The sequence below is a fragment of the Gemmatimonas sp. genome (assembly GCF_031426495.1).
Lineage (GTDB): Bacteria > Gemmatimonadota > Gemmatimonadetes > Gemmatimonadales > Gemmatimonadaceae > Gemmatimonas.
This window is the reverse complement of sequence record NZ_JANPLK010000013.1, coordinates 57672-110053: the sequence shown is the minus strand read 5'-3', so window position 1 is coordinate 110053 and position 52382 is coordinate 57672. Positions and strand designations below refer to the sequence as shown.

The window sequence follows — 52382 nt, the reverse complement described above, 5'->3', positions numbered from 1 at the left end:
GTTGAACGCTGGCGTTCAACGACTCTGACCCCTTGAACTCGCCTGCCTCCTCCTTCCTGATGCCCTCCCCCCTGCTCACTAGGGAGGTCGCAGTTTAGTTGCATCCCCGCCGGTACCATCTACCCCCGCCCCCAGTGAGATTCCACGTCCATGTCGAAGACGCTGAAGCTCACGCTGGACATTCTGATCGGTGCCGCCATACCGATCCTTGTCCTGAAATACGGGACCGAACCGCTCGGGGCGCTCAATGCGTACCTCACGGCCGCCATGATCCCGGTGGTGTGGGTACTCCTTGACCTCCTGGTGATCACCCGCCGCTTCAACTTCATCACGGCGTTCGTCGGTCTGACGTCGCTGATGCGCGGGGCCCTCGCGTTCTGGTACGTGGACGGGCTGCTTTTCGCCCTGAAGGACAGTGTCAGCTACGTCGTCTCGTTTCTGGTGTTTGGTGCCACGGCGCTGATCGGGTCGCCCGTGACGCGCGCGATCGCGCTACAGGGGTTGAGTCCCGACACGCCGGAACGCGAGCAGCAGATGGAACGCTTGCTCGATGAGCCGACGGTCGGGCACGCCATGAAGAAGGCGGGCATCCTCATCGGCGTGACGAATTTGGCAGCGGGCGCCGTGAACTTTGTGATCAACTACCGAATGGTGCTCGCGCCGTTCAACACGCCGGCCTTCAACGATCAGGTCGCCAATGTGAACGCGATCACCCGGTTCGTGCTCGTGCTGCCGGACATGGTCGCGATCTTTTTCGCCTTCTCGATGATGTACAAGGCCATGTACGCGCTGCTCCCGGCCGACCAGGGGGCTGATCCCGACGCCGGTGAATTCTGGACGCTCCTGGCGCGCCGTGAAGACGCCTTGGAGCTGGTGAAGGCTGGCGCTAGCGCTACCGACGCGAGTGGCACGGCCCTCGGCGCCGACGACGTCCACAGCCGCGCGGCGCGTCAGGCGCGGGAAGAGTTCGGCCTGAGCTGAGGGGCGATGCTGCGCGTCACCTGAAGGACACCGTTCGCTTCGTTGAAGTCGGCCCGGAGCATGCGAAGCCCCGTCGGGGCCGGACCAGCCAGTCGGTTGCCACTGAAGTCGAACTCGGAGCCGTGACACGGGCAAATGAGCCTCGGCGTGTCGATGATGGACACACCGCATCCCGAGTGCGGACATTCGGCCGATAGCGCACGAAAGGTAGTGGTCCCCGTGCGAATGATGATCACGCGAGCCGCCAACAACACCGCGGCCCCATCGATCGACCGCAGCGCCGGAATGCGCTCGACACGCACGAGTACCGAGTCGTTCGTGATCACTACGGCGTCGTCGGGAATGGCGTCGACTTCCGGTGGCTCCACGATCTGCGATGGCTTGCCGCAGGCGACGATGGGAAGCAGTGCCGCCGCCAAGCCGAGCACGTCACGACGCGTGAGTGATGTCACGAAGAGTGAGTGATGTCACGAAAAGTGAATGAGAGCGCGCAGATGTGTATTCACGAGAATCAATGATTGCACCACGGCGATTGGACTGCACCCCATCAGTCGTTCCGAGACGGGCTCGTGACATCGGCGTGACGCGACCGTATCGGCTTCGTCGCCGACCGCCGCGTATGTCTGTCGTCAGACACGACCACCACGCAGGTCGTTTCATCCGCTCCGCACTTACATATCGAGGACGTTGGTTTCATGCGCTCTCCCTCAACTTTCGCCGCGCGCGCACTGGTTGCCTCGTGCGGCTTCGTCGTCGCGGCCTGCAGCGACGACAACTCGACCGACGTGAAGCAGATCGCGCCAGTCGCGCTCACGAATCAGTCGGTCACGCCCGCCCTTGCCAAGTCCTTGGTGTCCGGCGTTGAGATCTTCAGCTTGATCGGCAGCGACGATAAGCTGCCCGGGTCGCCGAACTTCGTGTTTGGTGGCTCAGCCGACGGCGCCGGATTCACGCGCAACACCGACGGAAGCTTCTCGTTGCTCACGAACCACGAAGACAATTACGCGGTGTCCCGCGTGCGCTTCGACGCGACGCTCAAGCCCATCTCCGGCGATTACGTAGTGAATTCCACCGCCGGTCGGTACCGTCTGTGCTCGGCCACGCTGGCCACGCCGGAGACGCATGGCTTCGGCCCGCTGTTCCTCACCAATGGTGAGAGCAGCGAGGAGTCGGAGATTCTCGCCGTCGATCCATCCGGCCCGGCGAATACACCTCGATACCTGGCGGCCCTCGGTCGCTGGAACTCCGAGCAGTCGCTCCCCTTGCCGAAGGTGGCGTTCCCGAACCGTACCGTCATCATCATCGGTGACGACGACTCCAGCCCCGAAGGCGGCCAGCTGGCGATGTATGTCGCCAACACCGTCGGCGACCTCGATAACGGCAACCTGTATGTGTTGGCGCGTACGGACAACAACACGCGCGAGCGCGACATGGTGGTCGGACAGACGTATCCGGTGCAGTTCCGCCAGATCGCCAATCAGAAGACGCTGACCGGTCGCCAGATCAATCTGGCAAGCGTGACCGTGAACGCGATGCGTTTTGCGCGCGTAGAAGATGTGGACTATCGCAAGGGCTCGGCCGCCAACAATCGCGAGCTGTACTTCACGGTGACGGGTCAGAACAACACGGGCGTGAATGCGGACTACAGCCGTAGCAAGTACGGTCGCGTGTATCGCGTGAAGCTCGACGAAAGCAGCCCCTTGTCTGGCACGCTCGAAGTGGTGATGGATGGTGACGACCGCAACGGTCCCGCGAAGACCTTCCAGAACCCGGACAACATCTACGTCGGTACGAACTACGTGTACGCGCAGGAAGACGACAACGGCTACGGAGATGAGGCGCACGATGCCTACATCTACCAGTACAACATCGCCACGCGCGACGTGCGCCCGGTGATTGAGCTCGATCACCGTCGTACCGCGGCCGACGCCGCGATCTACAATGCGATCGGCGGCCGTCCGGCGGGCAAGGCGGGCTGGGAGTACGGCGCCATGCTCGACGTGTCGACCGAGCTGGGCCAGGAGAACACGTTCGTCATCGCACTGCAGCCGCACTCGTGGCGCGGCACGAAGTATCTGGGTGTTGACGGCGGCACGTTGCGTCCGAACGAGAACCAGGCGAGCCAGATGGTCATTGTGAAGGGATTGCCGCGCTAGTGAAGACGGTGCGTCGACTGAGTATAGTGGCTGCCGCGGTGTTAGTCGCCGCGGCAGCAGGTGCGTGCGGTGAGCCCGACGCGGTCGTGCCTCAGATCGCGCGCGGCGGCGATGCCCGCGCGATGCAGGCGTTGGCATCGTGGCGCTTGGATATGGATTCACTGATTGTGCATACGGCGCGACTGGACAGCGCGGTGTCGACGCTCGACACGGGTGATGCGCTGCAACGCGCACGCGAACTCTTCACGTCGGCGCGTTCGTCGTTCAAGCACGTCGAACTGGCGCTCGAGTACTATGCGCCGACGACCTCGCGCGAGCTCAATGGCCCCGCGCTGCCGCACGCGGAAGAGCACGAGGGTCCGAACATCGTGACGCCTCCCACTGGGTTTCAGGTCGTCGAAGAAGCGTTGTTCAGCGCCGATCCGCGTGCCGAACGCGAGGCGCTGCAGACCGAAGTCCGCACGCTACGTCAGATTCTCACGCGGGCGCGCACTATGATCGGCGTCCAGGTAGTGACCGATGATCGCGTGTGGGATGCCGTCAAGCTTGAAATGGCCCGCGTGGTGTCGCTCGGGATCACGGGATTCGATTCGCCGGTAGCTGGTCACTCCCTGCGGGAGGCAGACGCGGCGCTGGAGGGCATTGCCCGCGCCATCGCGCCGTACCGCGGCGACACGATCGGATGGACGGCGGTGGATTCGGCGTTGATCGGAGCACAGCGTGCGTTGCGCACCAACGCGAGCCGCGATGCGTTCAACCATCTCGATTTTCTGGTGCGCTACGCGAATCCCCTCACGCGTGCGCTCAACGCGCAGCGGGTGGCGCTCGGTATCGGTCAGCCCGACGAACGCCGTGCGTTCCGCATGCAGGCGGTCACGCTGTTCGATGCGGATGCGTTCGATGTGCTGGCGTTCGCGCCGATCGACACGCGGCAGGAGCCGGCGGCGCGCGTCGCGCTGGGCCGTGCCCTCTTTCATGACACGCGACTCTCGGGCGATAACTCGCGCGCGTGCAGTTCATGCCATATCCCGGGACGGGCCTTCACCGACGGCCTGAAAGCAAGTCCCGGTCGATCGGGGCAGCCGCTGCCACGCAACACGCCCACGGTGATCAACATCGGGCTGCAAGTCGGGTCGTTCAGTGATTTGCGCACGACCTACCTCGAAGATCAAGTCACCGAGGTGGTGCAGAATGTCGACGAAATGCACGCGCGTCTCTCGGATGTGTCCACGGCACTGACCGGCGACAGCGCGCTGGCCGCGCCCTTCCGTGCGGCGTTCGTGAGTCGGGCGGGCGCCGTGGATACCGTGGTCACGCCCACCCGCATTCGTGCCGCGCTCGCGGCCTATATGCGTAGCCTCACGTCGTTGCACAGTCCGGTCGACCGTGCGCTTCGCGGTGATACCACGGCGTTGAACGCCGATGAGCGGGCAGGCTTCAACGTGTTCGTGGGGAAGGGCAAGTGTGCGACCTGCCACTTTCTGCCGCTGACCAATGGGACGGTTCCGCCGATGTTCCAGAAGTCGGAGCTGGAGGTGCTCGGTGTCCCTGTACGTGCGGTGACGAATGGCGGACGCATCGATCCGGATGTGGGTCGATATCGCATCTCCATCTCTGCGCCCAACAAGTACGCCTTTCGCACGCCGTCGCTGCGCAACGTCGGGCTGACCGCGCCTTACATGCACAATGGGGCGTATCCGACGCTGGAGTCAGTGGTGGAGTTCTACAATCGGGGCGGCGGCGCTGGGATTGGAGTCGTACTGGACAACCAGACGCTCCCGCCCGACCCGCTGAAACTGACGGCGGTTGAGAAGCGGCAGTTGGTCCAGTTCCTCGGGGCCCTGACCGACACGACGGGGACGCAGCGCCGGTAGCCGACGTACGGCTCGACCATATCGCGAACAGGCGCCGACACAGGCGCCGACACAGGCGCCGACACTGGCGCCGACACTGGCGCCGGGCCCGGCGAGAGCCCAGACTCTACGAGTCGACATTCTCACGCCGGGTCTCGTATGGCTACGCTGATCGCCCCCGAAACCGCCGCGGCCAGCACGCGCGCCTTTCCTGCCCAGACCAGTCGCCACTGGGGACGACCGCGTCGCGCGCGTCACAACATCGGCCACCACGAGCTCACGGGCCAGTATCGCATTGACCTGCGCGATCAGGCCCCCGACCTGTTCGACGATGTGAGCACGATGGATTGGTCAACGCTCACGTGGCGGGACGTGGGTCGGCCATATCGCACGGAGAAGTGGTCGAGTGCGCGCACCAGCTACGAGCAGACCCACCAGCAGCCCCTGCCCATCATCGACGGGTGGCGCCTGTTCAATACGGCGTTCCATCAGTTCTTCCTGACCGATGTGCCCGAGGCGCAAGCCCAAGCGAAGTCGCAGTTCGGTGCGGCGTTGTCGCGCATGGATCTGCACGAGGCCAAGGAGGCGCTGCAGGATATCGCCTACCTCGCCGTGTGGAACAAGATCATGCGGGTGGAAGACGCCGTGTGGGATCCGCGCGGCAAGCGCGCGCTGTTTGCCGGGCTCGAGGTGAAGAAGCCGCGCATTCTGTTTCTTGGCGCGGCCGATGGCTACGAGGCGATGCAGCTGGCCGCGATGTATCCCGGCGGCGAGATCGTGCTGGTGGACTACGATGCGTTTTGCGCGACCGACCGCTTCGGCAAGTTCCCGCTCGACTATCCCTTCCTTGGCGTTGACCCCACCACGGGTCATCAGCGCGTGTGGTACCGCGATGAGATGCCCATTCACTTCGAGGTCGCCGACATTCGCGATCTGGAGTACGGACGTGAGTTCGATGTGGTGGTATCGATCGGCCTGTTGGAGCATTTCCCCGATGCGCACAAGGCCGAGTGTCTCGAGATGCACCGGCGATTCCTCAAGCCGGGCGGGACCGTCGTGATGACGACGCCGCGCAATCAGTTCAAGTCGCGCGTGTTCTACAATCTCATGGCCGACTGGATGAACCACGGCTATCGCGAACTGATGGACGTGCGTCAGATGGGATTGTACTGCCACGAAAACGGCTTCGAGATTCAACGGGCCGGCGTGATCAAGGCACACAATGGGTTGGTGATGAAGCTGCGGTAGGCGGCAGTGACGCCGTGCGTTCATGCTGGTCGTGGTTCCACTTCGAACATCGGGATACGTGTGACTCTTCTCTCTCGCTCATCGCGTCGCCTCGCGTCATATGCTGTGGTGGCGCTGGTTCCAGCCATCGTACCGGCCGTGGCGCAGGCGCAGTACCGGCAGCCGCCGCAGCCGATCGCACAGATTCTCGACCAGCCGGCGACGCCGCTGGTGCAGATGAGCCCCGACCGTCAGCGTCTGCTGCTGTTGGAGCGCCCGGCGCTGCCACCGATCAGTGAAGTGGCCGCCTTCGAGTATCGCTTGGCCGGTCTGCGCTTCGATCCGAAAACCAGCGGCCCCACGCGAGGGCAGAGCTACACGGGTCTGTCGCTTCAGGCCGTGAGCGGTGGTGCGGCGCGCAGGATTCAAGCGTCGATTCCCGCCGGCGCCAGCATTGAAAACGTGTCGTGGTCGGCCGACGGTCAGAAGATCGCTTTCACCGTGACCAGCGACGACGCGATCACGTTGTGGATCGCCGATGTCGCGACGGCGCAGGCCAAGCTGCTCACGTCGCAGCGTCTTACGGCAATTCTGGGCAGTCCCTGCTCGTGGGTGTCGACCGCCGCGCTGGCCTGCACCTTCGTGCCTGCTACGCGCCGCGCCGCACCGGCCATGACGTCCGCGCCGGAAGGGCCGATCGTGCAGGAAGCGCTCACCGGACGAAGTGATCGTGCGGCCACGTATCAGGATTTGCTCAAGAGCCCGTTCGACGAGGCGATCTTCGAACACTATGGCACGAGTCAGCTCGCGATCGTGTCGCTTGATGGCACCGTGAAGGCGGTCGGCGCGCCGGGCATGCGCACCGACGTGAACGCGTCGCCGGATGGACGATTCCTGCTAGTCAGCACGCTGTCGCGTCCGTTCTCGTATACCGTGCCGCTGAACTTCTTCCCCACGCGCACTGAAGTGTGGTCGATGGACGGCGGGGTGGTGAAGTCCATCTACACGCGTTCGCTCATCGAGCGCGTGCCATGGGGTGGCAACGGCGCTCTGGCCGGTATTCGTAACGTGCAGTGGCGTCGTGATGTCGATGCCACGCTGGCGTATACGGAAGCACTCGACGGCGGCGACAGCGACTCGAAGGCCGACAAGCGCGATCGCATTGCGTTGCTCGAGGCGCCGTTCACCGGCACCCCGAAGACGCTGCTGGAAACGAGTTGGCGCGCCGGCGCGATCACGTGGGGCACGGCAGGTCTCGCCATTGCGCGCGAGAACGAAGGCAAGACACGGAAGACGCGCGCATGGATCATTGATCCGTCGGGCGCCAAGACACCGCGGTTGCTGTGGGAGCGTTCGAGCGAAGACCGCTACGCCGATCCCGGCGACTTCCTCACCACGCGTGACGCACGCGGCCAGACGGTGCTGCTGACCACGCCCGATAAAAAGGTCGCGTTCCTGACCGGACTCGGCGCCGGACCGGAAGGCGATCGCCCGTTCGTCGATCGCTTTGATCTGACCACCGCTGCCAAGACGCGCCTGTTCCAGAGTGCCGCGCCGTACTACGAGCAGCCGATCGGGATGCTCGATGTCAAAGGCACCATCGCCCTCACGCGTCGCGAGTCGAAGGCCGACGCGCCCAACTATTTCGTGCGCGATTTCGTGCGCCGCATCGCGCCGCGCGCACTCACGCAGTTCACCGATCCGGCGCCCGTATTCTCAGGTGTCACCAGCCAGCTGATCACGTATACGCGGCCCGATGGCGTGAAGTTGTCGGCCACGATCTATCTGCCGGCCGGCTACGACAAGGCGAAGGACGGCCCGCTGCCGTTCTTCCTGTGGGCGTATCCGCTCGAGTTCCGCTCGCGCGAAGCGGCATCACAGGTGGTCGGCTCGCCGTACCGCTTCGTGCGGCCCAGTGGCGCGTCGCATCTCTTCATGCTGACGCAGGGATACGGCGTGATGGACAATCCCACCATGCCGATCGTGGGCGTGGATGGGAAGGAGCCGAATGACACGTACGTCGAGCAGCTCACCGCAAGCGCGAAGGCCGCGGTGGACACGATCGTGGCGATGGGCGTGGCCGATCGCGATCGCATCGGTGTGGGCGGACACTCGTATGGCGCCTCCATGACGGCCAACCTGCTGGCGCACACGCGCCTGTTCCGCGCCGGCGTGGCGGAGAGCGGTGCGTACAATCGCACCCTCACGCCGTTCGGCTTCCAGGGCGAAGAGCGTACCTACTGGGATGCGCCCGAGCTGTACGGTGCGATGTCGCCCTTCACGTATGCCAACAAGATCAAGGATCCGATCCTGCTGGTGCACGGCATGGCCGACAACAACACCGGTACGTATCCGATTCAGAGCGAGCGTATGTATCAGGCGCTCAAGGGGAACGGCACCACGACGCGCTACGTGCAGTTGCCGGGTGAGTCGCACGGCTACCGCGCCCGCGAGAGCGTCGGACACGCCCTCGCCGAAATGACAGCGTGGCTCGATCAGTACGTGAAGACGAAGAAGCGCACCACGATGTGAGCGGCGTGACCATGACGGGAGTCGTACAGATTCGTACCCTGCGCGAGCAATCCAATCAGGCGATTGCCGCGCATGACGCCGACCGCACAGTGTCGTTCATGGCACCGGATATCGTGGTCGGCGTGGCCGGTGGCCCCACGCTGAACGGACGCGTCGCGTCGCGCGAGGCTTTCGCCGAACAGTTCGCCGACAAAGCGTTCGTGACCTACGTGCGCACGATCGAGCAGATCACGCTGGCCGACCCGATGCGCGCCACCGAGCGCGGACGCTGGGTCGGCCGGTGGCGCCTCAAGGCGGGGATGCACGAACAGGGCGGCAACTATGTTGCCGAGTGGCGCTTCAGCGAAATGGGCTGGCTGATCCACTCGGAGACATTCTTCGAGGCGTAGCTACGCTTTCCTCGTTACTGCTTCATGGCCGGCTTGGCGGTCGCGATGCCGCCGCTCTTGAGATAGTCCACGGCAAGATTTGTCATCGCGCGCACGCCGGTCGGCAGCGCGGCCTCGTCGGCGAAGAACAGCGGCGAGTGGTTGGCCGGCTGAGACTTTTGATCCATCCCCTTCGGCGCCACGCCAAGGAAGTAGAAGAGTCCCGGAATCTCCTTGGTGAAGGCGGGGAAGTCTTCGGAGCCTGTGACGGGATTGATGGTTTTAAAGCCGCCATCGCCCGCCGTGCGCTGCAGCGTTGGCGTCATCTTCTCGAGCAGCGATGCGTCGTTCTGCGTGATGAGTCCACCGATGGACAACGTCACCCGCGCCGTGGCGCCGCCGGAGTGCGCGATGTCTTCCACCGTGCGCTTCACGCGGGCGTGAATGTCTTTGCGCATCTCGGGATCGAAGGTGCGGATCGTACCGATCATCACCACACTGTCGGGGATGATGTTGCCGCGATTACCGCCCTGAATCATGCCGATCGTGATCACCGCCGGCGCGGCGGTCACGTCGATCTGCCGGCTGGCCACGGTTTGCAGTCCCATCACGATCTGCGCTGCGATTACAATGGGATCGACACCCGACCACGGCGCCGAGCCGTGCGTCTGCCGTCCCTTCACGACGATGTCGATCTGATCGGCGGCGGCCATGAATCCACCGGCGCGCGTGCTGAGGGATCCCAACGCCGACGGCCACACATGCAAGCCGAAGATCGCCGAGGGACGCGGGTTCTGCAGGGCGCCGTCGGCGATCATCGCCTCAGCGCCACCGAGTCCTTCCTCGGCCGGCTGGAAAATGAACTTCACCGTGCCGGGAATGCGCTCCTTCATGCCCGCCAGCACTTCGGCGGTGCCCATCATGATCGCGACGTGATTGTCGTGTCCGCAGGCGTGCATCACGCCGACTTCCTGGCCGTTGTACATCGTGCGGACTGTGCTCTTGAAGGGCAGGTCCACCAGCTCCGTCACGGGGAGCGCGTCCATATCGGCCCGCAGCGCGACCACCGGCCCTGGCTTGCCGCCGCGCAGAATGCCGATCACACCGGTCTTACCCACGTTCGGCTGCACTTCGAGTCCGAGCGCGCGCAAATGCTTCTCCACCAGGGCAGCGGTGCGCACCTCCTGATTCGACAGCTCGGGATGCTCATGAATGTCGCGACGCCAGGCGATCACCTTCGGCATGACCGCCGTCATGCGCGTTTCGATCTCCGCCGCGAGTGGGTCGGCGGCTTTACCCTGCGCGGCAGCGGGTGACGCAGCAGCCGACAATACGAGCGCGGCCGCGGCCAGCGCATGAGAACGTGTGCGAGGCGTCATGGCAGTAAGTCCGGAATGAAGAATGTTCAGGCTTCGGAGACGATAGCGTCTGCCACGATAGCATCCGCTTCGATTTCCACCAGATACTCAGCGCCCACGAGCTGCGCTTCCACCAGCGTATTGGCCGGCAGGATGTGACCGAAGCGCTCGCCGTGGGCGCGCGCGACCGGCTCCCAATGGTCCACGTTTGACACGAACACGCGGGTGCGCACCACGTCCTCCAGTGTGCCCCCAAGCGACTGGATAGCGCCGGCGATCTTGTCGATCGCGAAGTGCGCCTGTGCGGCGGCGTCGGTGCCGCCGATGAGGCGATCGCCATGCGTGGCGGTGGTGCCCGACACGGAGATGGACTGGCCTTTGCGCACGGCGCGGCTGTAACCAGCCATCGGCTCCCACACGGTGCCGCTGAGGGCGAGCGTGCGTCCATTCACGCCTGGGCGCGTGGTGAACGGGGCAGGAAACTGCGAGACATGATGACTGAGGTCACCGCTGGCCGTGAGATACGGCGCGTGGCGATACTCGTCACCGCAGTCACCAGGAATGGCCGAGAGCGCCGACTGGGCGTCGGCGATGGTGCGCAGATCGCTTTCGTCGAGCGTAAACGTGAATAATTTGGCCGTATCGGCCACATGTGCCGACTGGCCGAGCCGCGCGCCGACAATCACGCCGGCCACACCGGGCTGATCGAGCACCCACTTGCTGGCCACGGCGGCAATCGAGACGCCGTGCTTCGCGGCCACCGCGTGCGCCGAGCGTAGCACGCCCTGAAACGAGGCCCAGCCACCGGCGGCACGAATGAACCGGCCGTACTTCATCTGCGACCAGGTGCTCAGCCCGTCCCAGTCGGGCTCGGCGGCGCCCAGCCAGCGCTCACTAAGGAATCCGCCCAGCAGCGTGCCGTAGCAGAGCACGCCGACACCGTTCGCCAACGCATACGGGGCGAGCTTGGTGGTGAAGCGCGTATCGAGCAACGATCCACTCACCTGATTGCTCGCAATGCGAATGCCGCTGGCCACCGCGACACGCAGGTGCGCGGTATCGACGTTGGTGAGGCCGATCGCGCCGATGCGTCCGGCATCGCGTTCGGCTTCCAGATACCATAACGCATCGAGCCAACGCGGATCGGCGAAGGTCCAGGCGTGAAACTGCAGTACATCGATGCGGTCGGTGCGCAGTCGGGCGCAGGCGCGATCGACGGCCGTGCGCACATCCGCGGCAGTCACCGGGCCCGGCTCGGGCACCCACTTGGTGAGGCACTGCACCGATGTGCCGGGCCTCCCCTGCTGGCGAAAGATGCCCGCCACTTCTTCGGCCGACCCGTAGTGATCGGCCATGTCGAAGGTCGTGAAGCCGTGCTCGAGATACTCGGTCATCGCGTGCGCGGCCGCGTCGCGATCGAACACGCGCCCGTCGCGCTCCATGTCGGCCAATTGCCAGAGACCGGTCAGTACACGGGAAATCTCGAGACCGGGCGCAAGCGTGTAGCGGGGAATCGTGGTCATCTATTCAGGAGGAAGTACAGCCGTGATCGCGTTCAGGTCGCCGCCGCGGCGAGCGAGGGCGCGGGTTTCACGCCAGTAGATCGCGCTACCGATCACCATCACGATGATCCAGACGGGTGTGGAGCGCGCGTACCATACGGAGACATCGGTATGCAGGTCGCGCCAGGTGTGTACCACCAGCAGGACCGACAGCAGCACGACTGCCGTACCGGCCACGGTGATCTGCAACGCGCGCGACGGTAGCACACGCATGGCGTGCGCGAGCGCTGGATTCCGCGACGGCAGTCGCAGCACCGACACCGCCATGATGATGAAGTTCACCAGCATGGCGGTGACCAGGATGTCGACGCCCAGAAAAAAGTCGCCGGCGAAATGACCACCGAAGATGCCGATCGTGGCCAGCACGGCCGACACGAACAACGCCACGTGCGGTGTGCCGTATCGGCTGTGCACGGCAGCTAGTCCCTGCGGAAATACGCCATCCTCCGCCCAGGCGAAGCACAGGCGTGACACGCCCAACAGCATGCCGGGCAGGTCATTGATGAGCGAGACGGCCGCGCCCGACACCATGATGATCGCCACCAGCGGCGACGTGAGCGGTGCGAGCAATCCGGGTGCGGTGACGTCGCGCACGCGACTCTCAGCCGCCACGTGCCACCACGGCACCGTGTGGTACACGGCGGCGGTAAACAGAAAGTAGAACGCGCCCACGATGGCAATCGTGAGACCGATGGCGAGCGGAATGGAGCGCGTCGGGTTCTTCGCCTCACCGCCCGCCTGGGCGATAGCATCGAATCCAATGAAGCTCGAGAACAGTATTGCCGCCGCCGGTGGTACGACCAGCCAGAACGAGGCACGGGCCGGTTCCGGCGGCAGCGCGCGCTGTTGCGACGCCAGCAGTTCGACGTACTCGGCCGGCGAATGCGAGAAGCCCGTCACAATCACGAGACCACCACATACGAACATCACCAGCATGAGCGGCAGGAGCGTATTTGCCACGGCGCGCACGCCGCGGAGGTTCACGAACACGAACGTCCACAAGAAGAGCAGGGCGAGTACCAGTCGTACCAGGCGCTGATCAAGTGCAGCGGCCACCGTGGTCCACTGCGCCGCCGCGGCGATGTCGCGCAAGAACGGTGGGATGACATACGACACCACGCCGATGGCGATACACAAGCCGAACCATTGCGAGAAGCTGGCGAGAAAGCCCGCGTAGGGGCCGATCGCACGGCTGGCGTATACATAGGATCCGCCGGCGCGCGGCATGGCGCTGCCCAGCATGGCGTAGCACAAGGCGGCCAGCGCGGCCGGGACGGCGGCTAGGGCGTAGGCCACGAGCACCCAGTCGCCCACACCGGGCACGGTGCGTTGCAGCGCAAAGGGGACGATGTTGATGCCGGCCCCTACCATCGAACAGATGCCGGTGGACGCCAGAGCGATCACGCCGAGCTCGCGGCGTAGTCCGGTGGGGCGTGAGGGCACCGTCACTGCGAGTACGCCAATTCGCGGCCGCCGCGATAGGCGCGCACACCGCGTTCGGTGTCGTTGAGCAGCAGCAAGGCGTTCCGTCGTCCGTACTGTCGCATGAGATCGTGCATCAGAGGGGCGTCGTCATCCCACGGGTAGCCGAACACGACGTCGAAATCGTCGAGGGCTCGGCCAAGTTGGAGGTAACCCGATGGCCCGTCGCCAATGGTGTCGGATGCGTCGTCACCGCCAAGCCGCTTGTACCCGGTGGGGAGAAAGCTACCGGTCACGAACGTGGCCTGTGAGTCGAAGCGCCCGGCCAGGGCGCGCGCGGTGGTCACCAGCGAGGCATCGAGTTCGATCCCGTAGGCGTCGAAGCCCATGATGTCGGCCATGATGGTAATGACGCCGGAGGCCGAGCCCCATTCGAGAAAGCGTGCGCCGGGGGCGCGGTGCGCCCACAAGGCGGAACGCACCGCGTCGTAGTCGGCGGCGACGAAGGAATGGAAGTCGCGATCGCGTACGTTGCGCTCGAAACGCTCCCAGATGCTCCATCCTTCGGCGCAAATCGCGTCGAGCCGCGCCTTGAGCGCGGCATCCTCAGCAGCGTGCAGTGTCGCGACCCGCTAATCGAGGCGCGCGCGCGTGTCGCCGCTAACGGCGTGGGTCCGCACGGTTTTCATGATCCGGGCCATGTCGGCCTCGTAGCGGTCGCGCTCTTCGGGAGACCACAGCTCGACATTCGCGGCCGCACGAATGGAGGCGAGCATCTCATCCACCAACTCGCGTAACCGCGGATTGTGGCGGCGCTCCGGTCCTTCCCGATGGGAACTCGTCTGGGCGTTACTCATCGCAGTAATGTGGCCACGGTTGCCACGCCTCGTCAGAGGGGCCACGGGGGCAATCGCTTGATCTCCCGCCGGAAGTCGAACACGGGGGCGAACGTGGGATTTCCTACCGGAAGGGGCGCTACGACAGGTCTAGCGAGCTCGACCATTCCGGCGGGCGGCATCGACGCGCCGCTTCCCCCGCCGCCCACACGTTCGCCACCGTGGTCAACTTCCCCATCCGCCCACACGTTCGCTCCAGTGGTCAGTCGTGGAGGACCCGCACGGCGGGCGTCTCGAGGTCGTCGTACTGCCCGCTCTTGGCGCTCCACACGAACGCCAGCACGGCGCCGCCCACGATGATGAGGGCCAGCGGTAGAACCAGATAGATGACGCTCATGAGATTGACTCCGTAGTCTTCGATCGCGGAAACGTGCTGCTGTACCAAGAGCCCAGGACGACGGTGATCGAACTCGTCGGCATGAGGATCGCGGCGATGAGCGGGGTCAGCAGGCCGAACACCGCAAGACTGGCTCCGATGAGATTGTACGCGATCGAGAGGGCGATATTGCGGCGAATCACGCGCAGCGTGCGGCGCGAGCCTTCCGTGAGCTCGACCAGCGCGCCGAGTCCCGGTCGCGTGAGGTAGACGTCGGCGGTAGCGAGACACGCTTCGGCCCCGCCATGCACACCGATGCCCACGTGCGCGGCGGCAATCGCCGCCGCGTCGTTCACGCCATCGCCCACCATGACAACGGTGCAGCCCGACGTGGCCTTGAGTCGTTCGACAAAGGCGAGCTTGTCCTCGGGCGAGACTGCGCCGATGGAGTCTTGCGCTTCGAAGGCAAGCGCCCGGCCCACCGACGCAACCACGTCCTGGACATCACCACTCAGCATCACGGTCCGCCACCCGCGTCCACGCAACTGCTGAAGCGAGACGAGTGCGTCCTCGCGTACCCGATCGCCAAGACCTGCTATAGCAACGAGCACGCCATCAATCGCGATATGGACCGGCGTAAGTGTGCGATCGAGGTCATTTATCACAGGGTGCAGCGATTCATCGATCGAAATCATGGATTCCCGCACAAAACGCGGCGATCCGACACGTACGGCGCGTCCATCAACGGTGCCTTCGAGTCCACCGCCGACAACGTGGCGTGACGCGGACACGGTGGCCGTGGGCAATCCGGGCCAGGCGCGACGAAACCCATCGGCCAGCGGATGCGAGGATCCATCTTCCAATGCGAGCACCAGCGGCTTCACCCAATCGGGACCATGCCACGCGGCGAGGGCCGTGCGTCCTTCGGTGATGGTGCCCGTCTTGTCGAGCACGATGATGCCGGGCGTTGCCAGCAGTTCGAGGGCATCGCCGCCCTTGATCAGCATACCACGACGAGCCGCGCGCCCGACCGCGACGGTGATCGCCAACGGCGTGGCGAGGGCAAGCGCGCACGGGCATGTCACAATCAGGAGCGCGATCGCATCATCGAGCGCGTGCGCCGCCGACAGCTGTGACTTGATCACAAAGGTCGTCGCGGCGGCCAGCAGTACGACGGCAGTGAAGATGCCCGCCATGCGATTCGCCATCTGCACGATCGGCGCGCGACGCTTGGCACTCGCTTCGACCTGTCGCATGAGCTTCGCAATCCGGCTCGTCTCGCCGGCCTGTTCGACCTGCACGCGCAACGGGGATTCGACGTTCAACGTGCCGGCGTAGACCATCTGGCCAACGCTGACCGACGTCGGACGCGATTCACCGGTCAGCAGCGCCGCGTTCACACTCGAATGCCCGCGCATCACCACGCCGTCGGCGGGGAAGGAGTCACCCGCCCGTACATCGAGTAGCATTCCCGGCAGGAGCGCCTCACTCGGAATGTCGCGCACGATGTCGTTCTCGACCACGCGAGCCGTGCTGGGCGCAATCGCGTGCAACTCTTCGGCGGCGTCGACCGCCATGCGCTGACCGCGCTGCTGCAGGAAGCGCCCCACCAGCAACGCGAAAATCAGCAGCGCCAGTCCGTCGAAGTAGATCGGACCCGAGTCGGTGATCGTATTCATCGCGCCGCGCACGAACCCGGCCGCGAGCGCGATCGCGATCGGCAAGTCCATGTGCAGCGCGCGCGTGCGCAACGACGCCCAGGCGCCGGTGAAGAACACGCGGCCCGGCCAGATGAACGCCGGCACCGTGATCGCGAAACTCACCCAGCGGAAGAAGCGCGTGAAGTTGGCGTCCATCGTGTTGAGTTCGCCGGCGTAGAGCGCCAACGCGGCGAGCATCACGTTGATCGCGATGGCACCCGCAATGCCGATGCGCACCAGCATCGCGCGGTCCTCGCGCTTCCGCATGTCGGCCCGCGCCACGCCGCGAAATGGATGCGGCGGATAGCCCAGCGTATCGAGCGACTGCGCGATGCGAGACAGCGGCACCGTGGAGATATCCCACTCGACGACCGCCAGGGAGCGCCGGACATCGAGCTCAGCCCGAAGCACGCCCGCTACCAGCAGCGGCACGCGTTCCACCAGCCACACGCACGACGCGCAATGCACCCCCTCGAGATAGAGCTCGGTGCGTGACAGGCCGTTGGGCAGCGCGGTGACGTAGAGATTGGCGAACGCGGGATGATCGAACTCGTCGTAGCTGCGCCCCGATGCCCGGATCGGTGCTTCGCGTCGCTCAGAGAATCCGTAGTACGCATCGAGCCCGTGCGCGTGCAGAATCCCGAAGGCGGTATGGCAGCCGCTGCAGCAGAACTGCCGCTCGGCGTCGGCTTCCAGCAAGCCCTCGGGCACGGACAGACCACAGTGCGCGCACAGCACGTCGTCGGCAATGGTCGCCGTCATCATGGTGGTGTGCACTACATGACACCCGCGTGTTGCATCGAGAAGCGTCCCGAGATTGAGAGCAGTCCCATGACCAGCACCAATGCGGCACTCAGCATCGGCAGCCGTTGGCGCAGCGGACCGAACAGCCGCTGCGCGCCGAGTCCGACGGCGAGCAACGCCGGTACCGTGCCGAGCCAGAACACCGCCATCGTGAGCACCCCGGTGCGGATGCTTCCCGAACCGCCGGCGGTCGCCACGAAGACATACAGCCAGCCACAGGGCAGCATCGTGGTCAGCAACCCGGTGAGCCACGCGCGCGTGGCCATGGGCTGTTCACGCACGGCGTGCAGGATGCCACCCAGCGCGCGTTGCCACGACTCCGGAGCACGCAGCGCACCGAGCCGCACGCCACGCTGGGCGGCGATGGTGCTGATCGCCCAGCCTACCATCAACGCACCGGCTACCACCGCGGCTGCATGCTGCAGTCCGGCCAATGCCCCCAACGACGATACGCCGGCCCCGATCGCGCCGGCGATGGCGCCGAGCGTGAGATACGAGGTGAGACGCCCCACGTTGTACATCGCATGCGCGCGCAGGGCCGCCGCATCGGTGCCGCTGCCGGAGCCCGCGTAGAAGCACACGAACCCGCCGCACATACCGGCGCAGTGCACGCTGCCTACGAGGCTAGCCACCAGAATGCCCGATGCCGTTCCGATCATCGCGAGCGCCCGGTACCGGCGGCGCGTACGCTGGCGCGCACGGCGGTGATGCGCGTGCTCGCGGTGAAGTGCGACGTGTCGCGCTTCGCGTTCACGCGCACTTCCCATTCGCCGGGCGTGTTGATCGGCAGGGTGGCCGTGTACACGCCGGCGCCTTCGTCGGACAGCGTAGCCGTGGTCAGATCATTGGCCCGCGCGTTGAAGAGCACCGTCGCCTGAACCGTGGCACCGAGCAACGGCAACGCTTTTTCGTCGCGCAGTACCACGCGCAGGCGCGTGGGTTTCCCCGCCACGATGGAGTCCGCGAAGGTCTGCACGCCCCAGCCGAGATCGAGATTGCGGTGGGTCTGCGCCATCGTGGAGTCGTAGAACACCGCCTTCTTGTAGTAGTCCGGCTCGACCGAGAAGGAGGGGTCGTTGTTCGCAATCCGCATCATCACCAGATTCGCGGCAACGGTTGCCCCGAGAATGACCGTAATGCCGATGGGCCAGCCCATGCCCGCTTTCATCGAAATTTGCCCGTTGGAGCGTTCCCGACCGGGCCGAGCAGCCGGTACTGTTCCGACTCCTGATAGCGACGGCCGTCGGTGACGCTGATGGTGATCATGCGCTCGCCGTTCGTGAATGCCCGGCGCGGGAGCAGCACGAACACGCTGGTAGCCCGCGTGGCGCCGGCATCGACCTTCAGCGGATTCTCCGGGGCCACCACGGTGATCTCGTCAGCGCGAATGCCGGCCTCGGCGATCCCGTCGAGCGTGACCGTGTACTGCATCGCCTCGCTGCGACGATTGGTGATCTTGATGCGGATCTGGTTTGATACGCGTCCGTCGGCTTCTTCCGTGAACGGGCCATCGCGTCCGCCGCGCAGCACGGTGAGATCGGCCGACTGCTTGCGTAACAGGGCGGTGATGAGGCTGCCGATGAGGATGGTGAGCACCACGGGATAGAGCATCGTGCGCATGCGCAGCAGATGCCGCGGCTTGCCCGCGATCGCGTCCTGCGACGAATAGCGAATCAGCCCAGTGGGCTTCCCCACCTTCGTCATGATGTCGTCGCAGGCGTCGATGCACTGCGTGCAGTGCACGCACTCCATTTGGAGGCCGTGGCGGATGTCGATGCCGGTCGGGCAGGTCTGCACGCAGGCGCCGCAGTCGATGCAATCGCCCGCCTTCGGATCACGGGTCTTGCTGGCGTGCTCACGCGGTTCGCCACGCACGTCGTCGTACGCCACGATCACCGACTGACGATCGATGAGCGCCGCCTGCCAGCGACCGTACGGGCACACGATGAGGCACGTCTGTTCGCGGAAGTACGTGAAGTTGAACCACACCAATCCCGTGAACAGGACGACAAAGAAGAAGGCCGTGGGGTGTTCCGACGGAGGGTTGGCCATCCAGCCATACAGCTGATCGGTGCCGACGAAGAACGCGAGTAGCGTGTGTGACACGAACAGTGCCATCGCGAAGAACGTGAGGTATTTCGCGATGCGCCGTGGCGTGAACCACGAGCCCTTCTTGTCGAGATTCCGTGAACCCGTGTAGCCGCCGTCGAACCAGCGGCCGATCGGACGGAACAGGAATTCGAGATACACAGTTTGCGGACAGGCCCAGCCACACCACGCGCGTCCGAAGAGCGCGGTGATGAGGAAGATGCCGATCACGCCGCTGCCCATCACCAGCATGAACAGCAGCGTATCGGTGGGCAGGAACGTGTAGCCCATCAGGGTGAACTGGCGGTGCGGCAGATCCATGAGAAACACGGGCTTGCCGAACACGCGCAGATGTGGCGCGGCGAAAAACGCCGCCATCAGCAGATAGGCCACGACCTGCCGCTTGCGCCACCACGCACCGTGTGAGGGTTTGGGACGGATCCAGCGGCGCGTGCCGTCTTCGTTGAGCGTGGGGAGTACCCGCCCCGAAGGGGGTCTCACGGGGTAACCGGTGTTCCTTGTGCTGCCTTCGGGTTCGCAGGATTCGATCCCTGCAACGATGCCACGTAGGCCACGACCTGTTCGACCTGTTCCGGCTTGAGCATGGTGCCCCAGGCCGGCATGCCCTTCTCGAGCACGCCATTGGCAACGGTCTCGTAGATGTCGGTGAGCTGTCCGCCGTGGATCCACGCATTGTCCGTGAGGTTCGGGCCAATCAACCCACCGGCGTCCATGCGATGGCAGGAGGCGCAGTACTTCTTGAATGCCTCCTCGCCTTCATGCACGGCGTCTTTGTCCTTCACCATCGCCAGCAGCTTGTCACCGGAGATCTCACCGGATGGCGCCGGATGTGCCAACGCGAACTTCTTCATGTCGTCTTCGTAGTCCGCGATGCGTCCCTTGCCGTTGCCGACCGGGCCGATGTTGAACACGTAGATCACCGAGAAGATGATCGTGCCAGCGAACGTGAGCAGCCACCAGCGCGGCATCGGATTATCGTACTCTTGAATGCCGTCATACGAGTGCTCGATGAGCCGGTCGTTCGTGGACTTGAAGTCCTTGTTGTCCTTGTTGTCCTTGTTGTCCTTGTTGTCCTGCTTGTCCTGGCTGGACATCAGTCAGCGCTCCTGAGAGCGAGGCGTGATCACGTGATCATCCTCGAGTGGCAGCAGTGACGCCTCATGCAGCTCGCGGCTCCGTGATGGAAGAAACGTGCGGATCGTGATGGCGACGAACACCCCAAGAAAGAGCACCAGCGCGATCTCGGCGTAGTTCGAGAGATCGGCGTAGCTCATGATGTCGGAGAGCTTCATTGTGCCCCCTTCGCGGTGGTGTTCTGCACCTTGATGTCTCGGCCGAGGCGCTGCATGTAGGCCACCATTGCCACGATCTGCTTGTCCTCGAGCCCACGCGGACCGCCCTGCTCGACAATGGCGGCAGCAATCGTCTTCGCCTGTTCGCGCGCCATGGCCGGTGCCTTGTTCACCGCATCGCCGTAGGGCACGCCAACCATCGCCATCGCATCGACGCGCGACTGGATTTGCTCGAAGTCGATCGTCTTGGTCAGGAAGTGCGAGTAGGCCGGCATGATCGACTTCGCCGTGACGGCGCGCGGATTCTCGAAGTGGCGCACATGCCAGAGGTCGGGATACTTGCCGCCCTCACGTGCCAGATCGGGTCCGATGCGACGCGAGCCCCACAGGAACGGATGCTCGTACACCGACTCACCCGGTTTCGAGTACTCGCCGAAGCGCTCGGTCTCGTAGCGGAACGGACGCACCATCTGCGAGTGGCAGTTGAAGCAGCCTTCCGCGATGTACATGTCGCGGCCGGCCAGTTCGAGCGGCGTGTACGGCTTCACCGATGCAATCGTGGGCACGTTCGACTTGATCAGGAACGTGGGCAGGATCTCGAACAGCGAAGCCACGACCACGGCAAGAATCGTGAGCGCCGTGAACAGCATCGGCGCGCGTTCCCACGCGCGGTGCCACTGCACCTGATTGAAGCGCGCCCAGAGACCATTGGCCGGCACCGCCGGCTTGTCGTCCACGTACTTCGGCGACAGCGGCGCCGCTTCGATGATCGGCACCTCGTACTGAGCCGGACGGCGCATCCACGTCATGATGATGTTCCAGCCGAAGATGAACATGCCGACGATGAAGAACGAGCCGCCGACCACGCGCATCCAGTACATCGGCATCAGCTTGAGCACCGTTTCCACGAAGTCGGGATATGCCAGGCGTCCCGTTTCGTCGAAGGCGCGCCACATGAGGCCCTGCGTCACGCCGGCGCTGTAGATCGCGACGACATACAGCACGATGCCGACGGAGCCAATCCAGAAGTGCAGCTCCATCGCCTTCTTGCTGTAGATCTCCGTCTGGAAGAGCCGCGGCAGCAGCCAGTACACCATGCCGAACGTCATGAAGCCGTTCCAGCCCAGGGCGCCCGTATGTACGTGGGCGATGATCCAGTCGGTGTAGTGGGCGAGCGCGTTGACACTCTTGATCGAGAGCATCGGGCCCTCGAATGTGGACATGCCGTAGGCGGTGATGCCGACCACGAAGAACTTGAGGACCGGGTCGGACGCGACCTTGTGCCAGGCACCGCGCAGCGTGAGCAGGCCGTTGATCATGCCGCCCCACGAGGGCGCCCAGAGCATGACCGAGAAGAGCATGCCGACGGTGCTCGCCCACTCGGGGAGCGCCGTATAGTGCAGGTGGTGAGGCCCGGCCCAGATGTACATGAACACCAGCGACCAGAAGTGCAGGATGGACAGCTTGTAGCTGAACACCGGCCCTTCGGCGGCCTTGGGCATGAAGTAGTACATCAGGCCGAGGAACGGCGTGGTCAGGAAGAAGGCCACGGCGTTGTGCCCGTACCACCACTGCATGAACGCGTCCTGCACACCGGCGTAGATGCTGTAACTCTTGAACAGCCCGGCCGGCATGGACAGGTTGTTGAAGATGTGCAGAATGGCGACCGTCACGATCGACGCGATGTAGAACCACAGCGCCACGTAGATGTGGCGCTCACGCCGCTTGATCAGCGTGCCGAAGAAGTTCACCGCGAACGCGACCCACACCACCGCAATCGCGATGTCGATGGGCCACTCGAGTTCGGCGTATTCCTTGGCTTGGGTGAAGCCCAACGGCAGGGTGAGCGCCGCGCTCACGATGATGGCCTGCCAACCCCAAAAATGGAATTTGCTCAGCCCATCGGAGAACATGCGCGCCTTCAGGAGCCGCTGCGTGGAGTAATAGCAGCCCGTGAAGAAGGCATTGCCGGCGAACGCAAAGATCACCGCGTTGGTGTGCAACGGACGCAAGCGTCCGAAGGACAGCCACTCGACGTTGAAATTGAAGATGGGATTGGCGAGCTGCAGCGCGATCAGGAGACCGACAAGCATGCCCACTACGCCCCAGATGAGCGTGGCGAACAGGAACTTGCGTACGATGGCGTCATCGTACGAGAACCGGTCGAGCGTCGCGGCCGACGCGCGCGGCACGGCCGACGCGGCCGCGCTGGGTGCGGGGGTCATCGAATGCCTCTGGCGATACGTGGAAGGGGGGTCATGGGTGGTGAGTGTAGGCCGCTACACCTCGTTCGCCCGTCAGGAAGCCCACCGAATCACGTCGGGGAATCCCCGATTCTCGCCTGTCAGATACGAGAAGCGGGCGTGGCCAGTTGGTCACGCCCGCTCACCCCTATCGCACGATTGGCGTCCTTACGCCGCTTTGCGCACTGACCGTCGCCTCGGCGCCCCATCGACCACGAACCGCTCGCTCTGCGCCCGCTGCGCCCGCGCCTGCGCACTCAGCTCCTGCGCCGCGCTGGCCGACTCCTCGGCGTTGGCGGCCGCGTTCTGCACCGTGCCATTGAGGGCCGCCACGGCATCGCGGATCTGGTTGATCCCGTCCTGCTGCGAGCTCGTGGCCTGCCCGATCGACTCCATGATCGCGTTCACACTGCTGATGCGCGTCGAGACCTCGCGCAGTTGCGTCCCCACTTGGTTCGAAATCGACACGCCACCTTCCACCCGCTGCACGGCTTGATCGATCAGCTCGGCCGTGGTTCGCGCGGCGTCGGCACAGCGCAGGGCAAGCGCCCGCACTTCATCGGCGACGACCGCAAAGCCGCGACCCGCGTCGCCGGCCCGGGCTGCTTCCACCGACGCGTTGAGCGCCAGCAGGTTGGTCTGGAAGGCAATCTCGTCGATGGTCTTCACGATCTTGGCCGTTTCGCGGGCCGCGGTCCGTGTCTCGTCCATCGCCGCCATGAGGCGTTGAACCTCGCTCACGCCGTTGCCGGCGGCGCTGCTGGCATCAGCCGTGGCGGTCCGGGCTTGCCCCACATCGGCCGCGTTCGACTGGCTCAACGACGCCAACTCCATCAGGCTCGCGCTCACTTCCTCGAGCGACGCCGCCTGCTCCGACGTGAGCTGTGCCAGGTTGTCCGAACCGTTCGCGATCTCACCAGAGGCGCCGTCGATCTGTTCGGACGACGAGCGCAGTTCGCCGATCGCGTCGCGCAGCTGCTGAAGCGCGCTATCCATCGCGGTCGCCGTCACATCGTACGTCTTCCCGAATCCGGTCCCGATCACGCTCGTCAGGTCGCCGTCGCGCATGGCAACAATGGCGGGCGTAAGGGTGTCGAGGAAGCGCTGGGTGCTGGCATGGTCCCGCTCGCTGGACACGCGGAGCTCCTCGACGGTGCGGGAGGCGTCGACCATACGGGTGGCCACCGAGCCGAAAGCGCCGTGAAGGCCACTCTGCTCGGCGAAGCGCATTGCGCGACGCTCCTGCACGGCCAGCCCGAGTTCGGCCGCTCCATGATCGAGTGACCGGACCGCCGCGATCACCGTGCGCACCGCTGCAGCGACGCCGTCTCCAACGGGCTCGCGGTCCACGCGTCCCTCGCCCAAGGCCTCGAGCGACTCGAAGACCTCCTGCGTGGTCGCCGCCTCGCGGTGCAGCTGCACCGACATCCACACCAGAATCGCACTCTCGAACACCACGAACAGGGCATGTACCACGACGATCGCGTGACCACCGACGTTATGGTTCAACAAGTAGACGCCCGCGCCCATGCCCTGCATGACATGAAAGCCGACATGGTGCACGGCGATCGTGACCGCGGCCGCCACGATTACCCGCCAATCGCGGTAGACGAGCAGGAAGGCGAGCGACGCGAACACGTGAAAGTGTGCCTCGATCATCCCATGGGCTTGATGAATGAAGATGCCTGAATAGGCCATGAATCCCATGCCAATCACCAGCCGCGTGATCTGCGCGCCGGCGGCCGATCGCGACAACCAGAAGGCGCCGAGCGAAATCGGCAGCGCAACGGCGAAGGCCGTCGTCCAGGCGCCGTGCAGCGTCGCCATGGCGAGAGCGATCGGAAAATGCACCAACAGGACAAGACCCAGCAGGCGGTCAGCGGCCACTCGGCTTCGGCCGAGCACCGTGTTCGTTTCAACGATGGACATTGAGATCTCGAATGGAGCCAGCGGCTCCGACCGGGGTATCGGCGAAACGGCGGCGCCGTCGCCGGTCCGTTTCATCGCTTGGATACACGCGCACCGCTCAAGCTTTCGCCGGCACGGCCGTGCCAAGTGAAGTATCGGTCAGGTACGCTGATTCTTCAGGCCGCCGCATCGGTGTCCGCGAGACGAAATTCACCGGCCTTCAAATTCGCTATACTTCTCATATGAGCCAGCACTCGGACTCCGCCCTCCCGCCCAACCGGCGCGCATTCCTCACCACCGCCGCCCAGCTCGGTCTCGCCTCGTTGGCGGCGGTCGTCGGCGCGCGGGAGCTGGTCGCCCAGCCCTCCCCGAAGCGCACCCCCGTTGCCGCGTTGCCGCCGATGACGGTCTACAAAGACCCGAATTGCGGCTGCTGCACGGAATGGGTGAGTCACGTGAAGAAGGCCGGATTTGTGGTCACCGTCCGCGACACGGCCGACATGTCCAGCGTCAAGGCCTCGTTCGGCGTCCCCTCGGCCCTCGAATCCTGCCACACGGCCCGAGTCGGCGCCTACGCGATCGAAGGGCACGTGCCGGCCGACTTGATCCAGAAGCTGCTCCGCGAGCAGCCGGTGGCCCGCGGATTGGCCGTGCCCGGCATGCCGATGGGCTCGCCCGGGATGGAGCAGGGATCGCACAAGGATGCCTACGACGTCGTGCTCTTCGACAAGGCCGGCAAGACCCGGGTGTACGCGTCGCGTTGATGGCCACCGAGACGGAAACCCCGGCGGTGGAGAGCTGCGCCTGGCCGCTTCGGGTGGAGCACGCGCACGACGATGATGTGCCAGATATCGTCGCCCTGAACAACATGTTCGCCCCCGACGGACTCACGCTGCATCGCAGCGAAGCGTTCGTGGTGAGCCATTTGGCCGACTATCAGGTCGTGCGCGGCGCCCACGGCGAGCTGTTGGGACAGGTCGCGCTCGACGAGTACTCGCCGTCCCTCGTAGAACTGGTGTCGCTCGCGGTGGCGCCCGACGCACAGGGACACGGCCTCGGGCAGCGGCTGATCACGGCTGCCGAAAAGCTCGCCATGGAGCGCGGCTATCCGGAGCTGTTCGCCATTTCACTAGCCGAACCGCTGTTTCTGCGCATGGGATTTCACGAATCCACGATTCTGCGCTATCCCGAGAAAATCGCCCGCTATCGGGCGATCTCCCGCTCAGAGCTCTCGATTGGTCGGAAGTTCTGTTTCGCGAAAAAGCTGACGCCGTTTCCGACGGCGGGCTGACGGCGCATGGGTAGCCGACGCGCCGACACGATGACTGCGCGGGCTGCGGCACTCTGTACTTTGCGGGTCGGCCCCGCCGCCATCGGTGTGAGAATGCGGATCTCGAACGTCGCCTGTCGCAGCGCGACGACCCGCGGTAGATGTGCCAATAGCGTTTCTTCACCCACCCAGCAAAGCGTTTCGCCCTGACCGTCGGCGGCGTGGGCCGACAGCGCGATCGGGACCACCGGCACGCGGCTCATCACGGCTGCCTGTAGCAGCGACGAGCGGAACGGCAACACCTGCCGACCGGTGGTGGTGGTGCCCTCGGGGAAGAGCACGACCCGCGAGCCACTCTGGAGCGCGTCGCTGAGCTTCGCGATGGCGCGTCGCAGATCGCGTTTGCGACGTCGATCGATCCAGATCACCCCGAGTGCCTCGCCAAGCGCACCGATAAACGGCCAGTGGCGCACGTCGTCCTTTGCCACGAAGGTGCAATCGAAGCGCGCTACCATCGCCACGATGTCGATCCACGAGAGATGGTTGGCCACCAACAGGGCCGGACCGGGTGGCAGCTGCCCGAGCGTGCGCACGTCGATACGAAGCAGGCGCAGCACGCCACGACAGAGCCATCGGACCACGAAGCGCACGAAACTGCAGCCGAAGCCGCGCCTCACCCGAAGAGGGACGCGTAGCTCCGGGCATCCATGTCGTGCACGTCGAGCAGCACCAGGAAGTCGGTGGTTCCGAAGGCGTGGTCGAGCGCGGGTGCGCCACACACCTTGGCGCCCAGCGACAGATAGCCTTCGAACAGTGGCGGCAGGGTGGCGCTGAGTGACGCGGCGTCGATCAGCGGGCGCACGCGGCCGTCATCGGGAAGTGCCCTCGCGGCGGGACGCGGACGTACCAGAATCCGGTCGTGGAAGGCGCTGCGCGCGTGAAGGGCCCGCCAGGCCTCGACGGCCGGCTCCACGTCGATACCGCTGAGCGAGCAGCAACCGAACAGATAGCGTTTGTCGTTCCACTGCAGATAGCGCGCAATCCCCTTCCACAGGAGACGAAGGACACGCCCTGATCGATGTGCCGGGTCGACGCAGGCGCGACCGATTTCGACCGCGCCCATCAGCAGGCTTCCCGGTACGGCACCAAGTTCGAACAGCGTGGCGCTGTAGAACCCATGACGCGTGGCGGCCATGACGGCCGTTTGCAAACGGTAGGTGCCGACCACGACTCCCGAACTGCGTTCGCAGATCATGAGGTGGTGAAACCAGGGATCCCGTTCATCCGCCTCACGCGCCGCCGTCGTCGTTGTCGCCGTCGTGGCGTCGTGCGCTCCTTCACCGAGCTCTTCGCAGAACACCCGGTATCGCAGCGACTGCACCGCGTGCAGATCCTGGCGGGACCACGCGAAGCGCAGCACGTACTTGCCCGTCTCGACGATGCCGGGTGGGATGCCGTCCACGTGGTGTGGGAAGACGTCGGCCTCGAGTGGCGCGACCGTGTGCGATCCGTCGCCAGCCGGCGTCAGGTAGGGGGTGTTCGACGCGTCGAATGCGCGAGCGAGCATGTGGCCTCCAGTGGTCGGTGACGTCCGTGGCTGTATGCTCGGACAGTTCAACCTGAGGCGCTGTGGTACCGAACCGGCGCGCAAATGACCACGGAACGGTCACCGGCTGGCAACGGTCCGCCCCGGTTGCACTGGCCCCGATGCGGCACTCGGGTGAGCTTTCCCCAGCATGTCCCCACAGTTTGTCGACCCCTCGCTGCCCAAACGGATTGATCGTTGGCGCAGCCCCGCGCTCGGTCTGGAAATGCCGATCGTGTCGTACGGATGGCGTGGTCAGCCCATCCTGCTCTTCCCCACGGCCGCCGCCGACTTTCTGGAGAACGAGCGCTTCTGGTTGATCAAAGCGATCGAGCCGCTGCTCATGCAGGGGCGCATTCGCGTGTTCTCGATCGACAGCATCAACAAGCTCGCGTGGATGGACCGTAGCTTGCCGGTGCCGGAAGCCGGCCGACGTCAGGCGCTGTACTCGCGCTACATCGAAGACGAAGTCGTGCCGTACATCCGCCATGTCTGCGGTGACGGGCAGGCGCGCGCGATTACCACCGGCGCCAGCTTCGGCTGCTTCCACGCCGCGAACGCGCTGTTCCGTCGCCCCGATCTCTTTGGCGGACTGATCGGCATGAGCGGCTTCTACGATTTGTCGCCGAGCTACTTCAAGGGCTACACCGACGACAACTGCTATTTCAACAACCCGATGTGGTACGTGGCGAACATGGAGGGCGGCGCCCTCGATACGCTGCGGCATCACACGCGGATTGCGATCGTGGCTGGGCAGGGCGCGTACGAAAAGCCCGACGCGACGCGCGTGTTCCACGACCTGCTCGATCGCAAGCAGATCGGACATACCTTCGACCTGTGGGGGCATGACGTGAACCACGACTGGCCGTGGTGGCGCAAGATGCTGCCACACTATCTGGAGCGACTCGGATGCTGACACGCCGTATTGGGTTCGTGGTGACGAGTCTTGGGTTGGCGATGAGCCTGCCCACGACGGCCGCGGCGCAGGCCGCCACCAAGAAGCCGGCGGCCCCGGCGATCTCGATTAAGGATGCGTCGCTCGAGGCCCGCCTTACGTACGTGCGCAAGCTGTTGCGGAACACGCCGCTGGTGGACGGACACAACGATCTGCCGTGGGCGATGCGTGAAGCGGCGAAGGATCCGCTCGATGTGGTGGCGTATGATCTGCGCCGCAAGACGGCCGGCATGACCGACATCGCGCGCCTGCGCAAAGGCATGGTAGGCGGACAGTTCTGGTCGGTGTACATCCCTGGCGAAGTACGCGACTCGGGCTACGCGCGCATTCAACTCGAGCAGATCGACATCGCCAAGCGCACGATTGCGCGCTATCCGGATGTGTTCGTACCGGCGTTCACCGCGGCCGATGTGCGCAAGGCGTATGCGCAGGGGAAGATCGGCTCCCTGCTGGGCATGGAAGGCGGACACGCGATCGAGAATTCGCTGGGCGCCTTGCGCTCGTACTACGAACTCGGCGCGCGCTACATGACGCTCACGCACAATGTGACGCTCGATTGGGCCGACGCCGCGAACGATGTGCCACGCAACAACGGCCTCACCGCTTTCGGCAAGGAAGTCGTGCGCGAGATGAACCGGCTCGGCATGATGGTCGATCTGGCGCATACGTCACCGGCGGTGATGAGTCAGGCGCTGTCGGTGTCGGAAGCGCCGGTGATCTGGTCACATGCCGCGGCGCGCGGTGTCACCGATGTGCCGCGCAACGTGCCCGACTCCATTCTCTCGCGCCTGCCCAAGAACGGCGGCGTGGTGATGATGACGTTCGTGCCCGGCTTCGTGTCGCAGTCGGTGGCGAACTATGGCGCGCAGGTCACCGCCATCCGGGATTCGCTCATCAAGCGCTTCCCGAACGACAACGATTCGCAGTTCAAGGCCTTCGCGCCGTGGCGTCAGGCGCACCCCACACCGATCGCGACGATCAGTGACGTGGCCGATCATCTCGATCACATCAAGAAGATCGCCGGTGCGGCGCACGTGGGGATCGGCGGCGATTTCGACGGCATCACGGAAACCGTTCAGGGCCTCGAAGATGTCTCAACGTATCCGACGCTGTTCGCCGAACTGCTGAAGCGCGGCTGGACCGATGCGGAACTGAAGGGACTCGCCGGCGAGAACGTGCTGCGTGCCCTGAAGGGTGCTGAATCAGTATCGGCGCTGCTGCGCAAGACACGTCCCGCTTCCACGAAGACCATCCAACAACTCGACGGACGCCGAAAATGAGCCTCGATCGCCGCACCTTCCTGAAGCACTCGGCGCTGCTCGGCGGCGCGGTGGGTCTTGGTCTTCCCGCAGCCGCACAGGCGTTTACCGCCGACGGCGTGCGACCAGTGCTGTATCGCCCGGAAGCGGGGAGCGCGCAGCCGAAGCCGCTGCGCGTTCTCATTCTGGGCGGCACCGGATTCATCGGACCGAATCAGGTAGAGTACGCGCTGGCGCGGAAGCACAACGTGACGCTGTTCAATCGCGGCAAGACGAACGCGACGCTGTTTCCGAAAGTCCCGCGCATCATCGGCGATCGCAATGTGGCCGGCGGGCACGATGGACTGAAGAAGGGCACGTGGGACGTCGTGATCGACAATCCCACGCGCAATCCGTTGTGGGTGCGCGGCGCCGGTGAAGCGCTCAAGGGACGCGTGGGCCAGTACATTTTCGTGTCCACGATCTCGGTGTTCAGCGACAACTCGATCATCGGCATGGACGAGAGTGGACCGCTACACAAGCCGGGCGATCCATCGGTGTGGGCCAGCAACGATGGCGCGAATTACGGCCCGAACAAGGTGCAGTGCGAGTTCGACGCCAAGGCGCAGTTCGGCGAGGACAAGGTCACCATCGTCCGTTCGGGCTTGATTGTCGGTCCTGGTGATTTGAGCGACCGCTTCTCGTACTGGCCGGTGCGCATCGACAAGGGCGGGGAGATTCTCGCGCCGGGCACACCGAACGACGCGGTGCAGTACATCGACGCCGAAGACCTCGGGCAGTGGATGGTGCGGCTAGCCGAGAATCACACGGTCGGCACGTTCAACGCGACCGGTCCGAAGTCGCCGACGAACATTGCCGAGATGCTGTACGGCATCAAAGCGGTGACCAGCAGCGACGCCCATTTCACGTGGGTCGCGGCCGATTTCCTGGCGGCGAATCAGGTGCGGCCGTGGAGTGACATGCCGGTGTGGATGCCGCCCTCCGGGCGCACGGCCGGCTTCATGGCGGTGAATTGCAACAAGGCGTTCGCCGCCGGCCTCACGGTGCGACCGCTGGCCGATACGGCGAAGCACACGCTCGACTGGTACAAGACGCGTCCGGCGGCCGAGCAGGAGAAGGCGCGGGCCGGGCTCGCGCCGGAGAAGGAGAAGACGGTGCTGGCCGCGTGGCACGCCAAAGTAGGCAAGTGAGCGTGACGCTTTCAACGGCGCCACTTCGCGTGCTGGTGTTAGGCGGGACGGGCTACATCGGGCCTCACCTGGTGGAGCATGCGCTGGCGCGTGGGCATACGGTCACGCTGTTCAATCGCGGCAAGACCAAGCCGGGGTTGTTTCCGAAGGTCGAGAAGCTGATCGGCGACCGCAACGATCCGAACGGACACGAGGCGCTGAAAGGGCGCACGTGGGATGTGGTGTACGATCTGCCGACCACGAATCCGCAGTGGATCGTGAATGCGGCGGCGGTGCTGAAGGGAAAGGTGGCGCAGTATGTGTTCGTGAGCAGCACGGCGGCATACAAAGATTTCACGCGCGCATTCCCCGACGAAACGCATCCCACGCAAGAGCCGGCGCCGATCAGCGGCCCCGATGCGGCCGCTGTGCCGTATGGCAACAAGAAGGTGCGCTGCGAGCAGCTCGTACAGGAGGCGTTCGGTGCCGGCGGTACGGTGGTGCGTCCGGGGCTGATCGTGGGTCCGGGCGATCTCACCGATCGGTTCACCTACTGGCCGGTGCGTATCGAGAAGGGCGGCGAGATTCTCGCGCCGGGTACGCTCGACGATCCGGCGCAGTGGATCGACGTGCGCGATCTCACCGAGTGGATGGTGCGTTTGGGCGAGAGCCGTACGGGTGGTGTGTTCAACGCGGTAGGTCCGCGCACGGTGTGCGGCATCGGAGAACTGTTGTACGGCATCAAGGCCTGCTTCAGCAACGATGCGCACTTCACGTGGGTGCCGACATCATTTCTCACCGCGCAGAAGGTACGCTCGTGGGTGGAGATGCCGGTGTGGTCATTCACCGGGGCGAGCACGGTGGCGTTTAGCACGAGTGTGATCGAGAAGGCGCTGGCGGCAGGGCTCACGTTCCGTCCGCTGGCCACCACGGTGCGCGATGCACTCACCTGGTATCACGCACGACCGGCGGCCGAGCAGGAGAAGCTGCGGGCCGGCATCGCGCCGGAGCGCGAGCGCGACGTGCTGGCCGCGTGGCATGCCCAGCAATCCGGAGCCAAGTGATCCGTCGCATCATGGCGAAGCTGGTGACGGTGGAAGACGGCGAGTGGCGGGCCACGCTGCTCGCCTTTGCATTCTTCTTCTTTCTGCTGGCCAGCTATTTCATTTTGCGCAGCATTCGCGATGCGATCGGCGTTGCGGCGGGCACAGCGAAGCTGCCTTGGTTGTTCACGGGCACGCTCGTCGCCACACTGCTGGCGAATCCGTTGTACGCCACGATCGTGTCGCGTCTTCCCGTGCGACGATTCATACCGATCGTGTATCGCGTGTTCAGCGCGCTGCTGTTGCTGTTCGCCTTCGCGGTATACAGCACGGGCCCGGCCGAGGAGAAGTATCTCGGCCCGGCGTTCTGGATTTTCATCAGTGTGTTCAGCCTGTTCGTGCCCTCGGTGTTCTGGGGCTTCATGGCCGACACGTTCTACAGTAACCAGGGCAAGCGGCTGTACGGCTTCATCGGCGTGGGCGGCACGCTGGGCGGCATGTTCGGCTCCAAGTTCACGTCGCTGATGGCGACTGAAGTCGGCACGCCGATGTTGATGTTGATGTCGGTGCTGTTGCTCGAGTGCGGCGTACAGGTGCTTCGGCAATTTCCGCCGAGCTTCCGCGCCGAAACGCGTGATCGAGAGGCGGCTCAGCGCTCGGTGGGCGGCGGCTCACTGGCAGGCATCACGCACGTGCTGCGCTCGCCGTACCTGCTCGGCATCTGTCTGTTCATGCTGCTGTTCACGATCGGCACCACGGTGCTGTACTTCCAGCAGGCGGAGATCGTGGGTGCCAAGTTCACCGATCGTGAGTCGCGCACGGCGTTTCTGGCCAACCTCGATTTTTACGTGCAGCTGCTGACGGTGCTGGCGCAGCTGTTCATTTCGGGTCGCGTAATCAAGTGGATCGGCGTCGGGATGACGCTCGCGATCCTGCCGCTGGTGAGCGTGATCGGTTTCGGCGCGCTCGGTATCTGGCCATCGCTGTCGCTGTTCGTGGCGTTCACGGTCATCCGTCGCGCCGGCAACTACGCGTTCGCCAATCCGGGCCGCGAGGTGCTCTTCTCGGTGATCCCGGCCGAAGACAAATACAAGGCGAAGAACTTCATCGACACGTTTGCGTACCGCAGCGGTGACCAGATCGGCGCGTGGAGCTACGCCGGCATGTCGGCCGCCGGTCTCGCGGTGAGTTCCATCGCATTGATCGCGGCGCCGATGAGCGCGGTATGGCTGGTCATCGCCCTCTGGCTGGGCCGGCGGCACACGCTCATGTCGAAGGCGGAGTCGGCGTAGCGGAATAACAAACAGCTTTACCGCGAATTGTCACCGATGCCCGCGGATTGAACAGCCAAAAAATTGTTTGACTGGGTGCACGCCGCGGTGGTCGTCGTGCTGGCGAAAGCAATCTGTGATTTATCCGCGTTGATCAGCGGTAAGGCTGTTTGGTTTTCTAGAGAACTGAACAGCTTTACCGCGGATTTTCGCGAATGCCCGCGGATTGAACAGCGGAAGCATCTGCCTACTGCGGCACCATCTTCACGAAGCCGTCGTACTTCCAGGTGCCGCCCACGCGGAGCCAGCGTTCGCAGAAGGTGTAGCGGTTGGTCTGCGGCAACTGACCCTCGAGGGCGGGCGCGGCGGTGAACTGGGTGGTGTACGAGAGATTGATCTCGTGCGGCAGTTCACCACGTTCGATGCGGGTGATCGCCACCCAGACGCCGGTTGGCGTGGGGCATCCCACGCCGCCCACGGCGGGGCACGGGTCGATGTCGAGGGCGCGGGTCTCGGGCCAGTCGGCGATCGGGGCGAACGTGATCGCCGACAGCGTTTGACCGTTGTACTGCCGCACGGCCTCGCTCGTCGCCGCCCGCCCGAACCGTTTCGCGCTGTACTCGGCGATCGGGATACCAGCCGGGCGGTCCTGCGTAATGATCCGTACAATGGCTTTCGACACCAACGACTCGGCGTCGGGCAGCGACCAGGCGCCGGCCAGGACCAGCGGTCGGTCGGGACCGACGCGCGCCTGTGCCGCGAGGGGCTTCCACGGACTGCCGATGGCGAGTACGACCAATGCCGCCGCCGCACTGAGGCGGTCGCGAAAGGCGCGCGAGGGAACTACCGTGAGCACTTGGATCGTCATGGTTGGCTCGTGAATGCTACACCGAATTCGGTAGCGCGTCGCTGGGCTCGCTGAGTTTCGTCCCATTCGGTGTTCCGTGCGGTGACACGGGACACGTCGACGTCACACCATGCGCACGACTTCGCTCTTGCTGTCAGGCGAGGCCGCGGTACGAGACATCGCTCATCGGCTCGGGTCTCGTCCTCTCCCGTTCGGGGTGCCACAGGCGAAGGAGTTGCCCACGCTAGACGATCTGCGGGCGGCGCGGTGTATTGTGGTTGCGTAGTGCCTCATGTTTCGCGCCAGCGGCAGCTGAGCTTCGACGTCAGCCACTTGACAGTGTTAAGTGAACCTCCCACCTTTCTGGTCATGACCACCTCCGCCATCCGCACTGCTTCGCTGGCCCGCCGGGAACGGCAAAAGGCCGAGACGCGACAGGCTATCCTGGACGCGGCGCGGGAGCTGTTCGTGACCGACGGCGTAGAGGCCACCACGATGCGGGCGATCGCCGCCAAGATCGGCTACACGCCGACGGCGATCTACCACCACTTTCGGGACAAGGACGCCCTGATCGTGGAGCTGTGCATGGCCGACTTCCGTGCGCTCGGTCAGGCGATGTACAAGATTGGGCGGATCGAGGACCCAGTGGAACGACTGCGGCGGATGGGCTTGGCGTACACCGACTTCGCGCTCGATAATCCGAGCCAGTATCGGTTCATGTTTATGACATCATTAAAACAGCCGATGGTTGACGCCTCTGGAAATGCGATAACATCACCAGACGAGGATGCCTACGGCTTTCTGCTGCAGACCGTCACCGAAGGGATCGACAAGGGCGTCTATCGCCCCGAGCTGAGCGACGCCCCGGAGCTTGCCCAGATGTTCTGGGGCGGCATCCATGGCATTATCTCGCTCTGGTTCACCCACTGCAATGATCCGCACATCGTGCTCCGGGATCCCCGCGAAACCGTCCGCACCATGTGCGACGCCATGATCCGCGGCAGCCTGCGAAACTCGTCCTGACGAAATTCCGTCAGGTCTTCAGATCCATCGGACGCCTCGGCGTCCTTCTTTCGACCCATCCACTTAACAGCGTTCTATTAACTAGCAATGTTCTACACACTACCGCCATTTAGAGCGAACCGCTGGCTGCCTCTACTGCTCACCACCGCGCTCTCGGTCGCCTTCTCCGCCGCGGCCAACGCGCAGAGCGCCACCACCGCCAGGCAGCTCCTCGATGGCTACGTGGCCGAGGCGCTCGCCGCCAATCTCGCGATCGCGCAGCAGTCGGTCGCGCTCTCCCGCGCCAACGCCGGAGTGCGCGAGGCCAACGGGCGATTCCTCCCCACGGTCGGCCTGAACGCCCGGTACTCCGAGTTCAGCGGCGTCGTCAACATCGGCGACTTCATCAACCCGGCCTACGCCGCGCTCAACCAGCTCATCGGCGAATCCCGGTTTCCGACCAACGTGAACGCGACCCTTCCGTTCCGTCAGGAAACCAAGCTCGAGCTCACCCAACCGCTCTTCAACGACGCCCTCTTCGGCGCACGTGCCGCAGCGCGGGCCCAACGCGACCTCGCCGGCGCCACGCGCAAAGGTGCCATGCGACAGCTCGCCGCCGATATCCAGCAAGCTTGGCTCGGCTACGCCAGCACGGTCCGCGCCGTCGAAACGCTCGAGTTCACGCTACCGGTGCTCGACGAGAACGTACGGGTGAGCGAGCGCCTCATTGGCGCCGGACAAGCCACGCCCGATGTGCTGCTGCGTGCGAGGGCCGAACGCAGCGAGCTGTTGCAGCAGATCGAAGAGGCAAAGCGACAACGCCATGCCGCGCAGCGCGGCTTCAACCTGCTGCGCAATCGTGACGACGACTCGGCCATCACGCTCGTTGATGACAGCACACTGCTGCACGTCGATACGCTGTCGCGGAGCGCGGTGCTGGCCCATTCCTTGGCGCACCGTGAAGAGCTTGCGCAGGCTGGCAGCGGGATCTCGCTCGCCCGCGCGCAGCAGCGCATTGCCAGCTCCGCCTACCTGCCGAACCTCGCGCTGGCGGCGAGCTACGGCGTGCAAGGTGATCGCTATCGCTTCAATAGCCGTAGCGACGTGGGCCTCGCCTCGTTGGTGCTATCGTGGAACGCCTTCAACGGCGGGCAGGACGCCGCCCGTCGCGAACAGGCGAACGCCACGCGCACGGAGGCGGAGTATCGCCAGCGTGAGGCTGAGCGCGCCATCGCGTTGCAGGTCGGCAACGCGTACGACGCCGTGCAGTCGGCCCGCAGCACGCTGACCACCGCAGGCGATCGACTGGCAAGTGCCGAGCGCGCCTTCGCGTTGGTGCAGCGCCGCTTCGCCGAGGGACTTGCCACGCCGGTGGAGTTCCTGAGCGCACGCACCGCGTTCACATCGGCTGCAATCAACCAGGTGATCACGCGCTTCATCTTCGCCACCCGCGTGGTGGAACTCGAGCGCGCCGCCGCCTTGCGCGCGCTCCCCAACTGAGTCGATGCGCCGAGCCAAGGATCAATCATGCCTACCCCCTCCACCCCCACGAACATGACAATGACGACGACCAGCCCCCGCACCTCGCATATGCTTCGCCCCACCATGCTGCTGTCGGCGGCCATGTTGCCGCTGTTGGCGGCCTGCGACAGGGCGCCGGCAGCTGAGCAGGATGTCGCCGCGCGCGCACCAGCGGTGTCGGTAAACGTCGCCACCGTCACCAGCGATACCCGCGCCACTGCGGTCACCGCCACCGGTACCTTCGGCTCTCGCGATGAGATCCCGCTGGCGTTCAAGATCGGCGGCATCGTGGCGCGCGTGTTGGTTGACGAAGGCGCCACGGTGCAGCGCGGGCAACTGCTCGCCTCGCTCGACCTGCGCGAGATCAACGCCGCCGTCGACAAAGCGCAGGTGGGCTTCGACAAGGCTCAGCGCGATCAGGCCCGGGTGCAACGGCTGGCTGCCGACAGTGTGGCCACGCTCGTGCAACTGCAGGATGCTACGTCGGCGCTCGAGGCAGCGCGGTCGGATCTCGTCACCGCCAAGGTGAATCGCGAGTACGCCACGATCGTGGCGCCGGAAGGCGGTATCGTGCTGCAGCGACTGGTCACGGCCGGTTCGAACGTGTCGGCAGGCACGCCGATCATCCAGTTGGGCGGCTCGCGTCGCGGACGAGTGCTCCGGGTGGGACTGCCCGACCGCGATGCGCTGCGTGTGCAACTGGGCGACGCCGCCACAGTGCACTTCGATGCGCTGCCCTCGCGCACTTTCACCGGGCGCGTGCAGATGCTTGGTCGCTCGGCGGATCCTCGCACCGGCACCTACGCCGTCGAGATCACCGTGAATGGCGCCGACGCACTGCCTAGCGGACTCGTGGGGTCGGTCGCCATCGCGACGCGCGGTGACGCCAAAGTCGCCACACGCGGCGAAACGGCATCGGCGTCGGTATCGGTGGACGCCCTGCTCGAGGCCGATCGCGATTCCGCGACGGTGTACACGGTCGCGCCCGCGAGTGGGGCGTCAGGCGACATGATCGCGCAGCCCCAGCGCGTACGCGTAACTGGTGTGACCGGCGACCGTGCCTTGGTGGAAGGGCTCGCGCCCGATACACGCATCGTGACGCGCGGCGCGGCGTACGTCACGCCCGGTGCTCGGGTGCGCATCGTCACCGCAGATACGCTCGATGCTGCGTTGAAGGCGAACGTTGCGAAGCGCACGGCGGTGCTGCCATGAACTTCCTGGGCAAGCTGGCCGAATTCTCGGTCAAACGGTGGCAGTTCACGGTGCTGCTGTTCCTCATGTTCGGGGCACTCGGCGTGACAAGTTGGATGGCGATTCCGCGCGCCGAAGATCCCGATTTTCCGGTGCCGATCTTCACCACGGTGGCGGTGTATCCCGGCGCGTCGCCGGAGGACATGGAGCAGCTGGTCACCGAGCCGATCGAGAAGCAGCTCAAGTCGCTTACCGAGGTGAAGAAGCTGGAGTCGACGAGCAGCGACGGGCTATCGGTGATCAAGATCGAGTTCGAGTCGGAATCGGATGCCGAGCGCAAGTACGATCAGGTGATCCGTGAGGTGAACGCGCTGCGGGCCGAGCTGCCGGCGGCGTTGCAACGGCTGGAAGTGCTGCGCAACGAGAACTCCGATCTCACGGTGTTTCAGGTGGCGCTGGTGGCGCCGCAGGCTCCGTATGCGCAGGTGGACGACATGGCCAAGCGCTTTGAAGACGCACTGGAGCGCGTGCCCGGTGTGAAGAAGGCGGAGCGCTGGGCGGCGCCACCGCGCGAGATGCAGGTCACGCTCGATCTCGGGCGCATGGCGCGACTCGGTCTCACGCCGGCGCAGGTGTTGAACGCGCTGGGCAGTGACAATGCCCAGATCCCCGGCGGATCGGTGGATGTCGGCACGCGTCGCTACAACATTGCCACGACCGGTCGCTACAAGAACGCCGAGGATGTGCAGCGCACCGTGATTGCGGGCGCCAATGGGGCGGTAGTGCGCGTGCAGGATGTGGCCACGGTGCAGTGGGGCGATGGCGACGCGGTCCACATGGGTCGCTGGAACGGACAGCGCGCGATGTGGGTGACGGTCGCGGTGCAGAAGGGCAAGAACGTGTCGGCGGTGAAAACCGATGTGTGGGAGGCGCTCGATGTACTCGAGAAAGGCCTACCCAAGGGCATCACGCTGGCGCGGGGCTTCGATCAGTCGCAGAACGTGGACAGCCGCTTGGGGCAACTTGGCAAAGACTTCGCCATCGCCCTGCTGTTGGTGCTGATCACGTTGCTGCCGCTGGGGACCCGCGCGTCGGTGATCGTGATGATCTCGATTCCGCTGTCGCTGGCCATGGCGGTGATGCTGCTGTACGCCACGGGCTACAGCATCAATCAGCTCTCCATCGTGGGCTTCGTGATTGCGTTGGGGCTGTTGGTGGACGATTCGATCGTGGTGGTCGAGAACATTTCACGATTTCTTCGCAACGGATACACGCGCACCGAGGCTGCCATCGAAGGCACCAAGCAGATTGGCGTCGCGGTGTTGGGTGCGACGGGCACGCTGATCTTCGCCTTCCTGCCGCTGTTGTTCCTGCCGGGCTTGGCGGGCAAGTACATCCGGTCGCTGCCAATCGCGGTGGTGTTTGCGGTGGTGTCGTCGTTGTTCGTGTCGCTCACGATCATTCCGTGGCTGGCCAGCCGACTCATGCCGCGCACCGAGCACGCCGAGGGCAATCGCGTGCTGCAGTGGCTCGATCGCGGCATTCATCGCACGTATGCGCCGTTGTTGCATCGCGCGTTGGCGGCGCCGCGTACCACGCTGGTGCTCGCCCTGCTGCTGGTGGTGGGCTCGGTGGCCTTGGTGCCGGCGGTAGGCTTCTCGCTGTTTCCCAAGGCCGGCACGCCGCAGTATCACGTAGACATCGAAACGCCTGAGGGCACGTCGCTGGCGGAAACCGATCGCGCGGCGCGGTATGCCGAAGCGGTGATCCGGCAGCATCCCGGTACGCGGGGCGTGTTCGCCAATGTCGGCAAGGACAATCCGGCGGTGTACTACAACGTGTTCCAGCGGGCCGAGGCGCCCAATCGTGGGCAGCTGATCGTGCTGTTGAACGCGTACCACAATGTGCGCACGCCACTGGCGCTGGATTCGTTGCGGCAGCGGTTGGCGTTGTATCCGGGCGCGCGCATCGAGCTGAAAGAGTTCGAGAACGGACCGCCCATCGACGCGCCGATCGCGATGCGCATTGAGGGCACCAGCCTCGATACGCTTCAGCGGATCGCCGCGCGGTACGACGCGGTGTTCAAGCGCACGGAGGGCACGCAGTATGTGAACAACCCCGTGCGACTGCGGCGCTCGGATCTCACGCTGGTGGTCGACAAGCAGAAGGCGGGCTTGCTGGGCATCCCGAGTGTGGAAGTGGAGCGTACGCTGCGGTTAGGGATCGCGGGACTGGAGGCGGGGAAGATTCGCGCCGCGAACGGCGACGAGTATCCGCTCATGGTGCGCATCGCGCACAACGGCCGACCGGCGCCCGAGGCACTCGATCGCATTCAGGTAAGCAGCGTGACGGGGGCGATGATTCCGCTGTCGCAGATCGCGTCCATGCGCTTCAGTGCGTCGCCGACCACGATCGACCATGTGAACCGTCAGCGCTCGGTCACGATCACGAGCTACGTGCGCTCCGGGTACAACACCGACGCCGTGACGAAGCAGGTCATGGCCGCGCTCGATTCCATCGCGCTGCCGGTGGGCTACGTGATGCACCCGGCCGGTGAGATCGAGAGCCGCGAGGAAAGCTTTGGCGGCATCGGCGGCGCGATCATCGTGGCGGTGTTCGCGATTCTCGCCATTCTGGTCCTCGAGTTCCGCGACTTCCGCACCACGCTCGTGGTCGCGTCGGTGATTCCGCTGGGCTTGGTAGGTGGTATCGTGGCGCTGCTGCTGAGTGGCTACACGTTGTCGTTCACCGCGATGATCGGCTTCGTGGCGCTGGTAGGCATCGAGATCAAGACCAGCATTCTGCTGGTGGACTTCACCGATCAGCTGCGGCGACAAGGGGTGAGTCTGGATGACGCGATTCAGCAGGCGGGCGAGATCCGCTTCCTGCCGATCGTGCTCACGACGATGACGGCCATTGGTGGGTTGCTGCCGCTGGCGTTTCAGGGATCGGGGCTGTACTCGCCGCTAGCTTGGGTGATCATTGGTGGACTGGTGTCGAGCACCCTGATCGCGCGGTTGGTCACGCCGGTGCTCTACAAGCTGCTGGCGCCGGCGCTCGAGGAGAGTGAGGAGGCGGAAACGATGCGTCGTGCAGCGAGTTTGGTGCCGTCCCCAGCCTTCACCCCATAGCCTTCAAGCTAAAGCTGCGTTGCCTCCTTGGGTCGCCTGCCGTCGCCTTGGGTGTGTCCCGTCTTCAGTTGAAATTCGGGTGAGTGCCTTATGAAAACCGCTCACGCAAGCGCGAGGCGGACGGGGAGTTTGCCAGTTAGCGCGCGCTGGAGCAAGGGCAGGTGTTTGCATCCTTTCACGCGCCGGAAATTCTGTTCGATGTGCAAGAGCGTGGCCGCGCACCATCGCTGCTTCTGATCGCTCGTTCGCCAGCGACCTACCCGGCGCGTTTTGGCTTCGATGCGGGCCATCACACTTTCGATGAGATTGGTGGTCTTGAAGCTGGTGCCCAGCTCGGCGAAGACGTCGAGCCGATGCAGCGTCAGCGTGTCCTCCAGGCCCGCCTCGAGACTCCGCGCTGCGGACTCGTTGAGCTTCGCTAATTCGGTTACGAGTTTTTGCAGCGCGCGCTTGGCGTCCTCGTAGGTGGCGTGTTGGTACGCCGCCTGCAGCTTGCGCCGCCAGATCACCTGCAGGGACGTCGTCAAATAGCTGACGACATTCTCCCGCTTGTGCCACTGGCACCGCTGCACCGGCACGTCGTCGCCGAACACGTCGCGGACGGCGGCGCGCAGGCCCTTGGCCCCGTCGAGCACCACCAGCAGGCCGGTGGGCGCACGGAAGCCGCGCTCGATCAGCTCGCGGAGAAACGCGGCGCACACGCGCTTGTTCTCGGTGGCGGTTTGCACGAGTCCCAAGACGCGCTTCTCGCGGGTGCTCGTGACCCCCAACGCGATCACCACTTGATCGGCCGCGAAGGACTTGCCGTCGAGCAGCAACACGAGCCACTCGCGACCATCGTGCCGCCGCTCGTGGAACGCGCGCAGCGTGTGGGCACTCGCCCCGATGAAGCGCCGGGAGACGCTCGACTTGGCCAGCCCAAACGCTTCGGGCACCGCTTCCGCCGCGGCTTCGTACTCGCGACACGACAGGCCGCCCAACACGCGACGAAACAACCCTACATCCCGCGCGCGCGGCGTCTGCAACTGTGCGTAGGTCGCGAGCGGGACTTCGGTGCCGGCGTCTCGATCCCGCACGCGGTGGACGATGATCGGCACTTTCTGATCGGCGAGGAAAATCGACCCAGCTTGCGAGCCCCATCGGGCGATCCCGGCATGGCCATCGCGATGCGCGTACCGCGCACCCGCCAACGCCGTGACCTCCTGCTGCAGCGCGTCCTGCACGGCCTTGAGCCCCAACGGGATCAGGGCCTGTATCAGCGACAGCGCCACGGTGCCATCGTCCAACGGCGCGACCGTCTGGATCGGCGGTGATGCGGCTGGCTGGTGCGCACGCGTTTCCTTTCGTACTCTTCGCATGGGTGGTGCCCTCTGTAGTGAAGTGCGAATCCTGGCCGGGATCAACGCTTCAGTATGGAGGCACCACCCGAATTTCAACTAGACTTGGGACAGACCCCGTCGCCTGAGTGCTCTTGACATTGAAAAGAAACGAGGCTTCGTTCGTTAAGTGCGCCCGATAGGCCACGAGCTTGTACCTTCAATGTTCATTTTCAAATTACCATGGTGAGTCAAAACGTGAGAAAGAGAAATGCAGGCTGCGATCGAATTGCGAAACACCTTGGCATCGCTCTATTCCTTGGCGCATGCTCGGAATCCGCTCTTGCTCCGCGAGTCGACAGTCCAAAGGCGACGATCGTGGACAGGGTTGAGAGCGGTAGCGCAACGGCCACCTTCGAACGGCGAGACCGAGTCGACGTTGAGTTGCGCGCGACAGGAGAATTCACACCGGGAGCGACTCTAATCCTCTCGAGTGAAATTCGAGGCCTTCGGGGTACATCGGCAAGTCAGCTGAGCTTGCGAGCTGTGCACGCGAAGAGCATCGACGGAAGCCGAAAACAAATGGCGACAAAGAATATATCGGCTGCATCAGGCAGCTTGGTTTCGCACAATACTGCGGTGACGTTCGCCGCTCCGGGATACTATCCGGTCATTACGTCCGTAAGTACATCGTCAGCCGAAGAGCAAACCCAGGATCGCGACCTCGGTGTTCCGGTGTCGAATGTCGTCACCAGCAACCGTTGGATTCTGATTGACAAACAGGGTGGCCGAATTGATGACCAGTATGACCCTCGAATTCTTGACGATACGTCTCGATACTTGACCGAGGGCTCGACCGGAGAGTTCCGTCCTCGTCTGACGCCTGCCGTGTCTCTGTCACCCCAGCATCAGCCGTCGTATTCTGCCGCTGCCGTATCGAGCGTGTCGACGTCCGACTTTAACGGACGCATCACCTATCAGCGCTTCGATTTCGCATCGGGCGCCTATTCAACTCAGGGGGTGGCAGGCGCAAGGGTTTACGGCTACTGCGCAAGCATCGATGATGAGCCAGTTGGATACTTCGACCTTGCAGCGAATGCGCAGGGTATCTTCTCTGTAGATTGCAACACTCCAGAGGCATACCGAATAAGTGTTCAGGGAGCGCTCACTGGCCTAGGCGTGCAGGTAAACGGAAGCAGCAACAACTTCGCCGGCGTGAACGGCTCGATATTTGCCTCCTCGCTAGGTCAACAAGTTGATTTAGCGGTAATTAATAACGAGGCCGCGCAGGTTTTTGTGAACCATCTTCGCTACAACGTCAACGTAAGTACGATGTTCGGACGAAGCCGAAGTCCAATCACGTATCGCGTGAGCAACGGTGCAGCCTTTGCTACCAATTATGATCCCGGACTCGACTTTATTCGAATAGGTCCAAATAGTGCCGTCGGGCGCAATGGAGTCATTAACGTCGTTCATGAGTACGGGCACGCGTTTCATTACGTGGCGATTGAACCTTGGGCAACGTACTTCTGCAGCAGTCCAAGTAATGTTCACGCCTACAACCAGCCCTACACCACATCATGTGCGTTCATCGAGGGCTTCGCGGACTTCTTCGCAGCGCGCGTCATAAATTCAATCGACGGGTCGCTGGCGTTCGGAGATGGCTTGCATCAGGGTGAACTTGAAGCCAACCCCTACCGGTCGTTAGGAAACGGTCTTCTGATAGAGGCGAGCATCGCGGCGCTGTTCATGGACCTCGCTGACACGCAGGCAGACATTGACGGAATCACCGCCGATGACGACAGTGTTTCGATTAGCCTTTTCGCTATCACGCAGATAATGAAACAATGCCGTCTCGTAAGCCCAAACTCCGCATTGTTGAGCCACTCCGATCAGTTCATCAACTGCGCTGCAGGTTCAGTTGGCGAGCGTGCATTTGCGCCGAGCTCGGCCATTGGGTCGTGGGCCGTTTATAGCGGACTATCGTACGATGCATCGACACCACTGCCGAATCAAAGTCTGTTTCGCGCGCTGTGGCGCTTTAATCTTTACAACCTCTGACGGACGGTTCATGTCGAAGACTCAATCCGAGACAAGCGTACGCGTGGGCTTGATGTGTGTGATCCTAGCGGCAACACTTTCTGCTTGCTCGACAGCTCCGACAGTCGGCCCCACTGGCGAAGCCGCGACAGTCGGACTCGCTGCAGTTCGCGGTCGCGTAGTGGATCTCGACGGTGTTCCCCTCGATTCGTTTCGGCTCGTCGGGAGCGTCCCGGATTCCAGCGGCTTCTATACAGTGGTCACCAGCATCACCTCGACCTCCGGCAGCTATTCGTTGCGACTTCGGCGAAGTGCGGCAGCCCGACCAGATTCGGTGCTCGTCACGGTGACGGCGACATCCACTAAAAGCGGCGATCGGACCGCGGAGGGAATAAGTCGTTCTGTGCGGGAAACCGTCTGGCTTCCGTTTGTCGCTGAATCCGACACGGTGACGAATCGTTCGCGTGATCTCATTGTGCCGTTTCGTCGACGCTAGCCGGGTGGTTGTTAGCGCGGGTTGGACTTGACTCGGCTTTCCGGACACCAAGCTAACTCCGCGTAGATTGTCGGAGTGGAGGTGTGACGGTGGCGAAGGAAGCGAAATCGAGCAACCGGACGCGGCGGATCTTTCTTGCCGAGTTCAAGCAGGAAGCGGTGCGGCGGATGGCGGAGCGCCGGGCGCAGGGCATTAGCGTGACGCAGATCGGGCGCGACTTGGATGTACGGCCCGAGATGTTGCGCGTGTGGGCGCACCAGCTGGCGGCGCAGGGTGGGGCGCCGCTGACGGATGTGTTTCTTGGTCAGGGCCGGTTGCCGAGCGAGTAGGAGAAGGTGCGGCGGCGTACTTCGCGAGGGAGTCGCGGGGAGCGACAAGTCCGCCGCCATTACCGCGCATTGGGGCCAGTTTCCGGTGCAGCGCATGTGTCGGGCCTTGGGCGTCAGTCTGAGCGGGTACTACGAGGCCAAGGCGCGCTTGGTGCAGGGACCATCGATCCTCGCGGGCCGATGAACAGCTGCTCGTGCACGTCCGCGCCGCGTTCACCAAGAGCCATGAGCCGCTACGGGGCGCCGCGCATCCTGCGGGCCGTGCGCGCGCAGGACGTACATGTGGGGAAGCATCGCATCGCGCGCGTGATGCGCACGGAAGGCCTGCGGGCGCGCGTGCCGCAGGCCTTCGTGTGCACCACGGACTCACGGCACGCGGATCCTATTGCCCAGAATCTGTTGGCGAGGCGGTTCGCGATCACGGATCATCCCGTGTCGAATCGTGCGTGGGTGGGCGATATGACCTACATCCCGACGCGCAGTGGCTGGCTCTATCTCGCGGTGCTGATCGATCTCGCGTCGTGGTTGGTGATCGGCTGGGCGACCAGCGCGTCGATGGCCACGGCGCTGCCGCTACGTGCCCTGCAGCAGGCCGTCGCGCGTCGGCCGCCGTCGGCGGGACTGCTGCAACACACGTTTAAGTCCGGGCAGCACGCGAGCGCGGAGTACCTCACCGCCCTCGCGCAGCAGCAGGTGCGCCAGAGCATGAGCCGCAAGGGGGACTGCCGGGACAACGCCGTTGCCGAAAGTTCTTTGCGACGCTCGAACACGAACTCCTCGCGCACACCGTGCTGCATTCGCATCACGACGCCAAGGTGGCCCTGACGGACGTCATCGAGCACTGGTACAATAGGGAGCGGCAGCACTCGGCGTTGAGGCTGTAGAAAAAGCCTCAACGTACTGACCGTAAAGGCCCCAAGTCGCGCGAAAACAGTGCTCGGTCATTCGATTCGGCATTGATAACTGGTGTCGCGGAGCGGTACGCGCGATACGCGCGTCATGCGCGACCGCACGCGGCCCTCCCGCCCCGTGATTTACGCGGCATACCCCGCGTGAGTGAGCTTTTCGATGTTGTGCACCAGGCAAAAGAGCAGCCACTGACCGTTCACTTTCGTGCGGCCGCGCAGCGTGAAGCGATCCAGCCGTTTGTTGTACCGCACGCTCGACAGCGAGGCGAGCCGACGCCACATTCGACGCAGGACCAACCCGTTGCGTGCTATCAAGTTCCGTTTCCACATTGGCATGTTTCGGGACTTTTCCTACAGTTTCGTTAGGCTTTGTGAGTCCGCAGCAGTACGAACACCAGCTCCGTCAAATGGCGCGAGCAGCGTGAACCATGTGTCCGTCAAATCGGGTCAAGTCCAGTCGCACACCCGGAGCAGATCCGTGTTATGCCCGTGAACATTCGCGGTAGGGCTGTTCGCAATCTGTCTACGGCACGACCGGCGGTGAATCCGCAAGATTGCAACAGCCGGAACATGGATACCACCGATTTTACAGAACCAACACGGAAAAGCCGATCGGCGTGCCACGGGCCATCGCATCGAGCCAAAGCATCGTTGCTTGGTTGTTCAATCAAAAAATGCCAAACTTTCCTAACAACAGCGACCTTGGTCGCACCCACGGAGCAGATCCGTGCTATGCCCGCGAAAATTCGCGGTATTGCTCTTTCCGCTGTTACCGGCCCGCCACCACGCGAATCCGCGGCCGCCAACCGACCCATTCCACGCAGCCCCCGTCGCGACAACATTGCGGGTCGCCACGGCGTAGCCCATAGTTGGTCCCGCCCACGTTCCCTCGGGCGATGTCGGTCCACCTATGCTCAACTCGCACATGCGAAATATTCGCGTCCTTGCCCTCGGTGCCGGTTTGTCCGGTCTGATGGCCAGTCCGCTCGCCGCCCAGACGGCGTTGCCGCCCAAGGCTTCCGCCAGCGATGCCGTCGTCAACGCCCTGCGGTGGCGCAACATCGGCCCCGCCAACATGATGGGGCGTATCGTCGATATCGAAGGCATCGCGTCGCCCTCGAAAACGTTCTACGTGTCCACCGCTGGTGGCGGACTTTGGAAGACCACCAACAACGGCACCACCTTCAAGGCCGTCATGGACACGGCCCGCGTGTCGTCGGGTGGTGATCTCGCGATTGCGCCGTCCGACACCAACGTGATCTACTGGGGCACCGGCGAAGCGAATTCGCGGAATTCCATCTCGCCCGGTGGCGGCATCTACAAGTCGGTCGACGGCGGCAAGTCGTGGACCTTCCTCGGCCTCGCCGACACGCGTGCCATCGGTCGCATTCAGGTGCACCCCACCGATCCGAATACCGTGTGGGTAGCCGCCCTCGGCCATCCGTGGGGACCGAACAAGGAACGCGGTCTCTACAAGACCACCGACGGCGGCAAGAACTGGCGCCTGGTGAAGTTCATCGACGACAAGACCGGCTTCGTGGATGTGCAGCTGGACCCGCGCAATCCGAATACCCTCTGGGCGTCGAGCTACGAGCGTGTGCGTGGACCGTACTTCCTGAAGTCGGGCGGCACCGGTTCGGCCCTTTGGAAGAGCACCGACGGTGGCGAAACGTTTGCCGAAGTGAAGGGCGGCGGCTTCCCCGCCACCACCAAGGGACGCATCGAGATCGCCATCGCCCGCTCGAATCCCGACGTGATGTACACCATGGTCGAAGCCGACACGGCGCCCAATCTCAAGAAGGACGCCAAGGTCGCCCCGCAGAAGCGGCCCAGTGGCCTCTATCGCTCGGAAGACGCCGGCAAGACGTGGGCGTACATGAGCCCCGAGAACACGCGTCCGTTCTACTACTCGCAGGTGCGCGTCGACCCGAAGGATCCGAACCGCGTGTACTGGTCGTCCACGCCGGTGAAGTACTCGAGCGACGGCGGCAAGACGGCCGGTAACACCACCGAAGGTATTCACGTGGACCATCATGCCATGTGGATCGACCCCAACGATCCGCAGCGCATCATCACCGGCAATGACGGTGGCGTCGGCGTGTCAAACGATCGCGGCGGCAACTGGTTCTTCCCCAACTCCATCGCGCTCGGCCAGTTCTACAACATCTCGGCTGACATGGGCGTGCCGTATCGCGTGTGCGGCGGACTGCAGGACAACGGATCGTGGTGCGGTCCGAGCCGTCGCAAGCAGGGCCCGGTCACCAACGCCATGTGGCACAACGTGGGTGGTGGCGACGGGTTCGTGACGCAGCAGGATCAGACCAACACCGACATCATGTATTCCACGTCGCAGGGCGGCAACATGGGTCGCCTGAACTTCGCGACCGGGGAACGCAACGCACTGCGCAAGCCCACGTGGCGCGACGGTGGCTACCTGCAGTGGAACGACTCTATCTACGCCGTGTGGCCGGATACCACGAAGCCGGCCACGGCGGCCCAGAAGAAGCAGATGGCGGCCTATCGCACACGTCAGCGCGCCGACTCGGTGGCGTACGCCCTGCGCTGGAACTGGAACACGCCGTACATCATCTCGAAGCACAATCCGGCCACGCTGTACTTCGGCGCCAACCGCGTGCTCAAGAGCGTGAAGTACGGCGACGAGATGTTCCCCATCTCCGGCGAACTCTCGTACGCCGACTCGGCCAAGCTGTTCGTCGCGCTCAAGACCACCGGTGGCATTACCCCCGATGTGACCGGCGCCGAGACGTTCGGCACGGTGGTGTCGCTGAACGAGTCGTCGATTCGTCCGGGGCTGCTGTACGCCGGCACCGACGACGGACGCGTATGGGTCACGCGCAATGATGGCGCGCAGTGGGAAGAAGTGACGAAGCACTTCACGGGCGTGCCGGCGGGCAGCTATGTGTCGCGCATCGAGCCGTCGCATTTCGACAGCGCCACGTTCTACGTGACGTTCGATAATCATCGCAACGACGATTACACGCCGTACGTGTTCATGACCACCAACTTCGGCCGCTCGTTCACGTCGATCGTGAACAACCTGCCCAAGGGTCAGACCGATTTCGTACACGTGATCCGCGAAGACACGAAGAATCAGGATCTGCTGTTCGTGGGCACCGATGTCGGCGCGTATGTGTCGATCGATCGCGGCCAGTCGTGGCAACGCTTCATGAGCGGCTTGGGCACCACGCCGGTGCACGATCTGCTTATTCATCCGCGCGATGGTGAGATCATTGCCGGCACGCACGGACGCTCAATCTGGATTGCCGACATCACGCCGCTGCAGCAGATGACGCCGGCCGTCATGGCGGCCAAGGCCACGTTGTTTGCGCCGCGCACGGCGTTCCAGTGGGGCGAGCAGACGATCAACGGCGGCAATGTAGGACAGGGCGTGTTTCAAGGCCCGAGCCCGACGTACGGCGCCTCGATCTGGTACCGACTGTCGGAGAACGCCGGTGGACAGGTACGCATGATCGTGCAGGACGCGAGCGGCGACACGATTCGCTCACTCACCGGTCCCGGTCAGGCTGGTTTGCACAACGTGGTGTGGGATATGCGCTCGCAGCGCCCGGCGCCGGCGCGGATCGCGCTCTCGCCGGCGCAGGTGCGTGACAGCGTGAACACGCAGCGCCGCGTACTGCGCGCACTCGATTCGCTGGAGAAGGCGGGTGCCGTGCCGGCCCCGATGCTGGCCATGATCCGCACCACGGTGCAGACCGGCCAGCAGCCGCCGCAGATGGCCGCCATGTTGGGCGGCGGCTTCGGTGGCGGCGGCGGTGGCGGCGGTCGTGGCGGCGCCGGTGCTGGCGTTTTCCAGGATCGTCCCGGCGAAACGCGGGCGCTGCCGAGTTTTGCGGCGGCGGCAGGTGGCCGTGGAGCGGCCGGTGGGGAAGGCGCGGCGGAAGCGCCGGCTGGTCCGGCCGGATTGCAGGCGGTGTTCGGTCCGCTGCGCGATGCGTTGGGTGATGACTTCGCCGCGATCGGCATCTTCCCGGGCGGCGGCGGTGGTGGTCGCGGTGGACGCGGCGGGCAGAATACGCTGGCGGGCACGGGCGACTACAAGATCACCATCATCGTGGGTGGCGCGTCGTACTCCAAGCTGCTGCGCATCGAGCGTGTGAGCGGCGGCGAAGGCGGTGGTGGATTCTTCGGGCTCGACGACGGCGAACGTCGCGAGCCGTAATCAGGCCGCGACGTGCACCAGTGGCCGCGACGCAATCGCGGTCACTGGTGTCGGCGCTGGACGCGCGATGAGATAGCCCTGCACGTACTTCGCGCCGTGCTGCTGCACCCATTCCAACTCGCCCTCGGTCTCGATGCCTTCCGCCAGCGCATCGATACCGAGGGCGTTGGCGACATCGAGCAGGTTGGCGGCGATACGGGCCTTGTACGGATCGCGGTCGACGTCGCGCACGAGCTCCATGTCGAGCTTGATGACGTCGGGGCGGAGCAGATGAATGAGATTCAGTGATGAATAGCCAGCGCCGACATCGTCGAGTGCAATCCGGAAGCCGGCACCGCGGTAGTAGTCCAGAATATTTCGCAGGTGCTTCGGATCGTGCGTGCGCTCCGTCTCCACGATCTCGAACACGACCTGGTTGCGTTCGATCCCGGCCTCGTCAATGGCCGCCACGGTGCTGCGGAGACACGCCTTCGGATCGTAGATCGCCGTTGGTGCAAAGTTGACGAACAGGGCGTGCGCGAGCCGATGCACGTGGGCGTTGGCAATGGCCGATCGGCGCGCGGAAAGGTCGAGCTGAAAGAGCAGTCCGGCGCCGCGGGCCGTCTCAAACAGCGTGCCGGGCGAGATGAAGCTGCCATCCGGATTGACGCCACGAAGGAGCGCTTCGTACCCATAGATCTGGTCGGGGTGATCGGCGTATACGATGGGCTGGAAGTGCGACGTCAGGCGACGTTCGCGCATCACCGCCATCAGCCAGCCGCTGCGTGCGCGGATGATGGCGCGCGAGAGTGGCTCCACCCGCGCGATGTCATTCGCCGTCGGTGCCTCGCCCGGCAGGCAGAACAGCGCGCGTGTATCGTCCTGCTCCACGGCCGAGAGCGCGTCGGCCAAGGCTTCGGCCACCGCCTCGCTCTGTGATGGGCAGACGTGAAACGCCGTGCCATTGCCCACCGACGGGCGGCCGTCGATGGCAAGGCCGCGGAGCGCCGCACGCACCTTTCCCGCGACGTGGTCGGCCGGGAACCAGCAATGCAGGTCGCCCGCCGTGAGGTCGGCAAGCGGCAACAACTCGCAGCGCGTACAGGGACGCGCCTTTCCCGACAAGGCAGCAGCCTCGCTCATACACACATCCGGACGAAAAATCCCTGAGTTGGCTGGCGCACGACGTCGTACGAACAGCCGAATTGTGCCATCGGGCACACGACTCAGGGACGACGTTTTCCAGTCTTCGTCACACGTTGCGCGGCGATCCGTTCGATTCCACGTCGTCGTCGGACACGGCGGCCAGTTTGGCGCCGAGCTCCGGGAACCCCCGCGCCATGGCCAGCATCGCGGGCGTGGACTTGTCGTCGGACGTGGCGTGCGCATCGGCCCCGCGCGCGATGAGCAGCTCGCACAGCGGCTCGTAGCCGCGCGAGGCCGCCAGATGCAGTGGGGTGTTGCCGTGTGAGTCCCGCGCGGTCACATCGGCCCCGGCGAAGACCAGCCGACGCACCAAGACGGGCAGCGTGTGGCCGGCCAGCGCGGCGTGCAGTGGCGAATTGCGCAGCGCATTGGTCGAGTGCGCGTCGAGCGGCGCCCCATGATCGATCAGCAAGGTCACCGCGTCGTCGCGCCCGAAGAAGGCCGCCAGATGCAGTGGGGTCCAGCCATCGCTGCTACGGCGCACGCGGGAGTCATCGTCATTCTCGAGGCAGGTCCGCAGGGCGACGACGTTGCCGAGGGCGGCGGCTTCGCAGGCGTCGATGGGCCGACCGCTGTGCAGCAAGTCGGCCAGCTCGGAGGCGCCCATGTAGCAGGCGTGCAGGACGAGGGATTCGCCGCCGGCGGCGCGTGCCATGACCAGCGAGGGATCGTCGGTCAACAGCGCCGTGATCGTATCGCGATCCTTCGAGCGGATTGCCGTCAGTAGCGTGTCAGGGGCGGTGCGAACCATGGGGGCAGTCTCGGCCTCGAGAGGAGCACGTGGCTCAGGGTGGCGAACAGTGTCTCAACTTGATCACGGGACGCCGGATTGGCTATCGTCTGCCCCCGTCGGCGCGTTAACCTCGCCGCATGCCTAAACGATTTCGGTCCATTTTCCGTCTGGTGGCGCCCCTGATGCTTCTCGCCTGTGCGTCA

Annotated in this window: 43 protein-coding genes and 1 pseudogene (1 of these 44 only partly in view); 22 read left to right on the top strand and 22 right to left on the bottom strand. The window is 64.4% G+C overall.

The features are described 5' to 3' along the window. The first annotated feature begins 150 nt into the window (after positions 1-150). Positions 151-981 carry a VC0807 family protein gene (locus RMP10_RS04160; RefSeq protein WP_310569166.1) on the top strand — a complete coding sequence of 277 codons (831 nt, stop codon included), beginning with the start codon at positions 151-153 and terminating at the stop codon, positions 979-981. On the opposite strand, the gene RMP10_RS04155 is transcribed toward RMP10_RS04160, so the two are convergent. Beyond that, a complete protein-coding gene (locus RMP10_RS04155) occupies positions 951-1433 on the bottom strand; it encodes a Rieske (2Fe-2S) protein (protein ID WP_310569165.1) in 483 nt (160 codons plus the stop codon). The genes RMP10_RS04160 and RMP10_RS04155 overlap by 31 nt on opposite strands. Before the next feature lie 243 nt (positions 1434-1676). Here RMP10_RS04155 and RMP10_RS04150 point away from each other — a divergent pair, with 243 nt between their 5' ends. The 5 genes from RMP10_RS04150 (at position 1677) to RMP10_RS04130 (ending at position 9138) form a co-directional block, all read left to right on the top strand. After that, complete coding sequence (locus RMP10_RS04150; protein ID WP_310569164.1) at positions 1677-3137, top strand: alkaline phosphatase PhoX; 1461 nt, start codon at positions 1677-1679, stop codon at positions 3135-3137. Between the two features lie 86 nt (positions 3138-3223). Then, on the top strand, positions 3224-5011 hold the full coding sequence (locus RMP10_RS04145; protein WP_310569163.1) for a cytochrome c peroxidase: 1788 nt from the start codon (positions 3224-3226) through the stop codon (positions 5009-5011). 138 nt (positions 5012-5149) lie between these two features. Beyond that, entirely contained in the window at positions 5150-6238 is a 1089-nt protein-coding gene (locus RMP10_RS04140) for a class I SAM-dependent methyltransferase (RefSeq protein WP_310569162.1), read from the top strand. Positions 6239-6298: 60 nt separating this feature from the next. Next, positions 6299-8749, top strand: coding sequence for a prolyl oligopeptidase family serine peptidase (locus RMP10_RS04135; protein WP_310569161.1), 2451 nt, complete (start codon positions 6299-6301; stop codon positions 8747-8749). Then, complete coding sequence (locus tag RMP10_RS04130) at positions 8704-9138, top strand: nuclear transport factor 2 family protein (RefSeq protein ID WP_310569160.1); 435 nt, start codon at positions 8704-8706, stop codon at positions 9136-9138. Before RMP10_RS04135 ends, RMP10_RS04130 begins: the two co-directional genes overlap by 46 nt. A 14-nt stretch (positions 9139-9152) precedes the next feature. Here the strand turns inward: RMP10_RS04130 and RMP10_RS04125 are convergent, their stop codons facing one another. From RMP10_RS04125 to RMP10_RS04060, 14 genes are all read right to left on the bottom strand, one after another. Beyond that, positions 9153-10496, bottom strand: coding sequence for an amidohydrolase (locus RMP10_RS04125; protein WP_310569159.1), 1344 nt, complete (start codon positions 10494-10496; stop codon positions 9153-9155). Between the two features lie 26 nt (positions 10497-10522). After that, positions 10523-11998 (bottom strand): aldo/keto reductase, encoded by a 1476-nt coding sequence (locus RMP10_RS04120; protein ID WP_310569158.1) that lies wholly within the window; start codon positions 11996-11998, stop codon positions 10523-10525. Continuing rightward, positions 11999-13486, bottom strand: coding sequence for an APC family permease (locus RMP10_RS04115; RefSeq protein ID WP_310569157.1), 1488 nt, complete (start codon positions 13484-13486; stop codon positions 11999-12001). It abuts the gene before it with no gap. Next, positions 13483-13941, bottom strand: a complete 459-nt coding sequence (locus RMP10_RS04110; RefSeq protein ID WP_310569156.1) for a hypothetical protein — start codon at positions 13939-13941, stop codon at positions 13483-13485. Before RMP10_RS04110 ends, RMP10_RS04115 begins: the two co-directional genes overlap by 4 nt. Before the next feature lie 150 nt (positions 13942-14091). Beyond that, positions 14092-14316: a hypothetical protein gene (locus RMP10_RS04105; protein ID WP_310569155.1), complete on the bottom strand. Its 225-nt coding sequence runs from the start codon at positions 14314-14316 to the stop codon at positions 14092-14094. Positions 14317-14557: 241 nt separating this feature from the next. Beyond that, complete coding sequence (gene ccoS / locus RMP10_RS04100) at positions 14558-14692, bottom strand: cbb3-type cytochrome oxidase assembly protein CcoS (RefSeq protein ID WP_309672822.1); 135 nt, start codon at positions 14690-14692, stop codon at positions 14558-14560. Further along, positions 14689-17148 carry a heavy metal translocating P-type ATPase gene (locus RMP10_RS04095; protein ID WP_310569154.1) on the bottom strand — a complete coding sequence of 820 codons (2460 nt, stop codon included), beginning with the start codon at positions 17146-17148 and terminating at the stop codon, positions 14689-14691. The genes ccoS and RMP10_RS04095 overlap by 4 nt, the downstream gene beginning before the upstream one ends. Then, on the bottom strand, positions 17148-17834 hold the full coding sequence (locus RMP10_RS04090) for a sulfite exporter TauE/SafE family protein (protein ID WP_310569153.1): 687 nt from the start codon (positions 17832-17834) through the stop codon (positions 17148-17150). Before RMP10_RS04090 ends, RMP10_RS04095 begins: the two co-directional genes overlap by 1 nt. After that, positions 17831-18343 carry a FixH family protein gene (locus RMP10_RS04085; RefSeq protein WP_310569152.1) on the bottom strand — a complete coding sequence of 171 codons (513 nt, stop codon included), beginning with the start codon at positions 18341-18343 and terminating at the stop codon, positions 17831-17833. The genes RMP10_RS04090 and RMP10_RS04085 overlap by 4 nt, the downstream gene beginning before the upstream one ends. Next, positions 18340-19764 (bottom strand): cytochrome c oxidase accessory protein CcoG, encoded by a 1425-nt coding sequence (gene ccoG / locus RMP10_RS04080; RefSeq protein WP_310569151.1) that lies wholly within the window; start codon positions 19762-19764, stop codon positions 18340-18342. Before ccoG ends, RMP10_RS04085 begins: the two co-directional genes overlap by 4 nt. Beyond that, complete coding sequence (locus RMP10_RS04075) at positions 19761-20378, bottom strand: cbb3-type cytochrome c oxidase N-terminal domain-containing protein (protein WP_310569150.1); 618 nt, start codon at positions 20376-20378, stop codon at positions 19761-19763. Before RMP10_RS04075 ends, ccoG begins: the two co-directional genes overlap by 4 nt. Before the next feature lie 3 nt (positions 20379-20381). After that, positions 20382-20576: a cbb3-type cytochrome c oxidase subunit 3 gene (locus RMP10_RS04070; protein ID WP_310569149.1), complete on the bottom strand. Its 195-nt coding sequence runs from the start codon at positions 20574-20576 to the stop codon at positions 20382-20384. Further along, complete coding sequence (ccoN, locus tag RMP10_RS04065) at positions 20573-22801, bottom strand: cytochrome-c oxidase, cbb3-type subunit I (protein ID WP_310569148.1); 2229 nt, start codon at positions 22799-22801, stop codon at positions 20573-20575. Before ccoN ends, RMP10_RS04070 begins: the two co-directional genes overlap by 4 nt. A gap of 186 nt (positions 22802-22987) precedes the next feature. Then, a complete protein-coding gene (locus RMP10_RS04060; protein WP_310569147.1) occupies positions 22988-24748 on the bottom strand; it encodes a methyl-accepting chemotaxis protein in 1761 nt (586 codons plus the stop codon). A gap of 221 nt (positions 24749-24969) precedes the next feature. Here RMP10_RS04060 and RMP10_RS04055 point away from each other — a divergent pair, with 221 nt between their 5' ends. Then, positions 24970-25491 (top strand): DUF411 domain-containing protein, encoded by a 522-nt coding sequence (locus RMP10_RS04055; RefSeq protein WP_310569146.1) that lies wholly within the window; start codon positions 24970-24972, stop codon positions 25489-25491. Continuing rightward, positions 25491-26018, top strand: a complete 528-nt coding sequence (locus RMP10_RS04050; RefSeq protein WP_309672832.1) for a GNAT family N-acetyltransferase — start codon at positions 25491-25493, stop codon at positions 26016-26018. The genes RMP10_RS04055 and RMP10_RS04050 overlap by 1 nt, the downstream gene beginning before the upstream one ends. Here RMP10_RS04050 and RMP10_RS04045 read toward each other — a convergent pair. Together RMP10_RS04045 and RMP10_RS04040 are read right to left on the bottom strand one after the other, a co-directional pair. Beyond that, positions 25931-26638 (bottom strand): lysophospholipid acyltransferase family protein, encoded by a 708-nt coding sequence (locus RMP10_RS04045; protein WP_310569145.1) that lies wholly within the window; start codon positions 26636-26638, stop codon positions 25931-25933. The genes RMP10_RS04050 and RMP10_RS04045 overlap by 88 nt on opposite strands. A gap of 32 nt (positions 26639-26670) precedes the next feature. Further along, positions 26671-27564 carry a GNAT family N-acyltransferase gene (locus RMP10_RS04040; protein ID WP_310569144.1) on the bottom strand — a complete coding sequence of 298 codons (894 nt, stop codon included), beginning with the start codon at positions 27562-27564 and terminating at the stop codon, positions 26671-26673. Positions 27565-27733: 169 nt separating this feature from the next. On the opposite strand from RMP10_RS04040, the gene RMP10_RS04035 reads away from it, so the two are divergent. Genes RMP10_RS04035 through RMP10_RS04015 form a run of 5 tightly spaced genes read left to right on the top strand, consistent with a single transcriptional unit; the run spans position 27734 to position 33300 of the window. Then, complete coding sequence (locus RMP10_RS04035; RefSeq protein WP_309672835.1) at positions 27734-28498, top strand: alpha/beta hydrolase-fold protein; 765 nt, start codon at positions 27734-27736, stop codon at positions 28496-28498. Continuing rightward, entirely contained in the window at positions 28492-29817 is a 1326-nt protein-coding gene (locus tag RMP10_RS04030; protein ID WP_310569143.1) for a dipeptidase, read from the top strand. The genes RMP10_RS04035 and RMP10_RS04030 overlap by 7 nt, the downstream gene beginning before the upstream one ends. Beyond that, positions 29814-30986 (top strand): twin-arginine translocation signal domain-containing protein, encoded by a 1173-nt coding sequence (locus tag RMP10_RS04025; protein WP_310569142.1) that lies wholly within the window; start codon positions 29814-29816, stop codon positions 30984-30986. Before RMP10_RS04030 ends, RMP10_RS04025 begins: the two co-directional genes overlap by 4 nt. After that, positions 30983-32029, top strand: coding sequence for an NAD-dependent epimerase/dehydratase family protein (locus RMP10_RS04020; RefSeq protein WP_310569141.1), 1047 nt, complete (start codon positions 30983-30985; stop codon positions 32027-32029). Before RMP10_RS04025 ends, RMP10_RS04020 begins: the two co-directional genes overlap by 4 nt. Continuing rightward, on the top strand, positions 32026-33300 hold the full coding sequence (locus RMP10_RS04015) for an MFS transporter (RefSeq protein WP_310569140.1): 1275 nt from the start codon (positions 32026-32028) through the stop codon (positions 33298-33300). Before RMP10_RS04020 ends, RMP10_RS04015 begins: the two co-directional genes overlap by 4 nt. 226 nt (positions 33301-33526) lie before the next feature. Here the strand turns inward: RMP10_RS04015 and RMP10_RS04010 are convergent, their stop codons facing one another. Then, on the bottom strand, positions 33527-34147 hold the full coding sequence (locus RMP10_RS04010) for a hypothetical protein (RefSeq protein ID WP_310569139.1): 621 nt from the start codon (positions 34145-34147) through the stop codon (positions 33527-33529). Between the two features lie 348 nt (positions 34148-34495). Between RMP10_RS04010 and RMP10_RS04005 the strand changes: the two genes are divergently transcribed. From RMP10_RS04005 to RMP10_RS03990, 4 genes are all read left to right on the top strand, one after another. After that, complete coding sequence (locus RMP10_RS04005) at positions 34496-35149, top strand: TetR/AcrR family transcriptional regulator (RefSeq protein ID WP_309672842.1); 654 nt, start codon at positions 34496-34498, stop codon at positions 35147-35149. Positions 35150-35236: 87 nt separating this feature from the next. Continuing rightward, positions 35237-36628, top strand: coding sequence for a TolC family protein (locus RMP10_RS04000; protein WP_310569138.1), 1392 nt, complete (start codon positions 35237-35239; stop codon positions 36626-36628). Positions 36629-36655: 27 nt separating this feature from the next. Continuing rightward, on the top strand, positions 36656-37861 hold the full coding sequence (locus tag RMP10_RS03995; protein ID WP_310569137.1) for an efflux RND transporter periplasmic adaptor subunit: 1206 nt from the start codon (positions 36656-36658) through the stop codon (positions 37859-37861). Beyond that, positions 37858-40971 (top strand): efflux RND transporter permease subunit, encoded by a 3114-nt coding sequence (locus RMP10_RS03990; RefSeq protein ID WP_310569136.1) that lies wholly within the window; start codon positions 37858-37860, stop codon positions 40969-40971. The genes RMP10_RS03995 and RMP10_RS03990 overlap by 4 nt, the downstream gene beginning before the upstream one ends. A 101-nt stretch (positions 40972-41072) precedes the next feature. Here the strand turns inward: RMP10_RS03990 and RMP10_RS03985 are convergent, their stop codons facing one another. After that, complete coding sequence (locus RMP10_RS03985; protein WP_310569135.1) at positions 41073-42329, bottom strand: transposase; 1257 nt, start codon at positions 42327-42329, stop codon at positions 41073-41075. Positions 42330-42926: 597 nt separating this feature from the next. On the opposite strand from RMP10_RS03985, the gene RMP10_RS03980 reads away from it, so the two are divergent. The 3 genes from RMP10_RS03980 to RMP10_RS03970 all read left to right on the top strand — a co-directional run bounded on the left by RMP10_RS03980 (position 42927) and on the right by RMP10_RS03970 (position 45977). Further along, positions 42927-44348 carry a hypothetical protein gene (locus RMP10_RS03980; protein ID WP_310569134.1) on the top strand — a complete coding sequence of 474 codons (1422 nt, stop codon included), beginning with the start codon at positions 42927-42929 and terminating at the stop codon, positions 44346-44348. A gap of 558 nt (positions 44349-44906) precedes the next feature. Then, complete coding sequence (locus tag RMP10_RS03975; RefSeq protein WP_310569133.1) at positions 44907-45152, top strand: transposase; 246 nt, start codon at positions 44907-44909, stop codon at positions 45150-45152. A 225-nt stretch (positions 45153-45377) separates the two neighbouring features. Next, positions 45378-45977, top strand: a complete 600-nt coding sequence (locus RMP10_RS03970) for an IS3 family transposase (protein ID WP_310569132.1) — start codon at positions 45378-45380, stop codon at positions 45975-45977. A gap of 209 nt (positions 45978-46186) precedes the next feature. On the opposite strand, the pseudogene RMP10_RS03965 reads toward RMP10_RS03970, so the two are convergent. Beyond that, a pseudogene (locus tag RMP10_RS03965) lies at positions 46187-46315 on the bottom strand (transposase); the annotation flags it as partial. 670 nt (positions 46316-46985) lie between these two features. Between RMP10_RS03965 and RMP10_RS03960 the strand changes: the two are divergent. Further along, the gene (locus RMP10_RS03960; RefSeq protein ID WP_310569130.1) at positions 46986-50261 is read left to right on the top strand and encodes a hypothetical protein; all 3276 of its coding nucleotides are present in this window, start codon (positions 46986-46988) and stop codon (positions 50259-50261) included. Here RMP10_RS03960 and RMP10_RS03955 read toward each other — a convergent pair whose 3' ends face one another. Both RMP10_RS03955 and RMP10_RS03950 read right to left on the bottom strand, forming a co-directional pair. Beyond that, entirely contained in the window at positions 50262-51383 is a 1122-nt protein-coding gene (locus tag RMP10_RS03955) for an EAL domain-containing protein (RefSeq protein WP_310569129.1), read from the bottom strand. It lies immediately after the preceding gene. A 109-nt stretch (positions 51384-51492) separates the two neighbouring features. Then, entirely contained in the window at positions 51493-52197 is a 705-nt protein-coding gene (locus RMP10_RS03950) for an ankyrin repeat domain-containing protein (protein ID WP_310569128.1), read from the bottom strand. A 119-nt stretch (positions 52198-52316) separates the two neighbouring features. Between RMP10_RS03950 and RMP10_RS03945 the strand changes: the two genes are divergently transcribed. Next, positions 52317-52382, top strand: partial view of a glycerophosphodiester phosphodiesterase gene (locus RMP10_RS03945; RefSeq protein ID WP_310569127.1) — the 5' end (the start) only. 936 nt of this gene lie beyond the right edge of the window; the window shows 66 of its 1002 coding nt (coding positions 1-66); its start codon is at positions 52317-52319; its stop codon lies beyond the right edge, outside the window.

Excerpts from the sequence above, each read along its gene's own strand:
- RMP10_RS04025 (WP_310569142.1), top strand. The coding sequence starts at position 29,814 with ATGAGCCTCGATCGCCGCACCTTCCTGAAGCACTCGGCGCTGCTCGGC.
- RMP10_RS03985 (WP_310569135.1), bottom strand. The coding sequence starts at position 42,329 with ATGCGAAGAGTACGAAAGGAAACGCGTGCGCACCAGCCAGCCGCATCA.
- RMP10_RS04140 (WP_310569162.1), top strand. The coding sequence starts at position 5,150 with ATGGCTACGCTGATCGCCCCCGAAACCGCCGCGGCCAGCACGCGCGCC.
- RMP10_RS04060 (WP_310569147.1), bottom strand. The coding sequence starts at position 24,748 with ATGTCCATCGTTGAAACGAACACGGTGCTCGGCCGAAGCCGAGTGGCC.
- RMP10_RS03970 (WP_310569132.1), top strand. The coding sequence starts at position 45,378 with ATGAGCCGCTACGGGGCGCCGCGCATCCTGCGGGCCGTGCGCGCGCAG.
- RMP10_RS03990 (WP_310569136.1), top strand. The coding sequence starts at position 37,858 with ATGAACTTCCTGGGCAAGCTGGCCGAATTCTCGGTCAAACGGTGGCAG.
- RMP10_RS04000 (WP_310569138.1), top strand. The coding sequence starts at position 35,237 with ATGTTCTACACACTACCGCCATTTAGAGCGAACCGCTGGCTGCCTCTA.
- RMP10_RS03955 (WP_310569129.1), bottom strand. The coding sequence starts at position 51,383 with ATGAGCGAGGCTGCTGCCTTGTCGGGAAAGGCGCGTCCCTGTACGCGC.
- RMP10_RS03995 (WP_310569137.1), top strand. The coding sequence starts at position 36,656 with ATGCCTACCCCCTCCACCCCCACGAACATGACAATGACGACGACCAGC.
- RMP10_RS04085 (WP_310569152.1), bottom strand. The coding sequence starts at position 18,343 with ATGAAAGCGGGCATGGGCTGGCCCATCGGCATTACGGTCATTCTCGGG.
- RMP10_RS04070 (WP_310569149.1), bottom strand. The coding sequence starts at position 20,576 with ATGAAGCTCTCCGACATCATGAGCTACGCCGATCTCTCGAACTACGCC.
- RMP10_RS04090 (WP_310569153.1), bottom strand. The coding sequence starts at position 17,834 with ATGATCGGAACGGCATCGGGCATTCTGGTGGCTAGCCTCGTAGGCAGC.
- RMP10_RS04040 (WP_310569144.1), bottom strand. The coding sequence starts at position 27,564 with ATGCTCGCTCGCGCATTCGACGCGTCGAACACCCCCTACCTGACGCCG.
- RMP10_RS04055 (WP_310569146.1), top strand. The coding sequence starts at position 24,970 with ATGAGCCAGCACTCGGACTCCGCCCTCCCGCCCAACCGGCGCGCATTC.
- RMP10_RS04075 (WP_310569150.1), bottom strand. The coding sequence starts at position 20,378 with ATGTCCAGCCAGGACAAGCAGGACAACAAGGACAACAAGGACAACAAG.
- RMP10_RS04160 (WP_310569166.1), top strand. The coding sequence starts at position 151 with ATGTCGAAGACGCTGAAGCTCACGCTGGACATTCTGATCGGTGCCGCC.
- RMP10_RS03950 (WP_310569128.1), bottom strand. The coding sequence starts at position 52,197 with ATGGTTCGCACCGCCCCTGACACGCTACTGACGGCAATCCGCTCGAAG.
- RMP10_RS04120 (WP_310569158.1), bottom strand. The coding sequence starts at position 11,998 with ATGACCACGATTCCCCGCTACACGCTTGCGCCCGGTCTCGAGATTTCC.
- RMP10_RS03960 (WP_310569130.1), top strand. The coding sequence starts at position 46,986 with ATGCGAAATATTCGCGTCCTTGCCCTCGGTGCCGGTTTGTCCGGTCTG.
- RMP10_RS04125 (WP_310569159.1), bottom strand. The coding sequence starts at position 10,496 with ATGACGCCTCGCACACGTTCTCATGCGCTGGCCGCGGCCGCGCTCGTA.
- RMP10_RS04050 (WP_309672832.1), top strand. The coding sequence starts at position 25,491 with ATGGCCACCGAGACGGAAACCCCGGCGGTGGAGAGCTGCGCCTGGCCG.
- RMP10_RS04035 (WP_309672835.1), top strand. The coding sequence starts at position 27,734 with ATGTCCCCACAGTTTGTCGACCCCTCGCTGCCCAAACGGATTGATCGT.
- RMP10_RS04030 (WP_310569143.1), top strand. The coding sequence starts at position 28,492 with ATGCTGACACGCCGTATTGGGTTCGTGGTGACGAGTCTTGGGTTGGCG.
- RMP10_RS04150 (WP_310569164.1), top strand. The coding sequence starts at position 1,677 with ATGCGCTCTCCCTCAACTTTCGCCGCGCGCGCACTGGTTGCCTCGTGC.
- ccoS (WP_309672822.1), bottom strand. The coding sequence starts at position 14,692 with ATGAGCGTCATCTATCTGGTTCTACCGCTGGCCCTCATCATCGTGGGC.
- RMP10_RS04010 (WP_310569139.1), bottom strand. The coding sequence starts at position 34,147 with ATGACGATCCAAGTGCTCACGGTAGTTCCCTCGCGCGCCTTTCGCGAC.
- RMP10_RS04105 (WP_310569155.1), bottom strand. The coding sequence starts at position 14,316 with ATGAGTAACGCCCAGACGAGTTCCCATCGGGAAGGACCGGAGCGCCGC.
- RMP10_RS04005 (WP_309672842.1), top strand. The coding sequence starts at position 34,496 with ATGACCACCTCCGCCATCCGCACTGCTTCGCTGGCCCGCCGGGAACGG.
- ccoN (WP_310569148.1), bottom strand. The coding sequence starts at position 22,801 with ATGACCCCCGCACCCAGCGCGGCCGCGTCGGCCGTGCCGCGCGCGTCG.